Raw genomic sequence first — 57671 nt, forward strand, 5'->3', positions numbered from 1 at the left:
TGACGAACTCGGGACGCATGTGATCGCCAAAGGCAGCGGTGGCCTTGTTGAGCATGTTCTTGTTGGCACGACGAATGACCTCGGCGATCTCGTCCTCCTTGGCGCCGTCGAAGACGGGCGTCGCGGTGAAGAACGGACCGGGGACGTACTTGTCGGAGTCGGCCTTCTCGGTATCCCAACCGCAGGCAGCGGCCCAGCCAAGGTGGCACTCGAGCAGCTGGCCGACGTTCATACGCGAGGGAACGCCCAGCGGGTTGAGGATAACGTCGATCGGGGTACCGTCAGCCATGTAGGGCATGTCCTCGACCGGCAGAACGTTACAGATAACACCCTTGTTGCCGTGGCGGCCGGCGATCTTATCGCCCTGCTGGATCTTACGACGCTGGGCGACGTAGACGCGCACCTGCTCGTTGACGCCGGGGGCCAGATCGTCGCCGTTCTCGCGGCTAAAGCGGACGACGTCGATGACGCGACCGTAAGCGCCGTGAGGCATCTTAAGGGAGGTGTCGCGGACGTCGTGGGCCTTGGCACCGAAGATGGCGCGCAGCAGGCGCTCCTCGGCGGTCAGAGCGCTCTCGCCCTTAGGCGTGACCTTGCCGACCAGGATGTCGCCAGGGCCGACCTCGGCGCCGATGCGGATAATGCCGTCCTCGTCGAGGTTGGCAAGCATATCCTCAGAGAGGTTCGGGATCTCGCGGGTGATCTCCTCGGGGCCGAGCTTGGTGTCGCGGGCATCGATCTCGTGACGGGTGATGTTGATGGTCGTCAGCAGGTCCTCGGCCACCAGACGCTCGGACACGACGATACCGTCCTCGTAGTTGAAGCCTTCCCACGGCATGTATGCCACGGTGAGGTTCTGACCCAGTGCGAGCTCGCCATGATCGGTCGAAGGACCGTCAGCCAGGGGCTCGCCCTGCTCAACGGTGTCACCGACGCGCACGAGCGGACGGTGGTTGATGCAGGTGGACTGGTTGGAGCGCTGGTACTTGGCCAGGTGATACTCGTCCATGCCGCCGGCATGCTTGACGATGATCTTGGCAGCGTCGGCAAAGATGACCTCGCCGGCGTTCTTGGCCAGGGTGACCTCGCCGGAGTCCAGAGCGGCGCGACGCTCCATGCCGGTACCGACATAGGGAGCGGCAGGGTGAACCAGCGGCACGGCCTGGCGCTGCATGTTAGCGCCCATCAGCGTACGCTTGGCGTCGTCGTGCTCGAGGAACGGGATCAGCGTGGCTGCGACGGAGAGCATCTGACGCGGCGAGACGTCCATGTAGTCGACGTCCTCGACAGGCACGTCGGCGGGAGCGCCGAAGGAGCCGTCGAAGTCGCGGGTACGGGCGATCACGGTGTGCGGGCGGACAAGCTTGCCCTCGGCATCGGTCGTGATGAACTCGTTGGTCTTGGGATCGAGCGGCGTGTTGGCCGGCGCGATGACGTGCTTCTCTTCCTCGTCAGCGGTCATCCAGTCGATCTGGTCGGTGGCAACGCCGTTCTCGACGCGACGGAACGGAGCCTCGATGAAGCCGTACTCGTTGACGCGGGCGTAGAGAGCGAGCGAGCCGATCAGGCCGATGTTGGGGCCTTCGGGGGTCTCGATCGGGCACATGCGGCTGTAGTGCGAGTTGTGAACGTCGCGGACGGCCGTCGGCACGTTGGTGCGGCGGCTGGAGCCGGACTTGTGGCCGGCAAGACCGCCAGGGCCGAGTGCGGACAGACGGCGCTTGTGGGTCAGACCGGTCAGGGGGTTCGCCTGGTCCATGAACTGCGAGAGCTGCGAGGAACCGAAGAACTCCTTGATGGAGGCCACGATCGGACGGATGTTGATGAGCGACTGCGGGGTAATCTCGTCGATGTCCTGGGAGCTCATGCGCTCACGGACGACGCGCTCCATACGGCTCATGCCGATACGGAACTGGTTGGCGACGAGCTCGCCGACGGTGCGGATGCGGCGGTTGCCAAAGTGGTCGATGTCGTCGACCTTGAAGCCCTGCTCGCCGGCAGCGAGGGACAGCAGGTAGCGCAGCGTCGCGACGATATCCTCGTCGGTGAGCACCGTGACCTCTTCCTCGGTGGTGAGGTTGAGCTTCTTGTTGACCTTGTAACGACCGACGCGGGCCAGATCGTAGCGCTGCGGGTTAAAGAGCAGGCCCTCGAGCAGGCTGCGGGAAGCGTCCACGGTGGGAGGCTCGCCCGGGCGCAGGCGACGGTAGATCTCGATAAGGGCATCCTCGCGGGTGAGGGCGGTGTCGCGCTCCAGGGTGCGCTTGATCACATCGGAGTTGCCGAGCAGCTCGATGATGTCGTCGTTGGTGACGGCGATGCCAAGGGCGCGCAGGAACATCGTGGCGCTCTGCTTACGCTTACGGTCGATGGAGACCATGAGCTGATCGCGCTTGTCGACCTCAAACTCGAGCCAGGCACCGCGGGACGGGATGATCTGGGCCTTGTAGATCTGCTTGCCCGAATCCATCTCGGAGCTGTAGTACACACCCGGGGAACGGACGAGCTGCGAAACGACGATACGCTCGGTACCGTTGATGATGAAGGTGCCCTGATCGGTCATCATGGGGAAGTCGCCCATAAAGACGAGCTGCTCCTTGATCTCGCCGGTCTCCTTGTTGGTGAGACGGACGTCGGTCAGAAGCGGAGCCTGATAGGTCATATCCTTCTCGCGGCACTCCTCGACGGTGTGCGCGGGGTCGCCGAACTGATGCTCGCCGAAGGTAACCTCGAGAACATGGTTCTGACTCTGGATGGGGCTGGATTCCTTGAACGCCTCACGAAGGCCCTCGTCCTTAAAACGCTCAAAGGATTCCCTTTGAACAGAGATAAGGTTGGGGAGCTCCATGGCCTCCGGGATTTTCCCGAAGCTGACGCGCTTGCGCTCAGTGGCAGTGTATGCGTAGGTCACCAGGTTTTTCCTCCTTCACGGAAATGCTCGGTGGGTTGGCGAGGCATAGCTTCGCCAGTTATCGCAACCTAATAGTTTATCAGGTACCGACCGTTGGGCAAGAAAAGCCTTGACGCGATTGAGTTTTTGGAGTAGCAAAGTTTTTCGGCAGAAAACACGCAGGTAGATGTATGTGTATCGAACATCTGTTCATATATTTTCTGTGAACAGAGAGCCAGCAATCGCAGCTCTTATAAAAAACGGGTGCAGACCGAAGTCCGCACCCGTAAATGTCGATGCCCGAAGGCTTATTTGCGCATCAAGCCGCCGCGCTCGTCGATGGCGTCCCAGAAGGCGCTGGCAAAGCGAGGATCGCTTGCGGCCATGAGGGCGTTGGTGGCCATCCAGCCAGACGGGGTGCCGGTGTCGTAGCCCGAGAGCGGGTCGATGACGACAGCGTACATGGCCTCGCGATCGAGCGAGCGGGCCATGGCGTCGGTGAGCTGGATCTCGCCGCCCTTGCCGGCCTGCTGATCGGCGAGCAGGTCCATGACCAGCGGGCTCAGCAGATAACGGCCGACAATGTACAGGTTGGACGGAGCCGCCTCGGGAGCGGGCTTCTCGACCAGACCGCCGATGCGCCAGACAGCGCCCGGCTCTGCATCGGCAACGTCCTCGGCGCCCTCGAGCGAACCGACGCGCTCGCCGGCGATAACGCCGTAGCGGCTGACTTCCTCGGGCGAGCAAGCAGCGACGGCGATAACCGAAGCTCCACCGTGCTCCTTGGAAACGGCGAGCATCTTGTCGCAGATGTCGCGATTAGGCACAACGTAGTCGCCCAGAAGAACCAGGAAGTTCTCCCCTGCCACGGCGTCGGCAGCAGAGCGGATAGCATGGCCGAGGCCCTTGGGCTCGTACTGATAACGGAAGTCGACCGGCATACCGCCCGCATGGGCGACGGCGTCGGCGTAGGCGTCCTTACCGCGCTCGCGCAGCAGATTCTCGAGCGAGCGATCGGGCTGGAAGTAGCTCAGCAGCTCGGGCTTACCGGGAGAGGTAACGATGATGGCGTCATCGACCTCCTCGGGGTCGAGCGCCTCCTCGACGACATACTGAATGACCGGCTTGTCGAGCACCGGCAGCATCTCTTTGGGCGTGCACTTGGTGCCAGGCAGAAAACGCGTGCCAAGACCGGCGGCGGGGATGATTGCCTTCATGTTATTCAAGGATCCTTTCGCAGGCGCAGAATGCGCCCTGTGCGTGCGGCACGGCGGCCGCAGACCAAATTGCGATACCGAAGTATCTTACCGCCGGAGACATACGTCGCCGTAAGGCAAACGCAATTCTTCAGCAGGTCAACGCAAATTATTGCTCGAATGGTGCAATTTTACGCCCCAGCGGTAACGGGAATGGCACGGCGAAGACAACGATGCTCTGCGTGCCGAGCAATGGGAATGAGGAGCCAAAAACAAAAAAGACGGGGCTCGCATAGCGAGCCCCGTCTGTAAAGAAATCTGGCGAGAAAGCCTGATTACTTGAGGGTGACAGCAGCGCCAGCAGCCTCGAGCTTCTCCTTGGCAGCCTCGGCGTCCTCCTTCTTGGCACCCTCGAGAACAGCCTTGGGAGCGCCCTCGACGACCTCCTTGGCCTCCTTCAGGCCAAGGTTGGTGAGCTCACGGACGGCCTTGATGACCTGGATCTTGTTGTCGCCGAAGCCCTCGAGCACGACGTCAAACTCGGTCTTCTCCTCGGCCTCAGCAGCGCCAGCAGCGGGAGCGGCGACAACGGCAGCAGGAGCAGCGGCGGAAACGCCGAAGGTGTCCTCGATAGCCTTAACGAGCTCGGAAGCCTCGAGAAGGGTCATTTCCTTAAGAGCATCGATGATCTCATCGGTGGTAAGCTTAGCCATTTCTAAGTCCTTTCGGTTTCCGTGCGGATGCACGGAGATCAGTTAAAACACGGCGCGAATGCGCCAGGGGTGCGGCGTTGCCGCCGCGGGTGAAAACAGCGACTAGGCTGCCTTCTGCTCGGAGACCTGCTGGATCGAACGAGCGAGACCAGAGGAAACGCCGTTGACGCAGACAGCGATGTCGCGAGCGAAACCGGAGATGAGACCGGCAATCTGGCCGAGAAGCTGATCCTTGGTGGGCAGCTCGGCGATAGCCTTAACATCATCAGCGGAAACGGCCTTGCCGTCGGAGATACCGCCCTTGATCTCAAGGACGCCCTTGGACTGAGCAGAGAAGTCCTTAAGGGCCTTAGCGGCCTCGACCGGCTCGGACTCGTAGAACACATAAGCGACGGGGCCGGCGAGGATCTCGTCGAGCTCGGGCTGCTCCTGGTTCTTGAGAGCGATCTTGACCAGGTTGTTCTTGTAGACCTTCATCTCGGCGCCGCACTCGCGAAGCTGATGACGCAGCTCCTGAGCCTGCTTAACCGTCAGACCGTTGTAGTTGACGACGAACAGACCGGCGTTCTCGGCGATACGGGACTCGATCTCTGCAACCTTGTCGATTTTGTACTGCTGGGGCATGAATTACACCTCCTCGAATTCTTTCCGGGCACGGTCCGCCACAAGGACGTGACGGGGGCATGTCCAAAAAGAAAGCCCCCGCGCTGCATGAGCGACGGGGGCGAGAAGACATATCTACTCGACCACCTCGGCTGGCGGGAAGTCCCATTAAGCTCGCGGGTAAGACCCGTTTGCGCCGGCTGTCTCTGGCAGCGGATTCGTGCGTGAACCGAAAGTATTATGGCGGGGACCCCGGCGTCGGTCAACGGGCGCGAGGATTCGTACACAAACCCTGCATACGCTCCGGCCCGAGGGGACGGGTCGAGATTTTCGCTCGGTCAAGTCCTGGGCTCGCACGAAGGCCACATTAAGTGGCCTTCGGCTCGTGCGGAATCTACGAAAATTTCGACCCGTCCCCTCGGGCCAGAGCTACGGTAACTTTACTGCGAATCTTCGCGCCCGTTGAGCGACGCGCCCCACGCATACCCTTATGTCGGTGGGCTGATGTGTTGCGTCTCTGAGGACTACAAGGTTGAAACGAAGTTTGACAGGCGGCGGAGACCTTCGTCCAGATTTTTGTCGGAGACGCAGTAGCTTAGGCGGATGTGGCCTTCGGTTCCGAAGCAGTCTCCCGGGACTAGGGCTACGTTTGCTTCTTTGATGGCTTTGATGCAGAAGTCTTCGCTGGTTAGGCCGAACTTTTTGATGCTCGGGAAAGTATAGAAGGCTCCTGCGGGCTCTACTACGTCGAGGCCCATGGCGTTTAAGGCTTCGAGTACGCGCTCGCGGCGGGCTCGGTAGACTTTGAGCATGGGGGTTGGGTCGACGGTGAGGGCTCGGGCTGCGGCGTCCATTTCGAAGGAGACGGCGCTCGATACTAGGTATTGGTGGGCTTTTGCGATCTCGGCGATGACGGGTGTTGCTGCCGCGAGCCAGCCCAAACGCCAGCCGGTCATGGCCCAGGGCTTGGAGAAGCTCTCGATGACGACCGTCTGCTCACGCAGCTCCGGGTGACGCTGGGCAAAGCGCTCGTAGCCATCCACATAAACCAGGCGGTTGTATACGTCGTCGCAGACCACGTAGATGCCCGCCTCCTCCGCCACGCGCGCCACGGCGTCGAGCGACGCCGTGTTGAGGATGCAACCCGTAGGATTGTTGGGCGAGCAGATGACGATGGCCTTGGTCGCCGGCGTCACGCAAGCACGAAGCGCATCCTCATCGATCTGGAATTGCGCGGGCTCCGTATCCAAAAAGACTGCTTTGGCGTGGTTGGCCACGACGATGCTCTCGTACAGGCCAAAGGCCGGCGTGGGGATAATGACCTCGTCGCCGGGGTTGAGCATAGCCATGAATGTTGCCGACAGTGCCTCGGTCGCACCGTCGGTCAGGATGACCTCATCGGCGGAAAACGCCAGGCCCGCGTCATCCATATATTTGGACAGTGCATCACGCAGGGCGGGGCGACCGTTGTTGGGCGGATAGTGCGTGTCACCGCGGTCCAGTGCGGCGGTCACCTCGGCGCTAATCACATCGGGCGTGGGAAAATCGGGCTCGCCGAGCGCGAGCGCGATGCACCCCGGATGCTGGGCGGCGAGCGCGTTAATCCGGCGGATACCGGAGGGCTTGAGCGTGGCAAGCGAGGTATTCATGGACAGACGCATGGCGTTCCTTTCGTAAGGGTTGCACTAGGATAGCGCGGCGGGGCGCCACCAGACGGTGTAACCTAAACGGAAACGAGCCGGAAAGGAGATGGCATGGAGACGACCGCGCGCGGCGATGTACCAAAAACGCTGCAAACCATTGCGTATATCAGCATTCCCAATAGCGCCGATCTTGAGTTTTTGCTCTGGGACCTGCAGGATGCCATCGCCGCCTATGCTCAACTTTCCGGCACCGCACTCCCCCGCCCGGTCGACTTGAAGGCAAATGACGCCGGCAGCGTTGCCGATGGCATCGTGCTGGCCATTGAAGATGTGGCTGACGATGAGACGTTGACAGCCATCGAGCAGGCGCTTGAGCGCTTTGGCGGTACGGGAACGCGCGTCTATGTCGCGATTCGAGCCGCACAAGAGGGCACTGAGCAGGCGCGTGGGACCGCCGTTCGCCTGCACAAGGCATGTGAGCGCCATGGCCAATTGTGGTGTGGCGGCGTTGCCATCTGCGCCGGCAGCGGCATTGCGGCGCTTCGTCGCTCTCCGCGCATGGGACTCTTGCGGCGACCGTTTTCTGAGGCCATGGACAAGCTCGTGGGCGCCGTGCGCATGGGCTGCTCCGTCAAGCATGCACAGCGACTTGGCGGCGGCAATGCCGCCAACGTCGACGCCGACGGCATGGTTTGCGCCGAGCCAGCCGTGCCCGCGCCGATCTGGCGAGGCGTTCTGAAACGTCTGGGCGCCCACGCTCAAACAAAAATCTAAATTAAATTACAGCCCAGTCAACGGCCTCGCGCCAGCGCTCGACAAGGCGTTCCAGGCGCCATGCCGCATTGGCGGGACTTGTCGACGGCAGAACGATGGCCGGCAGCCCGGTGCGCTCTTGTAGATAGCGCTTGTAGAGCCGCCCTGCCGTGCCGCCGTTACAGACAACGACCTCGATAGGAGCTGCGCCGGTAATGCGCTCGACATGCGCCGGAACGACGTTTTTGATGCTGGCGTCACTCGAACCCTTAATGTCGCAGCTCTCGATCACATCCCACAGGGCCACGCCGCCGTTCAGCAGCATGGCCCGCTTGGCGGCAATGGAGGCATCGAGCGTCGCGGGCTCACCGCTTGCCAAAGGATCGCCCTCGTTGGGCGGCACAGGCATACCGAGGCACGTGGCCATCACACGCCAAAAGCGATTCTGAGGGTTGCCGTAATAAAAGGCATTAGCGCGCGACAGCACCGAGGGAAACGATCCGAGCACCAAAACGCGCGAGTGCTGGTCGAACACGGGCTCAAACCCATGCTCAATATGTTGATAGCCCTCGTCAGACGCTGCCATGGCCTAGGCCCTCAACAGATAGCGCACCTCGTAGGGCGCAAGCTCAAGGGAGCCCGCCAGCTCGACCGTGGGCACGCCGTCGGCAAGCAAATCGACAAAGGAGCCGTTGAGCTCGCCGGCGCCAAAGGTGTAAGGCTCGTCCACGGCGTTCACCGCCACGAGCACCGTCGCGTCGTCGCAGGCGCGCTCGAACAGCAGCTGCTTGTTCTGGATCACCACATTGCGATAGGCACCGTAGTTGAGAGCACGGGCCGCCGCGTCGTCGGCCGAGCGAAGGTGCGCAAGCTGCGTGATGAACGCCGTCAGCTCGTTGGGCGCAGGCTCATTGAGCGCAGGTCGCAGCGCCCAGTCGCCATCGGGGCCACCCTTTTCGCCGGCAATTCCCCACTCGCTGCCATAGTAGACGCACGGGATGCCCGGCATGCCAAAGAGCATGCCGTAGGCGGGACGCAGACACGACTTGTCGGTGAGGATACTTGCCAGGCGCGGCACATCGTGGTTGTCGACAAACGACAGCAGATGTTTGCCGCGGTAGATGCACCACGGATCGCCGCCAAACTGGCGGTGCAGCGAATGGGCGATCTCGAACATGTTGACCGAGTTAAAGCTGGAGTACAGGCCCTTGTAGCACTCGTAGTTGGTGCAGGAGTCGAGCATCTCGTCGTTGACGATTTGGTTGTAGTCGCCGTGGAGCGTCTCACCAATCAGCACAAAGTCGGGCTTGAGCTCACGGGTAAAGGCGTGCAGGCGGCGCATAAAGTCGCGGTCGAGCATATAGGCAACGTCCAGGCGCAGGCCGTCGACGCCAAAGACCTCGGCCCAGCGGCGCACGGACTCGAGCAGGTAATCGACCACAGCGGGATTTTGCAGGTTGAGCTTCACAAGCTCAAAATGGCCTTCCCAGCCCTCGTACCAAAAGCCATCGCCATAGCAGGAATCGCCGTCAAAGCTAATGTGGAACCAGTCCTTGTACGGCGAGTCCCACTTGCGCTCCTGCACATCGCGGAAGGCCCAAAAACCGCGGCCGACGTGGTTGAAGACGGCATCGAGCACCACGCGGATGCCATGGGCATGCAGCGTGTCGCATACGGCGGCAAAGTCGGCGTCCCCACCCAGGCGACGGTCGATATGGCGCAGGCTGCGTGTATCGTAGCCGTGGCTATCAGATTCGAGCGGTGGGTTGATGAGCACAGCGCCAACGCCGAGTTCCTGCATGTAGTCGGCCCATTGGGCGACCTTCATGATAGGAGCATCGGGGTTGGGCGCGGCGTTGGCAGCCTGGGCGAGCTCACCCTCGGCAACGGGCGCGGCGTTTTCGCGCGGAGCCCCGCAAAAGCCCAGCGGATAGATCTGATAGAACGTCGTCTCGTATGCCCACATAACAGCCTCCCGGTAAGCTCAACACAACGACATCCATTGTATGCCCAGCTTGTATCCTCTCCCCCAAAATAAGTTGCGGTGGAATAGTTCCTGTCTGGGCCTTCAGAAGCCTTAAACAGGAACTATTCCACCGCAACTGATGAGGGGACGTGATTAGGCGACGGGCTTGGCGCGGCGGATGGCCGGAAACAGCACGGTGATGGCGAGGATGACGCCCACGACGGCAATCGCCCCGCCCACAAAGCCGATCCAGGCGATACCGGGACCCGAAACCACGGCTCCGCCGATCGCGGTACCCGTGCCGATACCGAGGTTGAACAGGCCCGAGAAGATCGACATGGCGACGGCCGACGAATCTGCCGGCGTGTGCTTGATGAGCTCGGCCTGAAACGCCACGTTAAAGGCCGTGGCGCAGCAACCCCACAGTGCGCAGACGGCAAGCACTGTCACGAGCGACGATGCGGCCGGCCCCATGAGCAGCAGGGCCACCGGCACGCCGGAGAGCGTGATAGCAAGGAACGGAAAACGGTGCCCGTCGAACAGGCGGCTGAACAGCCAGCTGCCCACCAAGCCGGAACAGCCAAACGCCGTCAGCGTCATGGTGATGGCGCCCGCATCGACGTGCGCGACCTGCGCCAGGAAGGGCTCGATATAGCTGTAGCTTGCGTAATAGCCGGTCGCCATGAAGACCGTGACTGCGTAGAGCGCGATGAGGAGCGGGTTCTTGAGCAGCTCGGGCAGCTGTTTGACGGTAAAGCGCTCACCCGCCGGCATGGCCGGGAACACCGCTGCCTGGTAGACGACCGCGATGGCTGAGAGGCCCCCGACCACGGCAAACGTCATGCGCCAGCCCACGGCCAAGCCAATGGCGCGACCGAGAGGCAGGCCAAAGATCTGCGCGATGGACGAGCCCGTGGCGATCATGCTGATGGCGAGCGCGCCGTGGCGAGTGTCGACCAGGCGCGAGGCCATAATCGAGGCGACTGACCAGAACACGGCATGTGCGCAAGCGACCACCAGGCGCGCGCAGACCAGGATGGGATAGGTCGGCGCCACAGCGGACAGGAACTGACCGAGCGAGAACACGGCAAGCACGCCCAGCAGCATCCGCTTAAACTCGAAACGCGAAGCGAACACCATGAGCGGCAACGACAGCAGCATGACGCCCCAGGCATAGACCGAGATCATGATGCCCGCCTGGGCCTCGGTGAGCGAGAACGACGCGGCGATATCAGTCAAAAGGCCGATGGGCATAAACTCCGACGTGTTGAACACGAACGCACAGCAGGTGAGCCCGACGAGTGGGAGCCACTGCCTGAGCGTGATGCCGTCTTGCCTTGCCTGAGTCATATATAACGTCTCCAATCGTTTTGAGCGGAGGCGATTATATAGCAACGGCCCCGCATCCGTCAGTACAGAAGCGGGGCCGAAAACAATTCGATACACAGAGGTTGCGTCGTCAATTCATAACTAAGCCAACCCCAGCAATATGCCCGCCGAATGCACGACAAACGCCACGATCCAGGCAACGGCGACCTGAAACGCGAATACGGCCACGGCATAGCGCGCGCCCAACTCGCTCTTGACAGCGCCGATAGCGGCCACGCAAGGCGGGTACAGCAGCGTAAAGACCAAGAACACGTAGGCGGTAAACGGCGAAAACATGGTTGACAATGCCGCGGGCGAGGTTGCACCCAAAAGCACCGTGAGTGTCGAGATGACACTCTCCTTGGCGATAAGTCCGGTGACGAGCGCCGTCGAGGCGCGCCAGTCGCCAAAGCCGAGTGGGGCCAACACCGGCGCGATGATGCTACCCAGACCGGCAAGTAGACTCTGCGACTGATCGGCGACCACATTAAAGCGAATGTCGAACGTCTGAAGGAACCAGATGACCACGGTAGCGGCAAAGATAATGGTAAAAGCCTTGGTAATAAAGTCCTTGGCCTTATCCCATGCCAGCATCACCGTCGTCTTGACGCTCGGCAGGCGGTAATTGGGGAGCTCCATGATAAACGGCACCGGGTCGCCCTTAAATGCCGTGCGGTTGAGCACCAAAGCCGCGATGCAGCCGACCACGATACCGATCAGATAGAGCGAGACCATGGCGGGAACCGTCGCCTGCGGGAAAAAAGCCCCGCACAGCAAGCCGTAAACCGGCAGCTTGGCTGAGCAGCTCATAAACGGCGTGAGCATGACCGTCATCTTGCGGTCGTGCTCGGATGGGAGCGTACGGGTCGACATGATAGCCGGCACGGTGCAGCCAAAACCGACGAGCATGGGCACGAAGCTGCGGCCCGACAGGCCAAAGCGACGCAGCACCTTATCCATGACAAAGGCTACGCGTGCCATGTAGCCGGAGTCTTCCAGAATGGAGAGGAACAAGAAGAGCACGACGATAATCGGTAGGAAGGTCAGCACGCTGCCCACACCCGTAAGTACGCCGTCGACAGCCAGTGAGCGCACCACGTCGTTGGTTCCGAATGCCTTGAGGCCCGCATCGGCCGAGGCGATGATGGCAGCGATACCGTCCTCCATGAGTCCCTGCAACGCCGCGCCAATCACGCCAAACGTCAGCCAAAAGACGAGGCCCATGATCACCAGAAACGCCGGAATGGCTGTGTAACGACCTGTCAGGATGCGGTCAATCTTGACGGAGCGCACGTGCTCGCGGCTCTCGTGCGGCTTGACGACGCAACGCCCGCACACGTCGCCGATAAAGCTAAAACGCATATCGGCCAGCGCAGATAGGCGGTCGGTGCCGGCCTCGCCCTCCATCTGGGTAATGATGTGCTCGATAGCGTCGAGCTCGTTGCGATCCAGGTGAAGCGCCTCGGTTACCAGCTCATCGCCCTCGACCAGCTTGGTCGCCGCAAAGCGCACCGGAATGTGCGCCGTCACGGCATGGTCCTCGATCAGGTTAGCAATACCGTGGATGCAGCGATGCAGCGCACCGCCGTCCGGGCCGTCGGGCGCACAAAAGTCCAGGCGACCAGGGCGCTCGCGGAACCGTGCCACGTGCAGGGCGTGGTCCGCCAACTCGCCGATGCCCTCGTTGCGGGCAGCGCTAATGGGGACAACGGGCACGCCCAACAGGCTCTCGAGCAGGTTGACGTCCACGGCGCCGCCGTTGGCGGTCACCTCGTCCATCATGTTGAGCGCGATGACCATAGGACGGTCAAGCTCCATGAGCTGCAGTGTCAGGTACAGGTTACGCTCGATGTTGGTGGCGTCAATGATGTCGATGATGGCGTCCGGGCGCTCGTCAAGGATGAACTGACGGCTCACGACCTCTTCGCCTGTGTACGGCGACAGGGAGTAAATGCCGGGCAGGTCGGTAACGCTCGCCTCGGGATGGTTACGGATGGTGCCATCTTTGCGGTCGACCGTCACGCCGGGAAAGTTACCGACGTGCTGGTTGGAGCCCGTCAGCTGGTTGAATAACGTGGTCTTGCCGCAGTTTTGGTTGCCGGCGAGGGCAAAGTGCAGCGGCGCGCCCTCGGGCACGGCCGTCTTTGCCGCACGGGGCGAATACGTCCCCTCGCCCAGGGCCGGATGCTCCGTCGTGCCGATTGCGGCGTTAGCGCGCGGACCCGTATCGGTGTCGTGAATACCCACGAGCTCGATGCGAGCGGCATCGTCCTTGCGCAGCGTCAACTCGTAGCCACGTAGGCGGATCTCGAGCGGGTCACCCATGGGGGCGTACTTCATCATGGTGACTTCGGTGCCCGGCGTTAGACCCATGTCCAAAATATGCTGTCGGAGTGCCTGATCGTCCGATGCCACCGATGCGACAACGGCGTCCTTTCCAATCTCGAGTGTATCGAGCTTCACGTCCGTGCTCCTCCCCCGGCGCCCGCAGGGCGTTGTATTTATGTTCACCATGGCTAACCGTTTGCCATGGCTAACCAATTTTAAGCTTACATGATAGCGTGAACACACAACGACGTTCAATCGACAGATCGGTGCAAGGGGAATTCTGGGCCATTGCTTCCCAGACGGGCCTGTTGCGGAAACCGAATCCCACTCCGGAACACCTAAACGGGACGGGCTTTCCGGTTGAGGCATCTAGCGGAAACTGCAGCCCGGAATCGGCGCTCAGACTGGGATGCGATTTCCCGATCGAGCCCCTCGGGGAAACTGCGACCCGGAATCTGCGCCCAAAACGGGTCACGATTTCCCAAACGGGACGTGGTTTCCCGCGGGAGCAGAAACAGCCGCCCGCTCCCTCGACAAAATGATCCATTTTCCTCCGTCTCCAACAGATCAAAACGAAGTTGCGGTGGAATAGTTCCTGTTTAAAGCCCCGTGACTTTAATTGGAACTATTTCACCGCAAGTTATGAGGGACGGGATGGGGCTGGCCCTCTTACTCTTACAGATGGCGCTCCAGGAAGCGGAAGGCTAGGCGGATCCAGGGACGGACTGCCGCCTGCTTGTCCTCGTTGTCGACCGCGGTGTTGGCGTTGCCGAGCGAAAGGCCGTGACCACCCTGGTCGAAGACGTGCATCTCGCATGCAACGCCCTCCTCGGCCATGCGCTGCGCAAACGGGTAGACCTGCGCGATCGGCGCCGTCTTGTCGTCGGACACGCCCCACACAAAGGTCGGTGGCATCTGACGCGAAACATGCGTGGTGGGGCAGATGTCGGCCAGATGCTCGTCAGTTGCCTCGCCGCCCGTCACCATCGACAGGTAGTCGTTGAGCAAATCGCGCCCCGTCTTGCCGCCCGTCTTGGGCACACGCAAGTCAATGCGCGGATCGCGCGTCTGCATGTCACGCACATAGGCAAAGTCGAGCAATGGATAGCCCAGCACCACGGCATCGGGACGAATGTCGTCCGGACGCGCCCCGGCAAGTGCCGCGAAGGGGCCGGTCTTCCACTGTGTTGCCAGCGAGGCGCAAATCATGCCGCCAGCAGAAAAGCCCACGACGCACACGCGCTTAGGATCGACATGCCACTCGTCGGCGTTGGCGCGCACCGTGGCGACCATCTTGGCAAGATCTGCCTGGGGGTGCGGAAAGCTCACGTCACCCGTAGAACTCGTGACATAGTTGAGCACAAAGGCCTGGTAGCCGCGATCCAAAAATGCAAACGCCACCGGGTCCTGCTCGTGCGGAGCGATATGCGTAAACCCGCCTCCGCCGCAGATGATCACCGCGGGGCGGCGGCCATTCGGTTTATCGGGCAGCGGCTCGGCGCCCAAATACGTAAACGTCGCCGGATAATCCTCGGTCGGCTCCTCGCCCCACAGCGCATGGTTCTCGACAATCATATGTGCTCCCTTCGCGCAAATTATGCGCCCTTGTTTTTCGCCTTCAAGCGTACCCCACTTGAACCCGTGGCGCAGAAACACTCCGGCAATAAGTTTCCCTTCAACTGATATATCACATAATCCCAGTTCAGAGGTATCGTTGAGCAGCGTAGAATAGGGGCGTTGACCAAGCCGCGAAACACATGTGAAACGTTTCCGGCAAACCAAACGCGCGATATGCGCCTATTTAAGTTGGAGGCAACTATGGGTCTGCTCGATTCGCTTAAGTCCACCTTCACCTCGACCGGCGAGGCGTCCGTTCCGCCCGCAGCAAGCTTCGCTACCCGCGAAGGCGTCATCTATGCCCCCGTCAACGGCGTGCTCGTCAACCTGAACGAGGTTCCCGACGAGACGATCGCCTCGGGCATGCTTGGCCAGGGCTATGGCATCGAGCCCATTACCGGCACCATCTATGCGCCCGCCAACGGCCGCATCGGTGCCACCACTGTCACCAACCACTCCATCGGCATGATTACCGAGGACGGCCTGCGCGTGTTCATCCATGTTGGCCTGGGCACCGTGGAAATGAACGGCAAGGGTTTTGCCCGCTTTGTCGAGATGGGCGATGTGGTCAAGGCAGGCCAGCCGCTCATCAGCTTCGACCGCGAGGCCATTAAGGCCGCTGGTCACGAGGACATCGTGACCGTCATCGTCTCCGAGCTCGATCGTCTTAAGAGCATCGACCATGTCGGCGAGTCTGGAACGCTTATCGGCGGCAACCCGCTCGTCAAGCTGGGCGACCCGCTGCTGGTTGCCAAGACCAAGTAGCCAGGCCCCACGCCACACAGCCAAAAGGCACCTCGTCAAGCGCCCGCGACCATTTGGCCGCGGGCGCTTTTCGTTTGAAAAACCATCCCGCCAATGCTTTATCTGTATAGCTCAAATGAGCCGAGCTGCTAGAATATCGAACTGTATGGATAACTATCATTCAACCGTTATGGGAGGATACGTGAACCGCACCAAAATCGCGCAGCTCTATGCCGATGCCGAGTCGCTCGGCGGCCAGACCGTCACCGTCGCCGGCTGGGTCAAGTCCGTCCGCGACATGAAGAACTTTGGCTTTGTTACGCTCAACGACGGCAGCTGCTTCCGCGACCTGCAGGTCGTCATGAACCGCGAGGCACTCGACAACTACGACGAGATCGCCCATCAAAACGTCTCGGCCGCACTCATTTGCACCGGCACCGTCAAGCTGACCCCCGATGCGCCCCAGCCTTTCGAGCTTTCTGCCACCTCCATCGAGGTCGAGGGCACGAGCGCCCCGGATTACCCGCTGCAGAAGAAGCGCGCAACCGTCGAGTTCCTGCGCACCCAGCAGCACCTGCGCCCGCGCACCAACCTGTTCCGCGCCGTGTTCCGCATCCGCTCTGTCGCGGCTGCCGCCATTCACCGCTTCTTCCAGGAGCAGGGCTTTGTCTACGTCAACACCCCCATCATCACCACGAGTGACTGCGAGGGCGCCGGCGAGATGTTCCGCGTAACCACGCTCGACCCCAAAAATCCGCCCCTCACCGAGTCCGGCGAGGTCGACTGGAGCCAGGACTTCTTTGGCAAGCACGCGAGCCTTACCGTGTCCGGCCAGCTCAATGCCGAGAACTTTGCCATGGCCTTTGGCGACGTGTACACCTTTGGCCCCACCTTCCGCGCCGAAAACTCCAACACCACGCGCCACGCCGCCGAGTTTTGGATGATCGAGCCCGAGATGGCCTTTGCCGACCTTAACGACTACATGGATAACGCCGAGGCCATGCTCAAGTACGTCCTTAAGGACGTCATGGCAACCTGCCCCGACGAGCTCAATATGCTCAACAAGTTTGTGGACAAGGGTCTGCTCGAGCGCCTGGACCACGTGGCAAACTCCGACTTTGCCCGCGTCACCTATACCGAGGCCGTCGAAATCCTGGAGCAGGCCGTCGCCGCCGGTCACAAGTTTGACTATCCCGTGAGCTGGGGCATCGACCTGCAGACCGAGCACGAGCGCTTCCTGACCGAGGAGCACTTTAAGCGCCCGACCTTCGTAACCGACTACCCGGCCGAGATCAAGGCGTTCTACATGCGCATGAACGAGGACGGCAAGACCGTCGCCGCTGCCGACTGCCTGGTTCCCGGTATCGGCGAGATTATCGGCGGCTCCCAGCGCGAGGAGCGCCTGGATCTGCTCGAAGCCCGCATCAAGGACCTGGGCATGAATCCCGAGCAGTACAAGTACTACCTTGACCTGCGCCGCTACGGTTCCTGCAAGCACGCCGGCTACGGTCTGGGCTTCGAGCGCTTGGTCATGTATCTGACCGGCGTGGGCAACATCCGCGACGTCCTGCCGCACCCGCGCACCGTGGGCAACGCCGACTTCTAATCGCCACAGCGCCACCAAACGCGTTCCAGCGCATCACGCCAGCGCCTCTCGGCAAGCCGAGGGGCGCTTTTTTCAACAGCATCCGTCAAGCTTTTGGCAAGGTTTTGGTCAGTTGGGCAGAGCTGTTGAAAACTCGACCCGCCGCTTGCCGACGGCTACCGACCGCCCAGGGCGTCCTGCACCCCTGGGAAAGCCCCGCGTCCTAGGCTCCATACCGTCGCCACCCAAAACGGAAAGGACGTGGGCGCCATGACCGAAACCGCTGTTGAAACTTACGAGACCACGACGAGGGGCGCTGCCTCGATGGCAGCCTATCGCGCCGTTCGCATCCTGCAACTATTAAGCGAAAACACCGGCGAGGACAAGGCCATGCTTTCCGATGAGTTGATCCGGCGCCTCGCCCATCCCGACGACCCCGCCCGCATGCCCATCTCGGCGGCGCGGCGCAGCATCTACACCGCCATCTCCGCACTTCGCCATGCCGGATACGAAATTGAGTACAAGCGCGGCGTGGGTTATCGGCTCTTGACCCGTCCGCTCACCGACGAAGAGATCATCCGGCTCCACGGCATGGTCATGCGCAACCGCTCCACGCCCATCGCCATTCGAAAGAGCATAGCGCAGCACTTGGTCGCCATGGCGAGCGCCGACGTTCGCGGCTACCTCGATGCACCCGAGCCCGCTCCAAGCGTGGGCGGCAAATCCACCAAGACCACGCACACGCCCGTCAAGCGCATCGATGCCTGCGAGCTCATCGAGCAGGCCATCGACCACGGAACCACGGTGAGTTTTGATATTTCGAGCGTCACGGCGCGCGGAGAGGTCGAAGTGGCACGGATGACACTCCGGCCCTTTGCCATCAAGCAACGAGACGGCATCTCGTATGTGCTGGGAACGGTCTATGACGCCCGAGGCGCCGACGACACGCTGCGCACCGTTGAGATCGGCCGCATGAGAAACGTCACCACACGTCTCCTCGATGGCAAGAAGCTCTTCGCCGCCTTGGACGAGGACGACGCCTCCTCCGCCGCATAAGACCCTCCGCCGCCCATTCGACTACCCGTACCGCCCATCCGATTCTGTATTAAAAAACCCGCCAGGCTGTTGTAAAAATGGACATCAGCGCTACTATAATTCCACTTGCACTTTGTCCCAGTGCAGTGTTTCCAGCCATTTTTATACTGGGGGTAATGATATGAAGGACATCACCATCAGCCGCAGGAGCCTTCTGGTCTCCGCCGGCCTGCTCGCGCTCGTCCCGCTTGCCGGATGCGGCGGCAACTCTGGTTCCGGCTCTGCTGCCGCCGGTTCCGACTACACCATCGGCGTTCTGCAGCTCACCGAGCACTCCGCACTCGACGCCGCCAACGACGGCTTTGTCAAGGCCATCAAGGAGAGCGGCCTTAAGGTCAAGATCGACCAGAAGAACGCCCAGAACGACCAGTCCACGTGTAAGTCCATTGCCGACAAGTTTGTGGGCGACAACGTCAACCTGATTTATGCCATCGCCACGCCCGCCGCGCAGGCTGCCGCCGGCGCCACGGCCGATATCCCCATCGTGGGCTGTGCCATCACCGACTACGCCGCCTCCGGCCTGGTCCAGGACAACGACAAGCCCGGCACCAACGTCACGGGTGCTTCCGACCTCACCCCGGTCGCCGAGCAGCTCGAGATGATGCAGAAGGTCCTGCCCGACGTTAAAAAGGTCGGCCTGCTCTACTGTACCGCCGAGTCCAACTCCGACGTCCAGATCAAGGCCGCCAAGAAGGAGCTCGACAAGCTGGGCCTCGAGTACACTGACTTCACCGTCTCGAGCTCCAACGAGATTCAGTCCGTCGTCGAGTCTGCCGTGGGCAAGGTCGACGCGCTGTACTCCCCCACTGACAACACCATCGCCGCGGGCGCTTCGCAGGTCGGCCAGATCTGCAAGGAGAATAAGCTCCCCTTCGTGACCGGCGAGGAGGGTATGTGCATGGCCGGCGGCCTGTTCACCCTCTCCATCAACTATAAGGACCTGGGCTACGCCGCGGGCGAGATGGCCGTTAAGATCCTGAAGGGCGAGGCCAAGCCCGAGGATATGCCGATCAAGCACCTCTCGAGCAAGGACCTGGTCGTCGTCAAGAACGACGAGATGGCCGAGGCGCTGGGCATCGACCTTTCCGCTCTGGACGAGTAGCGCCATGCGCGGTAACGCGTCTAGGGCCCGCACGCGCGCCACAGCCGCGTTATTCAATATCTGAGTCCTTGGGGCGAACGCTAAAGACCGGCGTTCGCCCTGCTTGTTTCGGATGAGACAAAACATCCGTCCGCAGCTCTTTTATGCATTGGTACCGCTATTATGGAAAATCACGTGTCCACCCTATCCTAGGAGGTATGAAGCATGCTCATTGCATTGCAGGGCGCCGTTTCACAGGGCGTCCTCTGGGGCATTATGGTGCTTGGCGTGTTTATCACGTTCCGCCTGCTCGACATCCCCGATATGACCTGCGACGGCAGCTTTGCCCTCGGCGGCTGTGTCTGCGCCGTGCTCATCGTCAACAATAACGTCGATCCCTTGCTCGCCGTGCTGGCCGGCATGTGCGCCGGCGCCATCGCGGGCGCCGTCACGGGCATCTTGACCACCGTCTTTGAGATTCCCGCAATCCTCGCCGGAATCCTTACGCAGATCAGTCTGTGGTCCATCAACCTGCGCATCATGGGCAAGTCCAACACGCCCATCCTTGCCAAGGGCACTATCTTCTCATCCGTCAGCAACATGACGGGCCTGCCGCAGTCCACTGTTGCCATTATCCTAGGCATTGTGCTGGCCGTGGCCATCGTCGCCATCCTGTACTGGTTCTTTGGCACCGAGATCGGCTCGGCGCTGCGTGCCACCGGCAACAACGAGTACATGATCCGCGCCCTGGGCGTTAACACCAACACCACCAAAATGATCGCCCTCGTGCTCTCCAACGCCCTCATTGGCCTTTCGGGTGCGCTCATCTGCCAGAGCCAGAAGTACGCCGACATTGGCATGGGCACCGGCGCCATCGTTATCGGTCTTGCCGCCATCGTCATCGGCGAGGTGCTCGGTCGCCTGCTGCCCGGCGGCCTCACGCAGTTTAGCGTCCGTCTTGCTTCCGCCGTCTTTGGCTCCGTGGTGTACTTCCTTATCCGCGCCATCGTGCTGCAGCTGGGCATGGACGCCAACGACATGAAGCTACTCTCCGCCGTGATCGTCGCCGTGGCCCTGTGCGTGCCCGTGGTTTGGGAGCGCTATAAGCTCCGCAGCTCCTACACGAAGGGAGATGAGGCAGATGCTTAAGCTCTCGCACGTCAAGAAGACCTTTAACAAGGGCACCGTCACCGAGAAGCGCGCGCTCACCGGCGTCGACCTCACCCTCAACGATGGCGACTTTGTAACCGTGATTGGCGGCAACGGCGCCGGCAAGTCCACGCTGCTCAACATGATTGCCGGCGTGTATCCACTCGATTCGGGCGTTATTGAGCTCGACGGCAACGATATCTCGCGTCTGAGCGAGTCGCAGCGCGCCAAGTACCTGGGCCGTGTGTTCCAGGACCCCATGCGCGGCACCGCAGCCGACATGCAGATTGCCGAGAATCTAGCCCTCGCCAAGCGCCGCGGCCAGCGTCGCGGTCTTTCGTGGGGCGTCACCAAGGCCGAGAAGGACGAGTACGTTGAACTGCTCAAGCGTCTGGACCTTGGTCTGGACACGCGCCTCAACGCCAAGGTCGGCCTGCTCTCGGGCGGCCAGCGCCAGGCACTCACCCTGCTGATGGCCACGCTCACCAAGCCGCGTCTGCTGCTGCTCGACGAGCACACGGCGGCCCTCGACCCCAAGACGGCCTCTAAGGTGCTCAACCTGACCGAGGAGATCGTCGACGAGAACCGCCTGACCACGCTCATGGTCACGCACAACATGAACGATGCCATCCGTCTGGGCAACCGTCTGATCATGATGCACGAGGGCCACGTGATCTACGACGTGGCGGGCGACGAGAAAAAGTCGCTCACCGTGGCCGACCTGCTTCAGAAGTTTGAGGAGGTCTCGGGCGGCGAGCTCGCCAACGACCGCATGCTACTAAGCTAACGACTTAGAAAACCACCACAAAGGGGACAGGCACCTTTGTGGTGGTTTTTGTTAAGGACTAAGGAAACTGCCATGAAAAGATTCGTCCCCCGCCTTGCGTTAACCGTCTCGTTGTTTGCCGGCGCGCTCGCAGGCATCCCAAGCCTCGCTTTCGCGGGGAACCTGCCCGCCGCTATTGACGGCACTGTGACCGTCATGCACACCAACGACATCCACGGCAGCTACAAGTACAGCTACAACGAAAGCAAGGGCACCGGCACCGTCGGCTTCGACGGACTGGCAGTTCTCCATAGCGCCCAGGGCAGCGCCCCCGATCTTTTGCTCGATGCGGGCGACACCTTCCACGGACAGTCCTTCGCCACCATGAGCGAGGGCAAGAGCATCGCCGAGCTCATGGACACCTTCTACGCCGACGGCTACGACGCGACCACGCCAGGCAACCACGACTGGAGCTATGGCGCGGACAAGCTTCGCACCATGACCGGCTCCAGCACCACCAGCACGCCCTTCGCCATGCTTTGCGCGAATGCAACGTCCTCGAACGGCGTATGGAGCTCGAGCATCACGAAGACGCTCAACCGCACCTGGGAGGACAGTGAAAGTCACTCAACGTTCGCCTACCAGATCAAGGTCGGCGTTGTAGGAGCCATGGATGAATCGCTTGGCTCCTCGCTGCGTGCAGACCTAGTCGCGGGCACCAACTTCTCGAGTGCCGCGAACGCCATCAATGCCGAGGCAGAGCAGCTGCGCAAGGAGGGCTGCGATGTTGTTGTTTGTATCGCGCACACGCTCGACGCCAAGACCTTTGCCACGCGGCTCCGTGGCGTCGATGCCCTTATCGCAGGCCACGAGCACATCAACCTTAACGAGAAGGTGACGGGAGCCGACGGCAAGACAATCCACGTTGTCGAGGCGGGCAGCGCCTTTGCCGAAGTGGGACTGCTTTCCGTCCCCTACGAGTACGACACCAAGGGCACTGAAAGCACCGACGATGACACGGTGGCAGTATACGCAGGCAAAAGCGACGAGAAGCTCTATACCGCCAAGGATGTAAACGTTCTTTTGACCGACCCCAACAAGGGCTCCACCTATCAGAGCACCCTTGATGAGGTCCACGACAACAAGATCAAGCCGCTCGACGATGCCTTTAGCGCCGCATCGAGCGAGGTGCTCGGCACGAGCTCTACCAATTATTTCTACGGCGAGAACGCATCTGGCACGCACGGCTGGGAGATGGTGCGCACCACCGATTTCCGCCCCAGCAAGGAGGGCGACACCACCAAGGCCCAGACCATCGGACATGTGATCTGCGGCTCCTATCTTGACCTGACGGGCGCGGACCTTGCCATCGAGAACGCGGGCGGCATCCGCGGCGGCATCGCTGCGGGCGATGTGACCGCCGGCAACGTCATCGCTATCTCGCCCTACGGCAACACCGCGGAGACCTGGACCATGACCGGTGCGGACTTCCTGGCAGCGCTCGAGCACTCGCTGCAGATCAGCGACGAGTGCAATCACAGCTACGAGCTTCAGCAGGCTTATGTGGCGGCCGGTCACACCGAGCAGGAGGCGCAAGACAAGTACAAGTGGCGCGACGATTCCGGTAGCGTCCTTTCCTTCGGTGGCATTAACGTAACGATCGACTGGACGCAGCCCGAAGGCAAGCGCATCGTGAGCGCCACACTCACCAAGGACGGCACGGCACTTGATCCCGCCAAGGACTATACCGTCGCCACTAACAACTACATCATCACCAACACGACTGACTTCCCCACCTTCGCAAACGCCACCAAGCACACCGAGTGGGGTACCTGCGAGTCAGCGCTTAGGGCGTTGATCGGGCAGAACGGCTGGGAGAACAAGATGGCCTCGCTCGCGGGCACCATCAGCTTTGGCTCCGCTGCCGTGGACCCCACGCCCACACCGGCCCCGACGCCTGAGCCCTCGCCTAAGACGGACGCGACGACCACGAAGGTCATCACCAAGAAGACGACCGGCAAGCTCGCCGCAACGGGAGACCGCACGCTAGCCGTGATCGGCGCATGCCTCATCGGCGGCATCGTCATCATCATTCTCGGCATTATCTGGAAGCGTCGACGCTAAGCTACACCGCCGGGCCTTGCAGCCCCGCCGCGTAAACCTTATATCGAGCACAGAAGCCCGTCCGAATTTGATCGGACGGGCTTCTTGGTGGGTATCATGGTTGGATGATCATGAGGAGGTTTACCTACATGGAATTGTTTGAGCCGATTCTTCATTTCTTTGAGCAGCGATGGGTCCACAACATCATCTGGGCCGGCATCTTGGCCATCGGCACCGCCGTTGCCGCCAAAGTCGCGTCCAAGACCCTGCACCACCTGCTTAACCGCGACGATAACCCGCTCCCAGCATCGAGCATCTTCATCAACATCGCGCGCGCCGTCATCTGGATGATCGGCGGCAGCTTTATCCTCGACAACTGTTTTGGCATTAATGCAAACGCCCTCGTCGCCGCTCTTGGCGTCGGCGGCATCGCCATCTCGCTCGGCTTTCAGGACACGCTGTCGAACCTTATCGGCGGTATGCAGGTGACGTTTATGGGCATTATCAAACCCGGCGACAATATCGAGGTCGGCGGCGTATCCGGCGTGGTCCAAGACATCACCTGGCGCCACACGACCATCGAGGACGCCTGCGGGCAGACCATCATTGTGCCCAACTCCAACATCTCCAAGAACACACTCGTGCATCTGATGCCCTTTGGGCGCGTGGCCGTGCCCGTTGCCGTAAAGGACACGTCTAAGTGGGCTTCCCTTGACGCGCTGGCAGACGAGCTCACGAGCGCAACCAAAACGGCCGTCTCGCCCATCTCTGGCTTTGACAAGGAGCCGTACGTGCTCTTTAGCGAGATCGGCGACTTTGGCATTAAGGGCAAAATCATCTTTATCGTCAGCGACGATAGCACCACTTTTACGGCAGCCGACGCCTGCATTCGTGCCATCGCCCCCATCATCGCCTAAACCGCCACAAAGGGGACAGGCACCTTTGTGGTGGTTTCACATCGTGGTACCATGGTTCATATCGTTGTTTAAACGACTAAGGGAGTAGACACCATGGAAGAGGCCTATCGTCAAGCACGCAAGCGCGGCGAGCAGGGACGCCGTCGCGCCATCAGCCAAAGCGAGCACCCGTACCTCACGGACCTCGACAGTTTGGTTGCTCAGCTCCCCTTAGGTCAGCGAGAGAATGTCGGCCTGCGGGATATTCCGCTCGAAATGGTCGTCGGCACGGTCACCAAGGGCCGTCAGTCCGCTTTTTCATGCAACTTTATGCCCTTGTTGCCGTTTAACACCGAGTTCGCCCGCAAGTGGTCCAACCTCTACGACATCCAGGTGACCGAGGGCTATCGCGACCCCATCATCGTCACCGAGTTCATGCATCGGTTCTACGTCCAGGAGGGCAACAAGCGCGTCAGCGTCCTCAAATTCCTGGACGCCCCGACGGTTTCAGCCAAGGTCACCCGTCTCTACCCCGGCACATGGGATTCCGTCGAAAGTCGCCTATACGGCGAGTTCTGCGCGTTTTGGCGCGTCTGCCCCCTATACGAGATCGAGTTCTCGCGCGAGGGAAGCTACGAGACGCTCGCCAAGATGCTCGGCCAGGACCTTGTCGAAAAGTGGCCACAGAAAAAGGTCGACTACCTGCGCCACACCTTCCTACTCTTTAAACGCGCCTACCTTCGCGCGGGCGGCGACCACCTGGACATTACGCCTGCCGACGCCATGCTCGTCTACCTCAATGTGTACAACCAGGACCGCCTGTTGGATACACCGACGGATATCGTCGTAAACCGCCTGTGCAAGATTTGGCGCGAATTGGTCATTGCCGGCAAAAATGACGAGGACAAGGTCGATCTTGTCGAGGCACCGAGTGTCGATGAGGAAGAGGCGCTCGCCAAGTCCACCTCCGGCGTGCTCAACTTCTTTATGGGCAAGACCGTCTACTCGGCGGCCAACCCCCTGCGCATCGCCTTTATCCATGAGTTCCCCTGTGCGACGTCGAGCTGGGACAGCCTGCACGACCAAGGGCGTCAGTATCTCGATGAGCACTTTGGCGGTATCGTGCGCACCGAGGCGTTCGAGGACTGTCACAATCCGGACGTGTTCTACGCCGCCGTGGAAACGGCTGTCAAACATGGAGCTAACGTCATCTTCTCGACCTCGCACCGCCTGATGGAATACACGCTCAGAGCTGCCGTTGAGTATCCCCAGGTGCGGTTCCTTAACTGCTCTATCGGCCTTCCCCACCAAAGCGTCCGTTCGTACTTTGGCAAGATGTACGAGGCCAAGTTCCTCCTGGGCGCCCTTGCCGCCAGTATGGCGGACAACCACCGTATCGGCTACCACGCGTCGGTCTTCGCCTCGGGCGCGCTTAGCGAGATCAACGCCTTTGCGATTGGCGCCTCGCTGCTCGACCCCCGTGCGCAAATTATCCTGACCTGGGGCGATGTGCCCGCCGGAGGCCTTGCCGAGGCCATGTGCCGCGAAGGCGTGAGCGTCATGACCGGCGCTGACATGTCAAAGTCGCTCGTAGACCCTACGGCCTACGGACTCCACCGCCTGGTCGATGGCAAGGTCGTCGGCATCGCCATGCCGGTCTGGAACTGGGGCCGATACTACGAGCTTATCGTGCGAAGCCTGCTGCATGGCACCTGGGATGAGACCAGTGACGACAGCCAGGTTCGCGCCGTCAACTACTGGTATGGCATGAGCTCGGGCGTCATCGACATTCGCTACGCTCCGGGCCTGCCCTATCAAACGCGCAAACTGGTGCAGCTGCTCCGCAATGGCATCGTCGAGAGCTCCATCAATCCATTTGGCGGCGAGCTTCATAGCCAAGACGGCGTGGTGCAGATCGAGGGCTTTCCCCCACTGCCGAGCGCGCAGATTGTCGAGATGAATTGGCTGGCGGACAACGTGGTAGGCACCATTCCGCAGCTCGACGATGAGCCGGGAGTTACCGCCCTATGAAGATCCTTGCCATAGCAGATACCGAAGAACGATGCCTTTGGGAGTGCTTTCGCAAGGAGCGCTTTGAGGGTGTCGACCTGATTCTGTCTGCCGGCGATCTGGACCCGGACTATCTTGAGTTTTTGGTCACCGTCATCAACAAACCGCTCATCTACGTTCGCGGCAACCACGACGACCGCTACGCACGTCATGCACCGGGCGGATGTATCTGCGTGGAAGACAGCGTGTACACGTACCGAGGGATTCGCATTGCGGGCCTTGGCGGGTCCATGCGTTATCGCGACGGCGCCAACATGTACACCGAACGCGAGATGTCCAAGCGCATGCGTAAGCTGTCGCGTAAGGTTAGGATGGTCGGCGGGTGCGACATTCTGCTTACCCATGCGCCCGCCGCCGGTATGGGTGATTTGGACGATCTGCCGCATCGAGGGTTTGAGTGCTTTAACACGGCGCTTGAGTCCTGGGGGGTCGACTACATGGTGCATGGGCATGTACACCAAAGCTACGGTTACGATTTTCAGCGCGAGCGGCATCATGTGTGTGGAACGACGATCATCAACGCCTGCGGCTATACGCAGTTTGAGCTCGACCAGACGCGCTACCCCATCCGTGGCTGGCAGGCGGCCTGGCTCAATTCGCAAACCATGCGCCGCGAGCTCAAGCGCCACGATGCCATCGAGTCCTCAACCGCCAGAACACCCTGGTAGCCACCTCAAAGGGGACACTGTCCCCTTTGAGGTGGCTTTACCCCGAGATAGCAAGAAACCCGGTCCTGCACGAGGCAGAACCGGGTTTCTTTAGCAATGCTTGCTTTGCTCAGGCAGTAACTAGCAGTTACTCAGCCAGGAAGTCACGCTGGACAGCGGGATCGACCTTGACGCCAGGGCCCATGGTGGAAGACACGGAGATGGACTTGACGTACTTGCCCTTAGCAGAAGAGGGCTTGACGCGCAGGATCTCGGTGTACAGGGCAGCGTAGTTCTCGACGAGCTGCTGCTCAGAGAAGGACTTCTTGCCCAGGGGCACGTGGCAGATGCCGTAACGGTCGGCGCGATACTCAACGCGGCCGGCCTTGAGCTCGGAGACCATCTTGGCGACGTCCATGGTCACGGTGCCGAGCTTGGGGTTCGGCATGAGGCCACGGGGACCAAGGATCTTACCGATGCGGCCAACCTTGGCCATCATGTTCGGCGTTGCGATAGCAGCGTCGAAGTTGATCTCGCCCTTCTGGATCTGGGCGACGAGCTCGTCGGAACCGATGATGTCGGCGCCGGCAGCCTCGGCCTCGCGGGCCTTCTCGCCCTCGGCGAAGACGGCAACACGAACGGTCTTGCCGGTGCCGTGGGGCAGGGAGATGGAACCACGGATGTTCTGGTCAGCCTTACGAGTATCGATGCCCAGACGGAAGTGGGCCTCGACGGTCTCGTCGAACTTGGCGGTGTCGAGCTCCTTGATGAGCTTGGCAGCCTGAAGGGGGGTGTAGAGCGTGGCGCGGTCGATCTTCTCGGCAGCGGCGTTATAGCTCTTACCATGCTTAGCCATGTGCATTACCTCCTGTGGTTAAACGGGCGTGAGCCCTCCCACATCGTATCGTGTGCCCTATTGCACACATATAACGGGCGCCCCGGTCGGAGCACCCGTCATTACCTAAAGAAATCGCTACTCAGCGATGGTGACGCCCATGGAACGGGCGGTACCGGCGATGATCTTCTTGGCGGCGTCAATGTCGTTGGCATTGAGGTCCGGCATCTTGATCTCGGCGATCTTGGTGAGCTGCTCCTGGGAGAGCTGACCGACCTTGTCGGCCTGGGGCTTAGCGGAACCAGACTTGAGGTTCAGCTCCTTCTTGATGAGGTGAGCCGCCGGCGGGGTCTTGGTGATGAAGGAGAAGGACTTGTCCTCGTAGACAGAGATCTCAACGGGGATGATGTCGCCCTTCTTGTCCTGCGTCTCGGCGTTAAAAGCCTGGCAGAACTGCATGATGTTCACGCCAGCAGCGCCCAGGGCGGGGCCGACGGGAGGAGCGGGGTTAGCGGCACCAGCAGGAATCTGGAGCTTAATGACGTTGGCAACCTTCTTCTCAGCCATGGTCATTCCTTTCGAATCACGAGTGTGAAGTACTTGCTATATCGTAAGCACGCACGTGTTAGAAGCACTCCTGAGATGAGCAGTCACAGAAGAAGCACGCTCGCGCGAACGGACGAAAACTTAAGCGATGACAGCGACCTGGTTAAAGTCGAGCTCGACCGGCGTCTCGCGGCCAAAGATCATCAGCGTGACCTTGAGCTTGCCAGCCTCAGTGTTAACCTCGGAGACCTTGCCATCAAAGTCGGTAAGCGGGCCATCGGTGACGCGGACGGACGTGCCGACCTCAATATCAACCGAGGTGCGCTTGGGCGAATCGCCCTTACCGGGACGACGAGTCATCTTGTTGTACTCGTCACGGGAAAGCGGAGCGGGCTTGCCGTTGCCGCCTAGGAAACCGGTGACGCCGGGCGTGTTGCGAACACACGTCCAAGCATCGTCATCCATCTCCATGCGGACCAGGACATAACCCGGGAAGATCTTGGAATCCTTGGTCTCGCGCTTGCCACCCTCTTTAATCTCGGTGACGCGCTCCATAGGAATCTCGATATCAAAGATACGGTCCTGCATGCCCATAGTCTCGATGCGGTGCTCGAGATCGGACTTAACACGGTTCTCGTATCCAGAGTAAGTGTGAACGACGTACCAACGCTTAGACATGGTTTAGCCCCTCAATCCAGAGAACAGAGCAAGAGCCTCGCCAAAGCCAGCATCGAGCAGAGCGATGACGACGCCGACGACGATCAGAGAAGCGCAAACGACGACCGAGTAGTTCACGAGCTCCTTCTTATCGGGCCACGTGACACGCTTCATCTCGGACTTGACCGAAGCGAAATACTTCTTGGTGCGGGCGAAGAAACCAGGCTTCTCGTTCTTCTTGGACTTCGCAGCCTTCTCGTTCTTCTTGGCAACGGCCTTCTTGGCCTCAACCTTGGAGTTGGCGGCAGCGTTGTTGGCAGGCGCCTGCTGCTGTGCCTTCTTCTTGTTCTTCTTGTTGGCCATTTGGGTTACCTCCGCGCAATGCGCTTATACATGAGTAAACCGTAAGCCCCCAAGTGGGAGCTTACGGAATAATGACTGGCACGCCAGGAAGGACTCGAACCCTCAACACTCGGTTTTGGAGACCGATGCTCTACCAATTGAACTACTGGCGTATGTGACTAGAGACTAGCGAGTCTCTTTGTGCAGCGTGTGGTGACGGCACCAGGGGCAATACTTCTTGATCTCCATACGATCAGGCATGGTCGACTTGTTCTTGGTGGTCGTATAGTTGCGGCGCTTGCACTCAGTGCACGCAAGAGTAACTAGAGTACGCATGTATCCTGAACCTTTCATTTCCGCCCCGTACGGGCACGAGTTGTTACTTTATCAGCTCCACGTAAGTGCTGTCAATGAAAACCTCGAGTCAATTGGTTCTCGGTGGATCCATTCATATTTGGAACACATCAATGAAGCCATCGAGAGCTAATCGACGGTGCATCCAGGACCATTATCGATCCTCTCGACACCAGCAACGGCTCAACATCCATTGCAGAAAAGAACCCGGCACCCATATAAGTGCCGGGTTCTCTAAGTCAGCTATATCAAAGAGCTAATTTACTCAATGATCGTGGAGACGATGCCCGAACCGACGGTGTGGCCGCCCTCGCGGATAGCGAAGCGCAGGCCCTCCTCCATGGCGATCGGGTGGATGAGGTCGCCCTCGATGGTGATGTGGTCACCAGGCATAGCCATCTCGGTGCCCTCGGGGAGCTTGACCGTACCGGTAACGTCGGTGGTACGGAAGTAGAACTGAGGACGATAACCATCGAAGAACGGGGTGTGACGGCCGCCCTCCTCCTTGGTCAGAACGTAGATCTCGCCGGTGAACTTGGTGTGCGGGGTAACCGAACCGGGCTTGCAGAGAACCTGGCCACGCTCGATGTCCTCGCGCTTGATGCCGCGGAGCAGCAGACCGACGTTGTCGCCAGCCTCGCAGAAGTCCATGGACTTACGGAACATCTCGATACCGGTAACGACGGTGTTCTGGGTATCCTTGATGCCGACGATCTCGACGGGCTCGTTGAGCTTGAGCTCACCGCGCTCGACACGGCCGGTAGCAACGGTACCACGGCCGGAGATGGTCATAACGTCCTCAACGGCCATCAGGAAGGGGAGGTCGTTGTTGCGAGCAGGCGTCGGGATGTACTCGTCGACGGCCTTCATGAGCTCGCGGATAGCGTCCATCCACTTGGCGTCGCCCTCGAGAGCGCCCAGAGCGGAACCACGGATGACGGGGATGTCGTCGCCGGGGAAATCGTACTCGGAGAGGAGCTCACGGGTCTCCATCTCGACGAGGTCGATGAGCTCGTCATCGTCGACCATGTCGCACTTGTTCAGGAAGACGACGATGTAGGGAACGCCGACCTGACGGGCGAGCAGGATGTGCTCGCGGGTCTGAGCCATGGGGCCGTCGGTGGCGGCGATGACCAAGATAGCGCCGTCCATCTGAGCAGCACCGGAGATCATGTTCTTGACGTAGTCAGCGTGGCCCGGGCAGTCAACGTGAGCGTAGTGACGGGCAGCAGTCTCGTACTCGACGTGGGAGACGGAGATCGTAATGCCGCGCTCGCGCTCCTCGGGAGCCTTGTCGATGTTCTCGAACGCAGTGAAGTCAGCCTTGCAGCCCTCGGTCTCGGAGAGAACCTTGGTGATGGCAGCGGTCAGCGTGGTCTTGCCGTGGTCGACGTGACCAATGGTGCCGATGTTAACATGCGGCTTAGTGCGCTCAAACTTCTCTTTGGCCATAAAGCCCTCCTCTAAACAGGTCGTCCCCGGACGGGACTTTGCCTTTATACCATAGTGGCCTCTCAACATACTATTGAGAAGCCACCGTGTTACCTATGGTAGCGGTGACTGGATTCGAACCAGTGACGCCACGGGTATGAACCGTGTGCTCTAACCAACTGAGCTACACCGCCGGATGGAGCCTGCAACCAGACTTGAACTGGTGACCTCTTCGTTACCAACGAAGTGCTCTACCGACTGAGCTATACAGGCACTTGACGGGTGGGAGCTATAGGATTCGAACCTATGTAGGCAGAGCCAACGGGTTTACAGCCCGTCCCCATTAACCACTCGGGCAAACTCCCAATCGTTCAAGTATCCGCAGGTTCTTAGGTCTTTTGGACCGCCGCCCCCGCGAACGAAGTAGATAATACGATGCCACCTTGGGGGCTGTCAACGAAAACCTCTAGATACACGGTGCCGGGCGTATCTATATACTTTTGACCTGCGGTTTTGTTGAGTTTGGATATGAAGGACGGTGGATTTGGATACTGAGGCGACGTTTCCCGAGGTAACACTTTGGTGTAGTGGAGTACACCTTCAGGATCGAACTTCGATAACGGCTTATTTGCACCTATATATAGGTCAAGATCGAGCTTCCGCGTCAGAATCGAGCGTGGATTTTCTTCCGTTTGAAATCGAACGTGGATAATCTCCCACTTTTGGCGTGCCCCCAAGGCCAAAGTGGCAGATTATCCACGTTCATTCACTAAGCGGGAGATTTTCCACGCTCGTTCGTCCGATAATCCACGCCCAAGGTGAACGGCTGGGTTCGTTCCCGCCTTTGTCTCAATCTGTAACATTTAGAGAACATTTTCTCCCCTATCTGTTACAGATCGAGATGTTTCGCAGAGACCCCAGCTTACGTCTCAATCTGTAACAGTAAGAACGGTTTTCCGCCCCTTCTTGTTACAGATCGAGACAAACCTGAAGCTAGGTTGCGCCAAACCCGCCGACTTATCGACAAAAAAGAAACGGGCCCTGTCCCATAAGGAACAGAGCCCGAAACTCTCATGGAGCCAGTGACAGGAATCGAACCTGCAACCCACTGATTACAAATCAGTTGCGCTACCGTTGCGCCACACTGGCACACTTGGCGCTTTCGCGCGAAGCCAGATAAGAATAAAGGAATTGCGGACGAGGCGCAACAGACCCTTTGACCGACCACATCTCAAAACTATTCGTCAGAACGAATAGTTTTATCCGTTCGCCAAAACCAAAAACTATTCGTTTTGGCGACGGCAACCCACAGTCCATTGATTACAAATCAACGGGCCGGCCAATTGGGAAACGGGTCTCTATGGATAATCCCCTACCGTCCGCGCAGGGCCTTGAGCTTGGCCAGGGCATCGGGACTCAGGCGGCTGCCCAGAGTCATCTTAATCTGCGGGGCTTCCTCTGCCTCGTGAACATCGTTATCGATCTGTTTGATCTCGTCCACCAGCATACGGCTCGAGATGCGCGTGACGCCCTTGCCCATGACAACGGCCTGGATCGTGCCGTCGCTCGATACCACGGAGCACGCGCGGCCTTCCTCACGTGCCTCGATGCAGAGCTTCTGCACCACGGTATCGGCCGAAACACCCGTCGGCGAAAACTCGATGCGCACGCCGCGGGCCGGCAGATTGGGGCGCTCGCTGGAGATATTGCCCGCGCCGTCGAACACGATCACGGCCTCGTAGCGGCCCTGGGCAAACGCCGCCACGTCGTTAATGAGGGCGGTGCGCGCCATATCGTGAACGTCGCTGGAATACGGATCGTCGGAATGGTCGTACACGAGCTTTTCGTAGCGCGGCGTGCAGTGGATCACGTTATAGCCGTCGACCACCAACAGCTCGGGCTTGTTGGAGTGCACCGTCGAGACCGGGTCAGCGATGGCCTGCGCAAACGCATTGCCGCCCACGCCGTAGGTCGCGGCCGAAACAATCGGCTTGGCCGAGCCCTCACCAAAGCGCTTGGCCTTGGACTTGGCACGGTTCTTTTTGGACATGCGCTACTCCTCTCCCATGAGCTCGCCGGCGTTGCGGCGCAGCCACTCAAAGCACAGCGCCGTGGTCGCCTGGGCAACATTGAGGCTCTCGGTCATGCCGCGCTGGGGAAGTTTGGTCAAAAAGTCGCATTTCTCGAGCACCAGGCGCGAGATGCCGTCGCCCTCGGAGCCCATGACGAGCGCCACGCGGCCCTCGAAGGAAGCATCCCAGCAACTGCCTTCGGCGTGCTCGGAGGCACCGCCCACCCAAAAGCCAGCGGCCTTAAGATCGTCGAGCGCACGGGCGATGTTGGGCACCTGCGCGATAGGCAGATGCATGACGGCGCCGGCTGAAGTCTTGTAGCTGCCCACGGTCACACCGGCGGCGCGCTTGTTGGCGATGATGACGCCGGCCGCGCCCACAACCTCGGCGGAGCGCACGATGGCACCAAAGTTGCCGTCGTCAGTCACATGGTCGAGCACCACGACAAGTGCCGGGCCCTCGCCTGCACGGTCGAGAATATCGACGACATCGGCATAGGGGAAGTTGCCAACCTCGAGCGCGATGCCCTGGTGAGCGCCATGGCTCGACAGCGCATCGAGCTGCGCACGCGGCACATACTTAATGCGGACGCCCGCGGCGTTGAGGTCATCGACCAGACGAGACAGGGCGGCATCGCGCTCCCCGCCCTCGGCGATGAGCGCGCACTTGATGGGAAAACCGGTGCGCAGCGCCTCGGCGGCAGCACGGCGACCCTCGATGAACTCACCCTTGGGAGCCTGAACGTTGTCGCGGTTGCGCTGCGGACGCGCAGACTGAGCCTGGGAGCGATCGTGCTGCCGGTCGCGGCCATCACGCTGCAGACGGCCGGTACGCTGGTCGCGACGGCTGCCACCCTTGCCGGGGTTATTGGAACGAGACCCCCCTCGCTTGCGGTTATCAGCCATGTGAAAATCCTCGAGATATAGAAACTGAAATGGACGAGACGCCCTAGGACAGGTCCGAAAATCACGCCTTCGGCATTATTTTCAGGCCAGTCCCGAGGCGTCCCTACTCAAGCGCTTTGCCTCTAGAGAGTCTTGATGCGGGTGCCCGCGGCAGTATCTTCAATCGTCAGGCCCAGGTCCTTGAGCTGGTCGCGGATGGCGTCGGCCAGATCCCAGTTCTTGGCGGCGCGGGCCTCGGCGCGGGCCTCGAGAATCTTGGCAGCAGCCTCGTCCACGTCGTCGCCCGTATAGGCGACCAGGCCGGCGGCAACACCCAGCAGACCCAGCGGCAGCTCGACCTTGGGCTCGGGAAGCTCAACACCAAACGTATCGAGCAGCTCGGCCAGCGTGTCGGCGGCGGCAAGCGCGGCGGCCTTGTCGGCAGCGTCGCCCGCCTGCTCCAGGTACTGGTTGCACTCGGTCACAAAGCCAAAGACGGCACCCATGGCACCAGCGGTGTTAAAGTCGTCGTCCATGCACTCCTTAAAGGTGGCACGGGTCTCGGCGGCCTTGGCGGCAAACGCCTCGGATGCTGCCTCATCGGCATCGGCCGTCGCATGGTTCGCGGCCCAGCGAAGGTTCTCGACCGTACCGGCGATACGCGTGAGCGAGTTCTCGGCACCCTCCAGGCGCTCCCAAGAAAAGTCGAGCGGCGAGCGATAGCTCGTCTGCAGCATCAGCAGGCGCAGGGCGGCAGCGGAGTGCTGCTCGAGGACCTCGGCCAGCGTAAAGAAGTTGCCGAGCGACTTGGACATCTTCTCGCCGTCTACCAGCAGCATGCCCGTGTGCATCCAGGTGTTGGAGAAGCCCTGGTGCCAGGCGCAGGTGGCCTGGGCGCACTCGTTCTCGTGATGCGGGAAGGCAAGGTCGGAGCCGCCGCCGTGAATGTCGATCGGAGTGCCCAGGTAGCGATGCACCATGGCGGCGCACTCGGTGTGCCAACCGGGACGGCCCTCGCCCCAGGGGCTCGGCCAGCTGGGCTCGCCGGGCTTGGCGGCCTTCCACAGGGCAAAGTCGAGCGGGTCGTTCTTGTCCTCGTTCTCCTCGATGCGCGCGCCAACCATCAGATCGTCGATGTTACGGCCCGAGACCTGACCATAGTTGGGATCGCTGCGCACGGCAAAGTACACGTCGCCGTTATCGGCGGCGTAGGCATGGCCCTGCTCGATAAGCGTCTTGATCATAGCGATCATGGGGCCGATCTCCTTGGTGGCGCGGGGGCGCACATCGGGATCGAGCACGTTGGCGGCACGCATGACGCCGATGAACTTGTCGGAAAACTCCGTCGCGACCTCGGCGGCCGTGCGGCCCTGCTCGTTGGCGCGCTTGATGATCTTGTCATCGACATCGGTGAGGTTCTGGGCGAACGTGACCTCGTAGCCGCTCGCGATGAGCCAGCGACGAATCACGTCAAAGCTGATGAACGTGCGGGCATTGCCGATGTGGATGTTGTCGTAGACCGTGGGGCCGCACACGTACATGCGGACCTTGCCGGACTCGATGGGCTGGAACTCTTCCTTTTTATGGGTAGCGCTGTTGTAGATACGCATTCGTTACTCCTTAACGGTTTTCTGTAGCAGGCAGACGGCCCAGGCACCGATTCCCTCGCCCTGGCCTTCCCAACCGAGCTTTTCGGTCGTAGTGGCGGCGACGCCCACGTTTTCGACGTCAACGCCCAGGGCATGGGCAAGGTTGGCGCGCATGGCATCGCGGTGCGGGGTGATCTTGGGTTGCTGACAGGCAATGGTGCAATCGGCATCGACAAACTCAAAGCCCAGCTCACGCGCATAGTCCATCACGCGAGCGAGCAGCACCATCGAATCGGCGCCCTCGTAGGCGGGATCGGTGTCGGGAAATAGTTTGCCGATGTCTCCCCCGCGGCAGGCGCCCAGAATGGCGTCGGCTAAGGCGTGCGCGAGCACATCGGCATCCGAGTGGCCCAGCAGGCCGCGCTCGTAGGGAATGTCGACCCCGCCGATGATACATCGACGCCCCTCCACCAAACGGTGGACGTCGTAGCCGTGGCCAATGCGCAGGTTACTGAACATGGGGAAGGTCCTCTCCCTCGGCCATGCGACCGAGCAGAATCGCGGTTACAGGACGCAGGTCCTCGGGCACCGTCACCTTAAGGTTGTCGCGCGGGCTCTGGACGCAACGAACGCGTCCGCCCATGCGCTCGACCAGTGACGAATCGTCCGTGCCGATAAAGCCCTCGGCAATCGCCGCGGCATGGGCGCGCTTCATGGCGTCGACGCTAAAGATCTGCGGCGTCTGAGCGGCCCAATAGAGCTCGCGCGGCGGCGTCTCGACGATGTTGTCGCCATCGACGATCTTGAGCGTGTCAATCGCGGGCTGGCCGCACACGACACCGTCGAGGGCACGGTCGCTCACGAGCACGTCGATAGCGTGGTCGATGGCCTCGGTCATAATGAGCGGACGAGCGCCATCGTGAATGGCGACGTATTCAAAGCCCGCCGGCACCGCGTGCACACCTGCGCGGGTGGAGTCCTGGCGGGTATCGCCGGCATCGGCAAAACTGATGGGCGTGTCATAGTCAAACGGGTCGATGGCCAGGCGGCGCATCTCGGCACGGCGCTCGGCAGGGCAAACCACGACGATGTGGCCGACCTTGTCGCTCCGGTCGAACGCGCGGATGGACCAGCTCATGAGCGGACGACCTGCCACGTTAACGAGCTGCTTGCCGCCGGGATTTCCAAAGCGCTGACCGCTGCCACCGGCAACGACCACGGCGCATACGGGCGCCATTATGCGTTCCCCTGTTTGGTGCCCTTCATGCGGTACAGCGAGTCCGCAAGAATGGCAGGGTTGTTAACACCAAAGTCGCCCAAGCGCTCCGGATCCTCGCTGATGTCGTCCATGAGCTCCTGCAACGAGCCGTACTCGTCGACGATTTTCTCGGCCACGCCGTCGCGCACAACGGACACGCGCGAAAGCGTACGTAGGCCCAGCGGCGTCATGACGGAGTCCTCGTCCAGGTCGTCGTAACCCAGAACCGCTGCCACATGTTGTGGGTCGGACAGGTCCTTAGGTGTCATGCGAGCGAGCTCGGCGCGAATCTTCTCGGCGTTTGCCTCGGAGGAATCGCTCGCGTAGTCGCGAATCATCAGGTCATACTCGGTATCCATGCTGGAGCCCGCGAGCTGCTCGAGCTGCATCTGCACGAGCTTGCCCTGGTTGCCCAACTTGACGATGCAATCCTTAAGCTCAGTCTTTGCCTGCTGCATGATCTCGAAGCTCGAAAAAATACCGGTAATGTCGGCGAGCGTAACGTAGTCGTCGAGCTCGAGGGCCGTCAGGCGCAGCAGGGAGCGATCGAGCGACTGACGGGTAGTCTGGAGCGTGGCGACGAGCTGATTGACCGAGCTCATGATGGTGGTGACGGGCTGGATCTCGTAGCTCTTGCCGTGGACGTACACGTTAACGACGGCACGACGGGCCGAGACCGAGATCACGATGGCATCGGTGAGCACCGACATGCGAGCGGCGGTGCGGTGACGCATGCCCGTCTCGCTCGTGGCAAGCGAGGGATCGGGATTGAGGTGGAAGTTGGCGCGCAGAATCTGGGTGAGGTCACCGTCGATGACGATGGCACCGTCCATCTTGGAGAGCTCGAACAGACGGTTCGAGGTGAACGAAATGTTGAGCGGGAAGCCGTCGTTACCGGCAGCGAGCACGTTTTCGGTGTCGCCGACGCAGATAAGGGCGCCCAGGTGACCGGCGATGATCATGTCGAGGGCGGTGCGGATCGGCTGACCAGGTGCCGTCAGGCGGATAGCCTGTTCCATACGCTTTTGCAGCTCGTTCTTATCCAAGGCATCGCTCCCATCGTATACGCTCCATAAACGCTAAATAGTTTCTCACGGTTTGTCCCCGCAGCGCTTGCGAAATCCGATGCTTACAGAATGAGCGAACACCGCTTAGGTAGCTCATTTGAGACGGGGTTCTTTTGACTGCTCGTGTGGTAGCATCGGGTCTCATATAAATGAGGGAGTAGTCGCGTAATCGGGCTCGCCCGCAGAGAGGGAGCCAGACTATGGGATTCGCAGAGCTCGTGTTGCTCGCCGTTGGCCTTTCGATGGACGCCTTTGCCGTTTCCATCTGCAAGGGCCTTGGCATGAAGAAAATCAACCTTAAAGTCGCCGTAGTGCTCGGCCTGTTCTTTGGCGGCTTTCAGGCCGGCATGCCCGTAATAGGATGGGCGCTCGGCAGTCAATTCATGGGCATCATCGGACCCATCGACCATTGGATCGCCTTTATCCTTTTGGCCTTTATCGGCGGCAAAATGCTGTGGGAAGCCTTTTCCGAAGACGAAGATGAGAACGAAGGCGACGACAAGGATGCCGAAAAGATTGACCTGGTAGAATACCTGATCCTCGCCATCGCCACCTCAATCGACGCCCTAGCCGTAGGCATCTCGTTTGCGGCGCTCTCGGTTGACATCGTTCCCGCCGTATCGCTTATCGGCGTCACAACGTTTATCTTCTCCATCGCCGGCGTAGCGATCGGCCACACCTTTGGCGCGCGCTACGAAAAACCCGCCACCATCGTGGGTGGCGTCGTGCTCATCCTCATCGGGCTTAAGATCTTGCTTGAGCATCTGGGGGTTCTCGCACTGTAACGAATAACGGCCGCCCGGCATTACGCCAGGCGGCCGTTTTCATAGCCAGCCGTTTTAGAGCGGCTTAACCAAGGCGACCTTTACGCAGCGAGGCGCTTGAGGACGTCGATGAGCAGCTCGTAGAAGCGCTCGGCAGAAGCGAGCTCCATGCTCTCGTCCGGGGTGTGGACATCGGAGAGCGTCGGGCCCACGGCGATGGCGTCCAGGCCGTGCAGGGCCTCGGCAAACAGGCCGCACTCAAGGCCGGCGTGAATGGACTCGATGCGCAGCTCGGAGCCAAAGAGCTCGCGATAGCTCTCGACAAAGACGTCGCGGACCGGCGAATGCTCGGCATAGCTCCAGCCGGGATACTCGAACTCAAACTTAGCGTCGAAACCCAAGACATCGGCCAGCGTCTGCAGGCGGTCCTTGAACTCGTTCTGCAGCGAAGTGATCGAGGAGCGCGGGGACAGCATGATCTTGACCTCGTTATCGGAGGTGGCGACCACGCCGATGTTGGAGGAAACCTCAACGGAGCCGTCGGTGGCGACGTTGCGGCGGATCACACCATTGGGGGCAAGACGCAGAGCGCGAATGAGGGCAAGTGCGGACTTCTGGTCCATGGCCTCAACCTCGGCGTCGTCGGCAATCTCGACGGTGCAAGTAAAGCCGGGGTCGAAGACTTCGAGCTCGGCAGTGACGTCGGCGATGATGCCCTTTGCGATCTCGGCCGCGGCCTCGGCGGCAGCATGGTCGGCATAGACCAGAACGGCCTTGCACTCACGGTTGATGGCGTTGTCCTTGGTGCCGCCGTTAAAGCTGACGATGGCGGGCTCGCCGGCAACCATCAGGCGGTCGATGATACGGGCCATGATGAGGTTGCCGTTGCCGCGCTCCAGGTTGATATCGCTGCCGGAATGACCGCCCAGCAGGCCGGAGATGTCGAGCGTGAGGGTGCTGCCGGTCTTGTGCTCGCGCACGATGGGGCAGGTGTAGGTAACAACGACGCCGCCGGCGCAGCTGACAGTGGCAACGCCCTCTTCCTCGGAGTCAAGGTTAATCATGGTGCGGGCGCTAATCTGGGACTTGTCGAGCGTCTCGGCGCCGACCAGGCCAGTCTCCTCGTCGGTGGTGAATACGCACTCGAGGGCGGGGTGAGCAATCGAATCGTCGTTGAGTACAGTAAGCATCAGAGCGACAGCAATGCCGTTGTCGGCGCCCAGGGTGGTGCCGTTAGCGGTGAGGACGCCGTCCTTGACGACCAGGTCGATACCATCGGTCGTAAAGTCGTGCTCAACAGAGCCCAGCTTGTCGCACACCATGTCGATGTGGCCCTGCAGCATCACGGTCGGGGCATTCTCGGCGCCGGCAGAAGCGGGCTTGCGAATGATGACGTTGTAGACCTCGTCCTGATACGCATCGAGGCCGCGCTCCTTGGCAAACGCGACCAGGAAATCGCTGATGCCCTTCTCATTGCCAGACCCACGGGGGATCGCGCTGACCTCCTCAAAGAAATGGAACAGCTGGGCGGGCTCATAGCCGGTGATCTTGTAGTCCATGGTGCCTCCTTGGCGCAACTGGTTAGACAGTAAGACATGCGACTTGTATATTCCCAGACTTTGCGTGCATAAACCAGTCGAAAACGCCGAGCGCCCTTGCATCATCGGCTAACGGCGGGGAAACGCCACTTTATTAAGATAAAGCAGGCTAGACGGGTCGTGCAGAGGGAACGTTGGACTCCCCAACCAACCTCAACGCCTGTTGAACATTAATGCATACACCATTGGTATGTTTAATAAGATTCTTGTCCTCCGTCACGACGTAATCGGCATCAATGCGATTGGCGACGCCCAGCATCAGGTCGTCCTCAAAGTCATTGTGGTGGTACTTGAACACAAAGGAGTCGAAGACCTCGTCTGCACCGACCGGGGCGATGAGGGCTAGCTCGCGCATCTGTCGAACGCATGCCCAGGCCGTTTCGTCTGCCGCCGCAATGGCGTTATCGCTCAGTGAGCCAGTCTTTCTTCGGCACTCCTGCTTGATTGCCGCCGAGACAAGATATGAAACGTCTTTGACCGAAAGCGACGAGGCAAACAGGGCAATCCGCTCCGAGGCGTCGGCAATCTCGATCAGATGGACGACATTTGCCGTACGGTCGGACCTGCCAGAAAAATAATCCATCCATACGTTGGTATCGATTAACAGCTTGAGAACGCCTTCTGTGCTCATAGTTCCACCCACTCGGGATAGCGCTCCGCCATGGCCTCCTCATAGAGGTCGTCATAGTCTCCCGAGAACTCAGGGATGGGGATGCCGTATTTGAGGCACGAATCACGAACGATATGGCTGCCTTGCGCGGCCCTTGACTCCATGCGCCGGGGCTCCACTCCGTCAGAAACCGGAGCCGCCGCGTCTCCCTTCGAGGGCATGCGTCCGTTAACGACCAGATACTCCCAAAGTGTCCGAACGGCTTGTGACGGCGTCATGCCAATATGAGTCAGGACGGCGTCTCCCGCCTCTTTGAGCTGGCGATCTATACGCACGTTCATCTGAACTGGCCGCGTGTCGAGTATTGACGTAGGCATATCAGCTCCTTTGCTATACTATATCCCGATTTTAGTATAGCACGGCAGATTGAAGCGCATTTCAATAGAAATGAGGGCGCTTCTTTATCGGAAACGCCCCCGTTATACAAGGTATGTTTAATCCCTACAGCGCGCCGGAACCGGCTTGCATCATGCCGCCGGGGCCCGAGGTCACGCCGCCGCTCACGGGCGCGGCGTTGCCAGTGTGCGGTGCCGCCGGGGCGGTATCACCACCGAGCGTGCCCGCCGGACGCGGTGCCGGGATCTCGCCCGTGCCGTGGCTAAAGACAAACTTGCCATCGGCCACGTCGCACAGGACGGTATCGCCCTCGCCCCACTCACCGGCCAGAAGCTCCTCGGACAGCGGGTCCTCGATGAGCTTTTGAATAGCACGGCGCAGCGGACGCGCACCGTTGGTGAGGTCGGTGCCCTCGGCCACGATCTTGTCATAGGCCGCATCGGTGAGCTTGATGTTCATGCCGTTGGCAATCAAACGCTGACGCAGGTCGTCCACCAGCAGGTGCGCGATCTTGGTCAGGTTCTCACCCGAAAGCTTCTGGAACACCACGATGTCGTCGATGCGGTTGAGCAGCTCGGGGCGGAACAGGCGCTTGAGCTCGCCCATCGCGCGGCCGCGGATCTCACTCGACGTGAGACCCTGCTCGCCGGTGGTGCCAAAGCCAACGCTTGCATCCTGCGCAATCTCGCGGGCGCCCACGTTGGACGTCATGATGATCACGGTGTTGCGGAAGTCGACCGTCTTGCCCTGGCTATCGGTCAGACGACCCTCCTCCAGCACCTGCAGCAGGATGTTGAAGATATCGGGGTGCGCCTTCTCGATCTCGTCGAACAGCACGACCGAGTACGGGTGGCGACGAACGGCCTTGGTGAGCTGGCCGCCCTCGTCGTGACCGACGTAACCCGGAGGGCTACCGATGAGCTTGGAGACCTCGAACTCACTGCCAAACTCCGACATGTCGAAGCTGATGAGCGCGTCCTTGCTGCCAAAGAGATACTCGGCGAGCGTCTTGGCGAGCTCGGTCTTGCCCGTGCCGGTGGGACCCAGGAAGATAAAGCTGCCGCCGGGGCGACGCGGGTCCTTGAGCGGCGAACGGCTGCGGCGCACGGCCTTGGCGACGGCCTCGACAGCCTCATCCTGACCGATGATGCGTGTCTTGAGCACGCTTTCGGCCTGCAGCAGGCGACGGCTCTCGCTCTCGGTAAGCGAGGACACCGGCACGCCCGAGGTCACGGACACGATATCGGCGATCTGGGAGACATCGATGGTGAGCGGGCTGGCGTCGAGCTCGGCCGTCCAGGCAGCCTTGGCCTCGGCGAGTTCAATCTCGGCAGCCTTCTGCTGCTCAGTGATCTCGGCAGCCTTGTTCATGTCGTCGCTCTCGGTGGCCTCCTGCGCGGCGGCCTTGAGCTCCTCGATGCGATGCTCGGCCTCGCGCACCGGCTCGGGCGCGCGATTCGCGGCGATGCGAGCGCGGGCACCGGCCTCGTCGATGAGGTCGATTGCCTTATCGGGCAGGAAGCGATCCTGGATGTAACGGTTGGAGAGGTTCGCGGCGGCCTCGATAGCACCCTGCGTATAGCGCACATGGTGGTGCTCCTCGTAGCGCGGCTTGAGCGCGGTCAGGATCTTGACCGTGTCCTCGACGCTCGGCTCCTCGACATCGATGGTCTGGAAGCGACGCTCGAAGGCCGGGTCCTTGGTGAGGTACTTGCGAAACTCCTCGGCCGTGGTGGCACCGATGATCTGGAAAGCACCGCGCGCGAGCACCGGCTTGAGCATGGAGCTCGCGTCGATGGAGCCCTCGGCGGAACCGGCACCGATGATGGTGTGCATCTCATCGATAAACAGGATGACGTCGTCGGCCTCGGTTGCCTCCTGGATTACGTTCTTGAGGCGCTCCTCAAACTCGCCGCGATACTTGGCGCCCGCCACGAGGCCCGGCAGGTCGAGCGTCCAGATATTCTGGTTCATGAGGTTCTCGGGCACGTTGCCGGCTGCAATCTGCTGGGCCAGACCCTCGACGATGGCCGTCTTGCCCACGCCGGGGTCGCCCAGAATGAGCGGGTTGTTCTTGGTGCGACGCGAAAGAATTTCCATCATACGCTGGACTTCCTTTTCGCGGCCGATCACCGGATCGAGTTCGCCGTCGCGCGCCTTCTGCGTAAGGTTGGTCGCGAACTGCTTAAGTGTATCGGTACCGCTCCCCTTTTGCTGGGAGGTATCCGAGCCGCTAAAGAACGGCAGGCCCGTACCGGGACGACCAGCACCGGCGCCAGCGAGCGGACGCTTCTTATCCTGGTCCTTGGCGGTGAGCTTCTCGATAGCCTTTTTGATGGAGGCGGACGACACACCCAGGCGCATGAGGATGTCCATGGCCATGCCGTTGCCCTCTTCGACGATGCCGATCAGCAAGTGCTCGGTCGACACGTAGGTCTGGTTGTTCTCACGCGCCACGCGGAATGAACGCTCCATCACGCTAATGACGAGCGGCGTAAAGGCGAGCTTGGCCGCCTCGGTCTCCTCGCTGGGCTCGGGAACCGTGGTCTGGACCTCTTTGAGAGTATCCATGATGTCATCGTAGGAGATGTCGAGCGAACGCAGTGCCTCGGCGGCAATGCCCTCGTCCTCCTTAGCGAGTGCGAGCAGCAGGTGCTCGGTACCCACCTTATTTGAGTGAAGATCGAGCGCTTCTTGCTTGGCCATGGACATGACCTTGCGCGCGCGATCGGTAAAACGGTCTAACATGCTAGTTCCTCTTAGACGAGCTAGTTTTTTCAAACGCAAAGCGCCGCCCCGCGGCAGCGCTTTGGTCTCTTTACCCATATGGAGTATATGTTAACCGTTGGGACCTTTCCCACCCGTAGCCGCGCGACAACGTCTACAAAAAAGGAATTGCTCGGGTCCGTTTGGCGGTTTGGTTTTGAGCTGCTGTCTAGCAGGCGGGCTCGGCGTCCATGCTCTCGGCAACGTCATTGACGGCATCGGCAACGGGAGCGCCCGGCATGCGCACGAGCTCCATGTGCGGCTCGGCAAAGACCGTGCCCATGGGGAAGGCGCGGCGGAAGACAAAGCGAGCAACCGGACCAGCCACCAGCAGGTTCCAAGGTAGAGCCATGATAAAGTTGCGCGGAATGTTAACGAGCCACATCATCGGTAGCAGCTGCAGGTTGGCGAGCGGGCCGCCGGGCATGTGGAACAGGCCCTCGCACGCGCCGTAGAGCGACATGATGATAACCATGGGAACGACCATGCAGGAGCTGACGGCGAGCGTCATGGCAAGCGGCGAGCTCTTGCCCGGCGTGACCAGGAATTTAAAGGCGAAGCCCTTAGCAAGGGGGCTGGCAACAAACCAGTCGCAGCACATGGCAAAAACGTAGGCAACGGGGAAGCCGAGCCACGCGGCGGCAACAACCTCGCCGTTGATGGCCCCATGCTGCAGGGCAACGTTGTAGATGCTCATCCAGAGCACCATGCAAAAGCACATGATAAAGGTAAACAGCAGGCTCTCTCGTTTGTTGATAGGCATAAAGGGCATGGTCCTTTCTGTGTTACGCCGCTACGCCACGCAACAAAAACGGGCGAGCAAGATGGAGCTGTTGGGACTTCATCTCGCCCGCCCGTGGTACGTGCGTCTGCGACTACTTATGTGGTGAAACCAGCCTAGCACGAAAAGCACGTGCTTCGTAAGCGTTGAGTTTATGAAGATGCAGGGCACCAACAATCCCCCGACCCCATAAGTTGCGGTGGAATACGGACTGTTTTGACCCTTTAAGCAGCAATTCAGTCTCTATTTCACCGCAACTCATTTGGTGCAAAGTGACCTGTCCTCCTTGCACCAATTAGCTGGTGTGGCGCCAGCGGGGGTCGGTGAGGGTTCTCGCCACGCCCAGGCCAACGGGCAGAAACGCCACAATGAGCACTGCGCGCACAAACCAGCCGAGCATATTGACCGTGTCGAAGGTGCACATGTAATACATCGAGCGATACAGATACAAGCCCGGCACCATAATGACAATCGATGGCACCGTGAGGGCGATACGTGGGTAGGTGAGCTTGATTTCGGCTAAGCTCGCGAGCAGGCCCGATACCAGCGCACCGATAAACGCTGCTGCCTCGGGAGGCATACCTAAGCTCAGGCCCAGGAAGGGAAACAGCGCCGGCGCATCGACAAGGGTCAGACGCAAGGTATTGGACACGGCGCCGATCAGCCCAGCTGCCGCGGCCATCTTTACCGGGCTGTTGAACATCACCGAGAAGCCGAATACGCCAACGAAGCTCATCACCACGCGCAAGAGTGTAAGAGCCAACGGTGAGAGCCCGAGCGGGGCAAAATCATCCGGTGCCAGCCCCACACACTCGGCAACCATCCAGCCCACAAGGGTCGCCATCACAATAATCGACACGGCATACGAAAGACGCTCAATGCCGCTTCGCATATCAAGCTTAGCGATGTCGAGGCCTGCCGTAATGAGGGGAAAGCCGGGAATCACAAAGAGCATGGCGCCGATATAGCCTTCTTGGTGCGACATTGCCCCCGGTACGACCTGGCCAAGGCCGAGCAATGCCAGCAGATACGAAACGCAAGCGAGCGCAACGCCCGTCGTCAGCGCGCTAAACTGGCCAAGACCCTGCTTGAGAATATGGGAGCGAGCGAAGTTGCCGACACCAGCGCCTACGAATGCACAGGCCATCTCGATAGGACCGCCGCCGAGCAAAAAGACGAAGGCGCCGCAAGCACAGGCTGCCGCAAGGCCCTGTTGCCAGGGAGAGTAATCGGGCTTTGAGCTCTCAACGGTCCTGAGCATCTCGTGATACTCGTGTACCGTGAAGCGACGACCATAGGTCTCGATTTCCTTGAGGAAACTCTCCATCATCCAAATGCGATGGGTATTGACTCCCGTTGTGGGCAGGCTGACAACCTCGTTAAAGCAGTGGCCATCTTCGATGCAAGTGCACTCAAACGACAGAAGACTCAGGTCGACGTGAATCGTGACGCCGAGTACGGCAGCAACACGATTCATGGTATCGCGCACGCGCCAGGCACCTGTTCCGCTTGCCAGCATAAGCATGCCGGTGCGGCAGATGATGGATGATTTATCGGTGAGCGGCGCATCGACGGCAAGCTCATCGCCTGCCGTCACGATCTGGCGCCAGTCGGTTTTCATATGGAGGGCGCCGGCACGGACACCGTGGTGCATGGGGACTCTTGAGAGCAACGAATCATGGTGCGAAGGCTGTGGGGGTTCCGTCGATTCGACCTCGTCCTCGTCGGGCCCTTCATCAACAAGGTCGAAAGCATCGAGCGCCGCCGGCTCGCGACGATCGGTCAATTCCTCGTCCTCATCATCAAAATAGTTGAACTGATCGAGCATGTCCTCTTCGATTGCACGATCGCTCGCGTCGTCCATATAGACGCTCCCTTCCTGCCGACTAACCCCCATCCTAGGCAGCGATGGCTAAAGGAAACATAAAAGAGACGGCTATCATGCGAGCCATGTGCACAATAGCCGTTGGGTAGTCGTTTAAGAACGTCCCCAATGACTATTGACGGCCAAGGCAACGCCGGTGCCTTGGCAACGACAGCGAAAGCCCGCCAGAGCGAGCAAGGTCCTTTTAGGGCGAGATGACACCATAGGTTGAACATAAGTCAGCGAGCGGGCCGCATTTGAGACAAGGTGACGTGAAACGAAAGGGCGCTGACCTTCTGGTCGCGCCCTTGAAGTTGAACGTCAGATTGTCCAAATGCGGCCCGCGCAGCGTCGAGCCGTTACGCGGTTCGTAGAACCGCGTAACTAGTTAGTACATCTTTGCGCCGGCAGGGATGGAAGCGTCGAGCTGGATCAGGTTGAGACGTTCCTCACCATCCTCCTCGTGGATAGCGCTGATGAGCATGCCGCAGCTGGGAATGCCCATCATCTTGCGCGGAGGCAGGTTGGTGATGGCGAGCAAGGTCTTGCCGACCAGGTCCTCGGGCTCATAATAACCGTGAATGCCGGAGAGGATGGTGCGATCGGTGCCGGTGCCGTCGTCGAGCGTAAAGTTCAGCAGCTTCTTGGACTTCTTGACGGCCTCGCATGCCTTGACCTTCACGGCGCGGAAATCGCTCTTGGAGAAGGTATCAAAGTCGACGAACTCCTCAAACAGCGGCTCGACGGCAATCTTGGAATAATCGACCGTGGGCTTGAGCGGCTTGACGAAGGGGCTCGCGGTGTTGCCGGCCTCGGCAGCCTTGGCAGCAGCGGCACCGGACTGGAAACCCTTCTCGGGCTTCATGTGCGGGAACAGCAGTACGTCGCGGATAGAAGCCTGGTTGGTGAGCAGCATGACCACGCGGTCGATACCGATGCCGATGCCGCCCGCGGGAGGCATACCGTACTCGAGGGCGCGCACGTAATCCTCGTCGTACTCCATGGCCTCGTCGTCGCCGCCAGCCTTCTCGGCCATCTGAGCGGCAAAGCGCTCGGCCTGGTCGACCGGGTCGTTGAGCTCGGAGAACGCGTTGGCGTACTCGTGGCCGGCGATAACCAGCTCAAAGCGATGCGTCAGGCGCGGGTCGTCCTCAAAACGCTTGGCGAGCGGGCTGACCTCGATGGGATAATCGCACACGAAGGTCGGGTTGACGATGGTGTCCTCGCCCAGCTCATCGTAAATCTCGGCGATGATCTTACCAGCAGTCCACTCGGGCTTAATCTCCAGGCCCTTCTCGCGCGCGGCGGCAGCAAGCTCCTCGACCGGCGTGTCGATGGTGACCTGCTTGCCGAGCACGTCGGAGACGATGTCGGTCATGGGACGGCTGGCCCACTCACCAGAAAGGTCGATGGTCTGGCCCTGGTACTCGATAACCTCGGGGTTGCCGATGGCCTTGTTAGCCGCCTTGATGACACCCTGGGCGAGCGCCTTCATGCCCTCGAGGTCGGAGAAGGCACGGTAGGCCTCCATCGTGGTGAACTCGGGGTTGTGGGTAAGATCCATGCCCTCGTTACGGAAGATACGGCCGATCTCGAACACGCGCTCAAAACCGCCGACGATGCAGCGCTTGAGGTGCAACTCGGTAGCAATGCGCAGGTAGCACTCCTGATCGAGCGCGTTGAAGTGCGTGATGAACGGCTTGGCAGTAGCGCCGCCCTGGATGGTCTGCAGGATGGGGGTCTCGACCTCCATGTAGCCGTCGGACTCCATAAAGCGACGGAAGGTGGAGAGAATCTGCGAACGCTTACGGAACGTCTCGCGAACGTCGTCGTTGGCGATCAGGTCGACATAGCGCTGGCGATAGCGGGTCTCCTTGTCGGAAAGACCGTGGAACTTCTCGGGCAGCGGACGTACGGCCTTGGCAAGCAGGGTCGCGCTCTTAGGGGCAACGGAAAGCTGGCCGCGCTGGGTGCGCACAACCACGCCGGTCACGCCCAAGATGTCGCCCAGGTCGAGGGACTTGAGCGTATTCCAGGCAGCCTCGTCCATGTCGTTGATGCGGCAGAACAGCTGAATCTCGGCAGTCGCATCGCGCACGACGATGAACATAATCTTGCCCTGACCGCGCTTGGCGACCACACGGCCGGCGATCTTCACGACGTCCTCGGTGTCCTCGCCATCGGCAAGCTCGGCGTACTTAGCCTCGATATCGGCGACGTAGTCCTCAAGCTCAGAGTGCTCGGGATAGGGGTTCTGGCCCGCCTCGAACAGGGCGGCGCGCTTGGCCAGGCGGGTGGCGCGCTCGTCGTTGAGCGTCGATGCCTGATCGGCGGCGTTCTGGTTCTCTGCCATAAGTTAGCTCCTCAAACTAAAACGCTCCCCAGGATTCGGTCCCAGGGAGCGAAAACATACCTTTACGCGGGACCGTGGTCTAGCGTGCGATCTTGGCGATGGTGTAGACGCGAGTCTTGCCGGAAGGCGTAACGACCTCGACGGAGTCGCCCTCGCCGTGACCGATGATGGCGTGACCGACCGGAGACTCGTTGGAAATCTTGTGCTCGAGCGAGTTGGTCTCGGTGGTACCGACGAGCGTGACTTCCATGACCTCACCGTTGGGATCAATCAGAGAAACGGTGGAACCGATGGAGACGGTCAGATCGCCCGTGGTGGCAGCAACCTGAGCGTTGGCGAGGATGGCCTGGATCTCGGCAATACGAGCGGCGTTCTGGGCCTGCTTGTCCTTGGCGGCATCGTACTCGGAGTTCTCCGAAAGGTCGCCGAACGCGCGGGCTTCCTTGATGTCCTCGACGATCTCCTTGGCGTAATCGCCCTCACGCCAAGCGAGCTCCTCGACGAGCTTCTGGCGGCCCTCAGCGGTCAGTACGATCTGGCTTGCGTCCATACGGATATCTCCCCAACTCTGATCAAACAATCAACTGTCAATAAAACGAAAAAGACCGGCTAGCCTGCGGGCAAGCCGGTCAGGTGCTCACCCCAAAGGGATGGGACTACTCTGCGTCCGCGTCGCTGTCCTCTGCCTGCTTCTTCTTGGCAGCAGCGAGCTTGGCCTCGAGCTCAGCGATCTCCTTGTCCTCCTCGGACTGCTCGACCACGACCTCCTCGGCCTGCTTGGTCTCGGCCTTATCGTCGCCCTCCATACCCTCGCGGATATTCTTGACGGTAGAGCCGAGGGACTTGCCGAGCTTCGGCAGGTTCTTGGGCCCGAAGATAATCAGGACAACGAAGAGAATAATGATGAGCTCAGGAGCCCTCAGTCCAAACATGTAGACCTCCACAATACAGCGAGACAAGCTCGAATGAGTATACCGCGGGTATCGCGGTATCACAACAATAGCTAAAAAAAGGGACCGCAAGAAGCGGTCCCTCCTCATGCTCTGGTCGGGTTGACTGGATTTGAACCAGCGACCCCTGCGTCCCGAACGCAGTGCTCTACCAAACTGAGCCACAACCCGTTAGCTCGACTATAGTAACAAAGATTTCCGTCGTGTGCTAGAGAAATTTTTACTTCTTTGGCACTTCGATGAGAACCGTGTTGGGAATGAGCTCCGTCGCGCAGGACCACCAGCCGTTTTGCAGGGCAGCGTCGGCAAGCCTTTCGGCCGTGGCGGCGGTGTCGCAAATGGCAAACGAGCAGGCGCCCGATCCGCACACATCTACAGCAACGGTGCCGTCCTGTTTACGCAGCCAATCGAGAACCGTTTGAATCTGCAGCTCCATCTGTGCGGAAATGACACCCAGGTTGTTATGGATGAGCGCATATGCCGTCTCGGCATCACCGGAACGCAAGGCAGAAGCTATCGCGCCGGGCTTGTCTGCAGGCACCGGGGCCTCGTCAAAACGTCGATAGGCCTCAATTGTCGAAACGCTCGCCTCGCGCGGCTTGACCAACACGACGGGCGTTGCGGGCAGCGCGGGATACTCAGTTGCCAGCACGTCTCCCCCACCTACGTAGAACGCAGGGCTCGCGTGCAAAAAGAACGGGACGTCAGCACCAATGCCCCGCGCAATGTCGTCGAGCGCTGGGTCGGTGCGATCAATGCCCCAGAGCTCCGCCAAGGCGACAATGACCGCGGCAGCATCCGTCGAGGGACCGCCCAAGCCGGCGCACAATGGAATGCGTTTCTCAATCGTCACGCAGATGTTTGCCTCGCGACCATAATGCTCGGCCATAGCAACCGCAGCCCGATACGCCGTATTCTTTTGCATGGGAAAATCTGATGCCGGAACCGTCTGGACGGTCAGCGCCTGTGCCGGCGTAACCGTCACGGTATCGGAAAGACCGACAGCTGCCATCAGGGAATCGACCCTGTGGTAGCCGCGGTCATCGCGCTCGGTATGAACCCCCAGGTAGAGGTTGATCTTTGCCGGCGCGGTAAGGGTGAGGGACCGATCGGTCACCGCTAGTGCTCCTCGAGCTGGTTGCCGAGCGGGGTAAAGATATGCTCGCCGCTCTCGGGGTCAAACAGTTCGACCTGCCCGGTGAGGACATCGATATACTGGTAGGACTGACGCGACTTGCGGCCGCGGCGCTCGTCGACCTCGACGATAAAGACGGCGGGGTGGACGCTCTTGATGGTGCCCATGCGCTCGACGACGCGGGTGCGGCCCATGTTGGCCTTCACCTTGACGCGATCGCCCACCATATCGGTCAGCTTCTCGTGGATGTCGTCGACGTGATTGACTTCCATCTCTTCCATGAACAGGGCCTCCAGAAGGTGCAATTCAAAAAGGGGATAATACCCCTAAGATAGACAAAACTCTAATACTATAGCACCCTGTTACAAACACGCGCAAGTAGCTAATTTGGCTACTTACAGATTGTCGGTATCGAGGACGATGGTGAATGGGCCGTCGTTGACCAAGTCGACTTTCATATCGGCGCCAAAGATGCCGTGCGCCACGTGTTCGACATCTTGGCGAACGAGCGTCAGGAAGTACTCGTAGAGCTCGTTGGCAACATCGGGGGCGCCGGCATCGGTAAACGATGGGCGGCGGCCGTGACGGCAATCGGCGAACAGCGTGAACTGCGACACTACGAGAACCTCGCCGTCGACATCGGCAAGTGCCAGGTTGGTCTTACCGTTCTCGTCCTCGTTAATACGCAAGCCGCGGAGCTTGCCCCACAACTTATCAGCCTCGGCGCGCGTGTCGCCGTGGCCCACGCCCAACAGCACCAGATAGCCGCGCCCAATTTTGCCCACGCACTCGCCGTCGACTGTCACGCCGGCATTGAGTACGCGCTGCACCACCGCACGCACGGCTTACTCCTCGCCCGTCAGTTTGGCGGATAGGTGCTCGAGCGCATGGAATCGATGGCTGATGGCGTTCTTCTCGTCCGCCGTGAGCTCGGCCATAGTCTTGCCCGGCGTATCGACCGGCAGGAACAGCGGGTCGTAGCCAAAGCCGTGATCGCCGCGACCCTCGTGCGCGATAACCCCCTCGCAGGCGCCCTCGCCATAGGTGACCAGGCCGTCCGTATCGATGAGCGCGACGACGCTCATAAAGCGCGCAGTGCGGTCCTCGTCGGCCACGCCCTCCAGATTCACGAGCAGCTTGGCGTTGTTGGCGGCATCGTCGCCGTGAACGCCCGCGTAGCGCGCGCTATACACACCGGGCTCACCGTCCAGTGCGTCGACGACCAGGCCCGAATCGTCGGCAATGGCCATGAGCCCCGTCTCTTCGACGGCAGCCTGCGCCTTGATGATGGCGTTCTCCAAAAACGTCGTGCCGTTTTCCTCGGGGTCCTCAAAATCGCCCAGCTGGCCGAGCGCCACAAAGCGAACCTCGGGCATGACCTTGCCCAAAATGGCCTCGATCTCGGTGAGCTTATGGGCGTTACCCGTTGCCACGACAATGGTCGCCGCCGGGTCGAGGGTGTCGATGTCGATCTTCTCAAGTGCCATGAGTGGTCTCCTTGTCTCTATAGCAATGCCGCGCCGAGGGCGACGAGGGCCTCCGCCTCTCCCCTCTCAATCAACGGCAGTCTTATACTTCGACGTTTTCCCAGATAAAACCTGCCAAAATAAACCTGTCACTTTTTGGTAGGTTAGGCGAGGGCCTGGCGCTGGAGCTCGATGAGCTCGGCGATGCCTTTGTCGCCCAGGTCGAGCAGGGCGTTGAGGCGCTTACGGTCAAAGGGCGCCTGCTCGCCGGTGCCCTGGAGCTCGATCATCTCACCGGTGTCGGTGGCGACGAGGTTCATGTCGACTTCGGCATGGCTGTCCTCGGAATAATCGAGGTCAAGCAGCGTATTGCCGTCGACAACGCCCATGGAGATGGCGGCCACCTGGCCGGTAAGCGGGATGCGCTCGATCTTGCCCGCCTCGACCCACATGGCGAGGGCGTCGCGCAGCGCCACCCAGGCGCCGGTGATGCTCGCTGTACGCGTGCCGCCATCGGCCTGGATCACATCGCAGTCGACGGTGACGGTGTACTCGCCGAGCGCCTTCATGTTAACGACGGTACGCAGGCTGCGGCCAATGAGGCGCTCGATCTCCATGGAGCGGCCCTTGCGGTTGGCGTGCTCGCGCTTGCAGCGCTTGCCGGTCGACGCCGGCAGCATGGCGTATTCCGCGGTCACCCAGCCGGCCTTAGCTCCCTTTCGCCAGCCCGGCACGCCCTCCTCGATAGTGGCGGCACACAGCACGCGCGTGTCGCCAAACTCGGCCAGGCACGAACCGTGGGCGTGCTTCATGACGCCACGGGTGAGCTTAACGGGGCGTAACTCGTTGGCGGCGCGACCGTTGGCGCGGTTGACCTGCATGTACTCCATAGAAAAATCCTTTCGGCAAAAGGTGTGGCGAAGACTTTGGCGGCGGCCTTACATCTATTTCAGCTCATCGATATCGATATGCTCAATGCTCTTGAGCGGCTGACCAAAGATAAAGCTGCCCGCCACCGCAAACTCGGCAATGTTATCGGCCGTCGTGGCAAAACGATGCTGCGGCTCGGCGGCGTCGCCCGCCAGCTGCTCGCGGCGCGTAAGGATGTCGGTCAGCTCGCGCGTGGTCTCCTCGGCGGAACTCACGACGCGCACCCCAGGCCCCAGCGCATGGCGGATAGGTCCCACCAACAGCGGAAAATGCGTACAGCCGAGCACCACGGTATCGATACCGTGGTCGCGCAGCGGCTCAACCGTGGCACCCACCAGTGCACGCACGGCAGGCGTATCGAAGATGTCCTCGTTCTCAAGCCACTGTTCTTGCAGATGTGCACCCGAGGCGAGCTCGTGTTCGACAACCTCGACAAAGCTCGAGGCAGGACAGCCGTATACATCGACGCCGGCATCTAGATCCTGAATGGCGCGCGTGTAGGCGCCCGAGCGAATGGTGAGGTTGGTGGCGAGCACGCCCACGCGACGCGAGCGGGTGCTGTTGATTGCCGCACGGGCACCCGGCGCGATCACGCCGATCACGGGAACGTCGAGCACCTGCTGGGCCAGACGCAAGGCCGCAGCTGTCGCCGTGTTGCAGGCGATGACCATAATCTTGACGTCGTGCTTCGACAGCCAACGGCCCGCCTGCAACGCAAACGAGCGCACCTCATCCTCGGTGCGCGTGCCGTAGGGGCAGCGTTTGGTGTCGCCGAAGTAGTAGACGGACTCATGCGGCAGCGCCGTCGCGATGGCGCGCGCAACCGTCAGACCGCCCAAACCAGAATCGAACACGCCAATCGGGCGCGTGTCGCCTGCCAGATTCTCGATATCGGACATTACCTCACCAGTCTCTCTCGAAAAGACATGTCCAAGTGCGGCGACGCCGCGCTACGAACGCGCCGCGACCAGCAGCTCTGCCGTCGCCGCCCAACCGTCGACAATTTTGCCGCGCGTAACGAAAGCGTTCTCGCAAGCAGCCAAGAACTCGGGCGCACCGGCGCTCGTCAGGCCATTCTCGACCAGGCAGAACGTGCCCACGTGATCGGCCATGTAGAAGTCGGACTCGGAATCGCCGAGCGCCAACGTCTCCTCGCGCTCGATCCCTAGGTGCTCGCAGAAGCGCGCAATGGCGACGCCTTTGTTGAGGCCCGCGGGGTTGATGTTGAAGGCGCGACCGTCCTCGACGCGATCGAGCTCGAGCGTCGTCGGCTTGGACAGATGCGTCAGATGGCCGTTGCAAGCCCAGACCAGACCGCAGCCGGCCTCGTCGAGGATGGCCTGTGCCTCGTCATCGGGGATGTCGCCGCGCATGCCGACGGTGACCTCGCGGTACTTGTAGCCGGTCGACATGTCGTTGTGATACTCGATCTTGTGCGGCCAGCGGGCGAGGATCTTCTCGCACACGCCGGTCTGCTCGATCACCTGGTGCGGCGTGAGACCGCAAGAGGGGTCGTAGGGCATGTCGCCGGTCAGATACTCCCAATCGTTGGCTTTGAGGTCGTACATGACCAGGCCGCCCATCTCACCAATGTAGGAGTTGAGGCCGAGCACGCGCGCATCCTCGTGGATCATGGTGCGGTTGCGGCCCGAGGTGGGAACCACCTGAATACCAGCGCGGGCAAGTGCCACGACGGCCTCGACGAGTTTGGTCGAGGGGTTGCCGTCGTTGTCGCGCAGCACGCACGAGCCGGGTGCGAGCATCGTAGCATCCAGGTCGGTAAAGACGTACTTAACCTTGGCCAAGCGCTCGCGCATCTCGCCCGAAAGCTCGGCGACGGTCGGCAGGGTGTTGTGGGACATGGTTACTCCGTTTACGTAGAAGGGTTTGGACTTGGACGGCATGTTTTGATTGAGGGAACACGCTTATGGCGACAGCGCACTCAGGGCGCCGCCGCCATCATGGTTCATTAGTCAAACTGGGTAACATCGATCAGGCGATTGGCCAACGAAAGGTCGCTCTCGATGGGCACGAACTCGTCGCCCACGTGCATGAGCTCCTCGTCACCCTTTGCCAGCAGCAAGACAATGGTGGGAGCATCGGGGTTGACGTACTCCTCGCGCGCTGCCTTGAACGCCGCATGCACAGCGGCTTCGCGATCGAGGATGATCTTGTTCGGCGTATCGTCGGGAACATGTTCGGCAAGCTCGCGACAGACCTTCATCGGGTCCTCGTGAGCCGGGTCCTCGTTGGCAAAAATCATCAGGTCGGAATATGGTGCGGCCTCGCGCGGAAGCTGCTCGCGGCGCTCCTGCGCCTTGCCGCCGGCAGCGCCAAACACTGCAATGACGGGGCTAGTGGGAAACGCGCGCTTGACCGACGAGAAAAGCGAACGGAACGAAAGCTGGTTGTGCGCATAGTCAACGACGCAGATCACGCGGCCGTCCTTCGACTCCACGACCTCCATACGGCCCGGCACACGAAGCTTGGAGAGGCCCTTCTTGATGGCATCGATACCGATGCCGATCTCGTGCGCAGCGGCGATAGCGACCAGCGCGTTCTCCACGTTAAAGTCTCCCGCGATACCCAGCAGGATCTTCTCCCCCGCCTCGAACTCGTCGGCACACAGGCCATGCAAGTTGAACTCGATGCTAAAGCCGACCATGCGCACATCGCTCGCCCACAGGCTTGCCTCGGGATGCTCGACGCCAACGGTCACCAAGCGCTCGGCCGTCGACGCTGCCTCCAGCACACGGTCAACCTCTTCGGTGCCCAGATTCACCACGGCGGTCTTTGCCTGGTCAAAGATCCTGAGTTTGCTCTCAAAATAATCCTCAAACGTGGGGTGTTCGATCGGCGAGATGTGGTCACGACCGATGTTGAGGAAGCACGCCACGTCAAACGGCAGATTCTCGACGCGTTGGTACTTGAGCGCCTGGCTCGAGACCTCCATGACCATGGACTGGCGACCGGACTCACGGCAGTTGGCGATATGGCGCCAGACCTCGGGGGCCTCGGGCGTAGTATTGGTGCTCTCGTAGCACTCGATGCCATCGTCGGTACTCACCGAGCCGATCATGCCGCAGGATTCGCCCGCTGCCTTGATGATGGACTGAAGCATAAAAGCGGCCGTGGTCTTTCCCTTGGTACCGGTGATGCCCACGATCTTGACGTCGTGGTCGGGACGGTCGTAGACCTCCGGCGGCAACAGGGCCATGGCCGTGCGAACGCTATCAACAACCAGCATCGCAGCACCGCTCTCCTGCGCCAGCGGCTCCAGAGACTCGACCAGCGACTCTTCGCACACAAATGCGACGGCACCCGCATCGAGCGCCATGCTCAAAAACGCGGGCTTAAAGGCAGCACCTTTGCAAAAGAACACGTCACCTGCCGAGACCGCGCGCGAATCAAACGAGCAGCCGGTCACGGCACGCTCGTCAACCTGCTCTGATGCGCGCAGCTCGCCGCACACATCGAGAAGCTTGGCAAGCGTATCGACCGTGGTCACGGTCGCGGAATCCGAATGGTGCATCTTTCACCTTTCTCAGCCATTTGGCAGGGACGGTTTTTATAGTAACTGAAACGCACCCACGCAAAAACGGCTCCCGGAGGAGCCGTTACGCGCAGGCGTTCGTAAGCCGAGGCTAGGCAGCCTGAACAGCGGGCTGGTCCTCGTCGATAAAGAAGCGCTTGTACCACACCAGGAACACGAGCGGCGTATAGATCTTGCGCTGGAAATCGCCCTTGCCCGCAAAGTGCAGATCGAGCAGGTGCATGAGCTCGTCGGTATCGAAGAACTCGCTTGCCCAC

52 protein-coding genes and 6 tRNA genes (2 of these 58 only partly in view) are annotated in these 57671 nt (G+C 60.5%); 12 read left to right on the top strand and 46 right to left on the bottom strand.

Annotation, left to right across the window (positions count from 1 at the left end):
* The 5 genes from rpoB to CSV91_RS05355 all read right to left on the bottom strand — a co-directional run.
* Nucleotides 1-2911: the 5' portion of a DNA-directed RNA polymerase subunit beta gene (gene rpoB, locus CSV91_RS05335; protein ID WP_199411333.1), read on the bottom strand. Its footprint begins 581 nt before the window's first position; 2911 of the gene's 3492 nt are visible here — the first part of the coding sequence; the start codon lies at nucleotides 2909-2911; its stop codon lies beyond the left edge, outside the window.
* Nucleotides 2912-3198: 287 nt separating this feature from the next.
* Nucleotides 3199-4107, bottom strand: coding sequence for a UTP--glucose-1-phosphate uridylyltransferase (locus CSV91_RS05340; protein WP_099432078.1), 909 nt, complete (start codon nucleotides 4105-4107; stop codon nucleotides 3199-3201).
* A gap of 314 nt (nucleotides 4108-4421) precedes the next feature.
* On the bottom strand, nucleotides 4422-4799 hold the full coding sequence (gene rplL, locus CSV91_RS05345) for a 50S ribosomal protein L7/L12 (RefSeq protein ID WP_006235005.1): 378 nt from the start codon (nucleotides 4797-4799) through the stop codon (nucleotides 4422-4424).
* A gap of 102 nt (nucleotides 4800-4901) precedes the next feature.
* The gene (rplJ, locus tag CSV91_RS05350; RefSeq protein ID WP_099432079.1) at nucleotides 4902-5423 is read right to left on the bottom strand and encodes a 50S ribosomal protein L10; all 522 of its coding nucleotides are present in this window, start codon (nucleotides 5421-5423) and stop codon (nucleotides 4902-4904) included.
* A 503-nt stretch (nucleotides 5424-5926) separates the two neighbouring features.
* Nucleotides 5927-7063, bottom strand: a complete 1137-nt coding sequence (locus CSV91_RS05355; protein ID WP_099432080.1) for a pyridoxal phosphate-dependent aminotransferase — start codon at nucleotides 7061-7063, stop codon at nucleotides 5927-5929.
* Between the two features lie 93 nt (nucleotides 7064-7156).
* Here CSV91_RS05355 and CSV91_RS05360 point away from each other — a divergent pair, with 93 nt between their 5' ends.
* A complete protein-coding gene (locus CSV91_RS05360) occupies nucleotides 7157-7819 on the top strand; it encodes a hypothetical protein (protein WP_099432081.1) in 663 nt (220 codons plus the stop codon).
* Nucleotide 7820: 1 nt separating this feature from the next.
* On the opposite strand, the gene CSV91_RS05365 is transcribed toward CSV91_RS05360, so the two are convergent.
* The 5 genes from CSV91_RS05365 to CSV91_RS05385 form a co-directional block, all read right to left on the bottom strand.
* The gene (locus CSV91_RS05365) at nucleotides 7821-8384 is read right to left on the bottom strand and encodes a uracil-DNA glycosylase family protein (RefSeq protein ID WP_099432082.1); all 564 of its coding nucleotides are present in this window, start codon (nucleotides 8382-8384) and stop codon (nucleotides 7821-7823) included.
* A gap of 3 nt (nucleotides 8385-8387) precedes the next feature.
* Nucleotides 8388-9764: an alpha-amylase family glycosyl hydrolase gene (locus CSV91_RS05370; protein ID WP_099432083.1), complete on the bottom strand. Its 1377-nt coding sequence runs from the start codon at nucleotides 9762-9764 to the stop codon at nucleotides 8388-8390.
* Between the two features lie 153 nt (nucleotides 9765-9917).
* Nucleotides 9918-11114 (bottom strand): MFS transporter, encoded by a 1197-nt coding sequence (locus CSV91_RS05375; RefSeq protein ID WP_099432084.1) that lies wholly within the window; start codon nucleotides 11112-11114, stop codon nucleotides 9918-9920.
* Nucleotides 11115-11234: 120 nt separating this feature from the next.
* Nucleotides 11235-13646 carry a ferrous iron transport protein B gene (feoB, locus tag CSV91_RS05380; protein WP_099432085.1) on the bottom strand — a complete coding sequence of 804 codons (2412 nt, stop codon included), beginning with the start codon at nucleotides 13644-13646 and terminating at the stop codon, nucleotides 11235-11237.
* A gap of 489 nt (nucleotides 13647-14135) precedes the next feature.
* Nucleotides 14136-15035, bottom strand: a complete 900-nt coding sequence (locus CSV91_RS05385) for an alpha/beta hydrolase (RefSeq protein WP_099432086.1) — start codon at nucleotides 15033-15035, stop codon at nucleotides 14136-14138.
* 243 nt (nucleotides 15036-15278) lie between these two features.
* On the opposite strand from CSV91_RS05385, the gene CSV91_RS05390 reads away from it, so the two are divergent.
* The 10 genes from CSV91_RS05390 (at nucleotide 15279) to CSV91_RS05435 (ending at nucleotide 27234) form a co-directional block, all read left to right on the top strand.
* Nucleotides 15279-15842: a PTS sugar transporter subunit IIA gene (locus CSV91_RS05390; protein ID WP_040359007.1), complete on the top strand. Its 564-nt coding sequence runs from the start codon at nucleotides 15279-15281 to the stop codon at nucleotides 15840-15842.
* Nucleotides 15843-16023: 181 nt separating this feature from the next.
* Nucleotides 16024-17427, top strand: a complete 1404-nt coding sequence (asnS, locus tag CSV91_RS05395) for an asparagine--tRNA ligase (protein ID WP_055285210.1) — start codon at nucleotides 16024-16026, stop codon at nucleotides 17425-17427.
* A gap of 249 nt (nucleotides 17428-17676) precedes the next feature.
* Entirely contained in the window at nucleotides 17677-18462 is a 786-nt protein-coding gene (locus CSV91_RS05400; RefSeq protein WP_099432087.1) for a hypothetical protein, read from the top strand.
* A 160-nt stretch (nucleotides 18463-18622) separates the two neighbouring features.
* The gene (locus CSV91_RS05405; RefSeq protein ID WP_099432088.1) at nucleotides 18623-19603 is read left to right on the top strand and encodes an ABC transporter substrate-binding protein; all 981 of its coding nucleotides are present in this window, start codon (nucleotides 18623-18625) and stop codon (nucleotides 19601-19603) included.
* 204 nt (nucleotides 19604-19807) lie between these two features.
* A complete protein-coding gene (locus tag CSV91_RS05410) occupies nucleotides 19808-20731 on the top strand; it encodes an ABC transporter permease (protein ID WP_099432089.1) in 924 nt (307 codons plus the stop codon).
* The gene (locus tag CSV91_RS05415; RefSeq protein ID WP_099432090.1) at nucleotides 20724-21518 is read left to right on the top strand and encodes an ABC transporter ATP-binding protein; all 795 of its coding nucleotides are present in this window, start codon (nucleotides 20724-20726) and stop codon (nucleotides 21516-21518) included. The genes CSV91_RS05410 and CSV91_RS05415 overlap by 8 nt, the downstream gene beginning before the upstream one ends.
* A gap of 72 nt (nucleotides 21519-21590) precedes the next feature.
* The gene (locus tag CSV91_RS05420; RefSeq protein ID WP_099432091.1) at nucleotides 21591-23621 is read left to right on the top strand and encodes a bifunctional metallophosphatase/5'-nucleotidase; all 2031 of its coding nucleotides are present in this window, start codon (nucleotides 21591-21593) and stop codon (nucleotides 23619-23621) included.
* Between the two features lie 128 nt (nucleotides 23622-23749).
* Complete coding sequence (locus CSV91_RS05425; protein ID WP_099432092.1) at nucleotides 23750-24517, top strand: mechanosensitive ion channel family protein; 768 nt, start codon at nucleotides 23750-23752, stop codon at nucleotides 24515-24517.
* Between the two features lie 93 nt (nucleotides 24518-24610).
* Nucleotides 24611-26527, top strand: a complete 1917-nt coding sequence (locus CSV91_RS05430; protein ID WP_099432093.1) for a BMP family ABC transporter substrate-binding protein — start codon at nucleotides 24611-24613, stop codon at nucleotides 26525-26527.
* The gene (locus CSV91_RS05435; RefSeq protein ID WP_099432094.1) at nucleotides 26524-27234 is read left to right on the top strand and encodes a metallophosphoesterase family protein; all 711 of its coding nucleotides are present in this window, start codon (nucleotides 26524-26526) and stop codon (nucleotides 27232-27234) included. The genes CSV91_RS05430 and CSV91_RS05435 overlap by 4 nt, the downstream gene beginning before the upstream one ends.
* A 127-nt stretch (nucleotides 27235-27361) precedes the next feature.
* Here the strand turns inward: CSV91_RS05435 and rplA are convergent, their stop codons facing one another.
* The 17 genes from rplA to disA all read right to left on the bottom strand — a co-directional run bounded on the left by rplA (nucleotide 27362) and on the right by disA (nucleotide 38200).
* Entirely contained in the window at nucleotides 27362-28069 is a 708-nt protein-coding gene (gene rplA, locus CSV91_RS05440; protein ID WP_022093892.1) for a 50S ribosomal protein L1, read from the bottom strand.
* 117 nt (nucleotides 28070-28186) lie between these two features.
* Nucleotides 28187-28615 carry a 50S ribosomal protein L11 gene (gene rplK / locus CSV91_RS05445; protein WP_022093893.1) on the bottom strand — a complete coding sequence of 143 codons (429 nt, stop codon included), beginning with the start codon at nucleotides 28613-28615 and terminating at the stop codon, nucleotides 28187-28189.
* A 120-nt stretch (nucleotides 28616-28735) separates the two neighbouring features.
* Nucleotides 28736-29272 (bottom strand): transcription termination/antitermination protein NusG, encoded by a 537-nt coding sequence (nusG, locus tag CSV91_RS05450; protein ID WP_099432095.1) that lies wholly within the window; start codon nucleotides 29270-29272, stop codon nucleotides 28736-28738.
* Between the two features lie 3 nt (nucleotides 29273-29275).
* A complete protein-coding gene (secE, locus tag CSV91_RS05455; protein WP_006234983.1) occupies nucleotides 29276-29614 on the bottom strand; it encodes a preprotein translocase subunit SecE in 339 nt (112 codons plus the stop codon).
* A 76-nt stretch (nucleotides 29615-29690) separates the two neighbouring features.
* Nucleotides 29691-29766: transfer RNA gene (locus tag CSV91_RS05460), tRNA-Trp, on the bottom strand.
* Between the two features lie 13 nt (nucleotides 29767-29779).
* Nucleotides 29780-29929: a 50S ribosomal protein L33 gene (rpmG, locus tag CSV91_RS05465; protein ID WP_022093895.1), complete on the bottom strand. Its 150-nt coding sequence runs from the start codon at nucleotides 29927-29929 to the stop codon at nucleotides 29780-29782.
* A 279-nt stretch (nucleotides 29930-30208) separates the two neighbouring features.
* On the bottom strand, nucleotides 30209-31399 hold the full coding sequence (gene tuf, locus CSV91_RS05470; protein ID WP_035137538.1) for an elongation factor Tu: 1191 nt from the start codon (nucleotides 31397-31399) through the stop codon (nucleotides 30209-30211).
* A gap of 96 nt (nucleotides 31400-31495) precedes the next feature.
* Nucleotides 31496-31572, bottom strand: a tRNA-Met gene (locus CSV91_RS05475).
* 3 nt (nucleotides 31573-31575) lie between these two features.
* Nucleotides 31576-31651 (bottom strand) — tRNA-Thr (locus CSV91_RS05480).
* Between the two features lie 10 nt (nucleotides 31652-31661).
* Nucleotides 31662-31743 (bottom strand) — tRNA-Tyr (locus CSV91_RS05485).
* A gap of 709 nt (nucleotides 31744-32452) precedes the next feature.
* Nucleotides 32453-32527, bottom strand: a tRNA-Thr gene (locus tag CSV91_RS05490).
* Nucleotides 32528-32750: 223 nt separating this feature from the next.
* On the bottom strand, nucleotides 32751-33428 hold the full coding sequence (locus CSV91_RS05495; protein WP_006234978.1) for an NYN domain-containing protein: 678 nt from the start codon (nucleotides 33426-33428) through the stop codon (nucleotides 32751-32753).
* Nucleotides 33429-33431: 3 nt separating this feature from the next.
* Nucleotides 33432-34355 carry a 23S rRNA (guanosine(2251)-2'-O)-methyltransferase RlmB gene (gene rlmB, locus CSV91_RS05500; protein ID WP_099432096.1) on the bottom strand — a complete coding sequence of 308 codons (924 nt, stop codon included), beginning with the start codon at nucleotides 34353-34355 and terminating at the stop codon, nucleotides 33432-33434.
* A 122-nt stretch (nucleotides 34356-34477) separates the two neighbouring features.
* Nucleotides 34478-35944, bottom strand: a complete 1467-nt coding sequence (gene cysS / locus CSV91_RS05505) for a cysteine--tRNA ligase (protein ID WP_099432097.1) — start codon at nucleotides 35942-35944, stop codon at nucleotides 34478-34480.
* 3 nt (nucleotides 35945-35947) lie between these two features.
* Entirely contained in the window at nucleotides 35948-36442 is a 495-nt protein-coding gene (gene ispF, locus CSV91_RS05510) for a 2-C-methyl-D-erythritol 2,4-cyclodiphosphate synthase (protein WP_006234975.1), read from the bottom strand.
* On the bottom strand, nucleotides 36432-37160 hold the full coding sequence (ispD, locus tag CSV91_RS05515) for a 2-C-methyl-D-erythritol 4-phosphate cytidylyltransferase (protein WP_099432098.1): 729 nt from the start codon (nucleotides 37158-37160) through the stop codon (nucleotides 36432-36434). The genes ispF and ispD overlap by 11 nt, the downstream gene beginning before the upstream one ends.
* Nucleotides 37160-38200, bottom strand: a complete 1041-nt coding sequence (disA, locus tag CSV91_RS05520; RefSeq protein WP_006234973.1) for a DNA integrity scanning diadenylate cyclase DisA — start codon at nucleotides 38198-38200, stop codon at nucleotides 37160-37162. Before disA ends, ispD begins: the two co-directional genes overlap by 1 nt.
* A 248-nt stretch (nucleotides 38201-38448) precedes the next feature.
* On the opposite strand from disA, the gene CSV91_RS05525 reads away from it, so the two are divergent.
* A complete protein-coding gene (locus tag CSV91_RS05525) occupies nucleotides 38449-39033 on the top strand; it encodes a manganese efflux pump MntP (protein ID WP_099432099.1) in 585 nt (194 codons plus the stop codon).
* An 80-nt stretch (nucleotides 39034-39113) separates the two neighbouring features.
* Here CSV91_RS05525 and CSV91_RS05530 read toward each other — a convergent pair whose 3' ends face one another.
* The 19 genes from CSV91_RS05530 to asnB form a co-directional block, all read right to left on the bottom strand.
* Nucleotides 39114-40571, bottom strand: coding sequence for an aminoacyl-histidine dipeptidase (locus tag CSV91_RS05530; protein WP_099432100.1), 1458 nt, complete (start codon nucleotides 40569-40571; stop codon nucleotides 39114-39116).
* Nucleotides 40572-40719: 148 nt separating this feature from the next.
* On the bottom strand, nucleotides 40720-41241 hold the full coding sequence (locus tag CSV91_RS05535) for a PIN domain-containing protein (RefSeq protein WP_099432101.1): 522 nt from the start codon (nucleotides 41239-41241) through the stop codon (nucleotides 40720-40722).
* Nucleotides 41238-41597, bottom strand: coding sequence for a type II toxin-antitoxin system RelB/DinJ family antitoxin (locus CSV91_RS05540; protein ID WP_099432102.1), 360 nt, complete (start codon nucleotides 41595-41597; stop codon nucleotides 41238-41240). Before CSV91_RS05540 ends, CSV91_RS05535 begins: the two co-directional genes overlap by 4 nt.
* Before the next feature lie 124 nt (nucleotides 41598-41721).
* Nucleotides 41722-44364: an ATP-dependent Clp protease ATP-binding subunit gene (locus tag CSV91_RS05545; RefSeq protein WP_099432103.1), complete on the bottom strand. Its 2643-nt coding sequence runs from the start codon at nucleotides 44362-44364 to the stop codon at nucleotides 41722-41724.
* Between the two features lie 187 nt (nucleotides 44365-44551).
* Entirely contained in the window at nucleotides 44552-45145 is a 594-nt protein-coding gene (locus CSV91_RS05550) for a DUF2798 domain-containing protein (RefSeq protein WP_099432802.1), read from the bottom strand.
* A gap of 313 nt (nucleotides 45146-45458) precedes the next feature.
* Nucleotides 45459-47027, bottom strand: coding sequence for a threonine/serine exporter family protein (locus CSV91_RS05555; RefSeq protein WP_232049567.1), 1569 nt, complete (start codon nucleotides 47025-47027; stop codon nucleotides 45459-45461).
* A 388-nt stretch (nucleotides 47028-47415) separates the two neighbouring features.
* Nucleotides 47416-49380 carry a lysine--tRNA ligase gene (gene lysS / locus CSV91_RS05560; RefSeq protein ID WP_099432105.1) on the bottom strand — a complete coding sequence of 655 codons (1965 nt, stop codon included), beginning with the start codon at nucleotides 49378-49380 and terminating at the stop codon, nucleotides 47416-47418.
* Nucleotides 49381-49459: 79 nt separating this feature from the next.
* Entirely contained in the window at nucleotides 49460-49930 is a 471-nt protein-coding gene (gene greA, locus CSV91_RS05565; RefSeq protein ID WP_006234960.1) for a transcription elongation factor GreA, read from the bottom strand.
* 106 nt (nucleotides 49931-50036) lie between these two features.
* Nucleotides 50037-50312 (bottom strand): twin-arginine translocase TatA/TatE family subunit, encoded by a 276-nt coding sequence (gene tatA / locus CSV91_RS05570; RefSeq protein WP_157757999.1) that lies wholly within the window; start codon nucleotides 50310-50312, stop codon nucleotides 50037-50039.
* A gap of 112 nt (nucleotides 50313-50424) precedes the next feature.
* Nucleotides 50425-50501: transfer RNA gene (locus CSV91_RS05575), tRNA-Pro, on the bottom strand.
* 49 nt (nucleotides 50502-50550) lie between these two features.
* Nucleotides 50551-51447 carry a 4-(cytidine 5'-diphospho)-2-C-methyl-D-erythritol kinase gene (ispE, locus tag CSV91_RS05580; protein WP_099432107.1) on the bottom strand — a complete coding sequence of 299 codons (897 nt, stop codon included), beginning with the start codon at nucleotides 51445-51447 and terminating at the stop codon, nucleotides 50551-50553.
* Nucleotides 51448-51449: 2 nt separating this feature from the next.
* A complete protein-coding gene (locus CSV91_RS05585; protein WP_006234957.1) occupies nucleotides 51450-51746 on the bottom strand; it encodes a Veg family protein in 297 nt (98 codons plus the stop codon).
* Nucleotides 51747-51860: 114 nt separating this feature from the next.
* On the bottom strand, nucleotides 51861-52307 hold the full coding sequence (gene dtd, locus CSV91_RS05590) for a D-aminoacyl-tRNA deacylase (RefSeq protein ID WP_089572532.1): 447 nt from the start codon (nucleotides 52305-52307) through the stop codon (nucleotides 51861-51863).
* 3 nt (nucleotides 52308-52310) lie between these two features.
* Entirely contained in the window at nucleotides 52311-52952 is a 642-nt protein-coding gene (gene rdgB, locus CSV91_RS05595; RefSeq protein ID WP_022094898.1) for an RdgB/HAM1 family non-canonical purine NTP pyrophosphatase, read from the bottom strand.
* Nucleotides 52953-53095: 143 nt separating this feature from the next.
* Nucleotides 53096-53821 carry a ribonuclease PH gene (gene rph, locus CSV91_RS05600; RefSeq protein WP_099432108.1) on the bottom strand — a complete coding sequence of 242 codons (726 nt, stop codon included), beginning with the start codon at nucleotides 53819-53821 and terminating at the stop codon, nucleotides 53096-53098.
* Between the two features lie 54 nt (nucleotides 53822-53875).
* Entirely contained in the window at nucleotides 53876-54760 is an 885-nt protein-coding gene (gene murI, locus CSV91_RS05605; protein ID WP_099432109.1) for a glutamate racemase, read from the bottom strand.
* Between the two features lie 51 nt (nucleotides 54761-54811).
* A complete protein-coding gene (locus CSV91_RS05610) occupies nucleotides 54812-55723 on the bottom strand; it encodes an HAD family hydrolase (RefSeq protein ID WP_099432110.1) in 912 nt (303 codons plus the stop codon).
* Nucleotides 55724-55830: 107 nt separating this feature from the next.
* Nucleotides 55831-57393, bottom strand: coding sequence for a Mur ligase family protein (locus CSV91_RS05615; protein ID WP_099432111.1), 1563 nt, complete (start codon nucleotides 57391-57393; stop codon nucleotides 55831-55833).
* 112 nt (nucleotides 57394-57505) lie between these two features.
* A protein-coding gene (gene asnB, locus CSV91_RS05620) for an asparagine synthase (glutamine-hydrolyzing) (protein ID WP_099432112.1) crosses the window boundary here: on the bottom strand, nucleotides 57506-57671 show its 3' end. The gene runs 1715 nt beyond the window's last position; the window shows 166 of its 1881 coding nt (coding positions 1716-1881); the start codon falls outside the window, past its right edge; its stop codon occupies nucleotides 57506-57508.

Source organism: Collinsella aerofaciens (assembly GCF_002736145.1).
GTDB classification, from domain to species: domain Bacteria; phylum Actinomycetota; class Coriobacteriia; order Coriobacteriales; family Coriobacteriaceae; genus Collinsella; species Collinsella aerofaciens_A.

Coding starts and splice junctions, on each gene's coding strand:
- tatA (WP_157757999.1), bottom strand. CDS start 50,312: ATGTTTGGACTGAGGGCTCCTGAGCTCATCATTATTCTCTTCGTTGTC.
- nusG (WP_099432095.1), bottom strand. CDS start 29,272: ATGTCTAAGCGTTGGTACGTCGTTCACACTTACTCTGGATACGAGAAC.
- CSV91_RS05375 (WP_099432084.1), bottom strand. CDS start 11,114: ATGACTCAGGCAAGGCAAGACGGCATCACGCTCAGGCAGTGGCTCCCA.
- CSV91_RS05420 (WP_099432091.1), top strand. CDS start 21,591: ATGAAAAGATTCGTCCCCCGCCTTGCGTTAACCGTCTCGTTGTTTGCC.
- rplA (WP_022093892.1), bottom strand. CDS start 28,069: ATGGCTAAGCATGGTAAGAGCTATAACGCCGCTGCCGAGAAGATCGAC.
- rplJ (WP_099432079.1), bottom strand. CDS start 5,423: ATGCCCCAGCAGTACAAAATCGACAAGGTTGCAGAGATCGAGTCCCGT.
- greA (WP_006234960.1), bottom strand. CDS start 49,930: ATGGACGCAAGCCAGATCGTACTGACCGCTGAGGGCCGCCAGAAGCTC.
- ispD (WP_099432098.1), bottom strand. CDS start 37,160: ATGGCGCCCGTATGCGCCGTGGTCGTTGCCGGTGGCAGCGGTCAGCGC.
- rdgB (WP_022094898.1), bottom strand. CDS start 52,952: ATGGCACTTGAGAAGATCGACATCGACACCCTCGACCCGGCGGCGACC.
- CSV91_RS05615 (WP_099432111.1), bottom strand. CDS start 57,393: ATGCACCATTCGGATTCCGCGACCGTGACCACGGTCGATACGCTTGCC.
- CSV91_RS05400 (WP_099432087.1), top strand. CDS start 17,677: ATGACCGAAACCGCTGTTGAAACTTACGAGACCACGACGAGGGGCGCT.
- CSV91_RS05425 (WP_099432092.1), top strand. CDS start 23,750: ATGGAATTGTTTGAGCCGATTCTTCATTTCTTTGAGCAGCGATGGGTC.
- secE (WP_006234983.1), bottom strand. CDS start 29,614: ATGGCCAACAAGAAGAACAAGAAGAAGGCACAGCAGCAGGCGCCTGCC.
- CSV91_RS05555 (WP_232049567.1), bottom strand. CDS start 47,027: ATGGACGACGCGAGCGATCGTGCAATCGAAGAGGACATGCTCGATCAG.
- CSV91_RS05415 (WP_099432090.1), top strand. CDS start 20,724: ATGCTTAAGCTCTCGCACGTCAAGAAGACCTTTAACAAGGGCACCGTC.
- CSV91_RS05340 (WP_099432078.1), bottom strand. CDS start 4,107: ATGAAGGCAATCATCCCCGCCGCCGGTCTTGGCACGCGTTTTCTGCCT.
- CSV91_RS05585 (WP_006234957.1), bottom strand. CDS start 51,746: ATGGAAGAGATGGAAGTCAATCACGTCGACGACATCCACGAGAAGCTG.
- rlmB (WP_099432096.1), bottom strand. CDS start 34,355: ATGGCTGATAACCGCAAGCGAGGGGGGTCTCGTTCCAATAACCCCGGC.
- tuf (WP_035137538.1), bottom strand. CDS start 31,399: ATGGCCAAAGAGAAGTTTGAGCGCACTAAGCCGCATGTTAACATCGGC.
- CSV91_RS05540 (WP_099432102.1), bottom strand. CDS start 41,597: ATGCCTACGTCAATACTCGACACGCGGCCAGTTCAGATGAACGTGCGT.
- CSV91_RS05365 (WP_099432082.1), bottom strand. CDS start 8,384: ATGGCAGCGTCTGACGAGGGCTATCAACATATTGAGCATGGGTTTGAG.
- CSV91_RS05405 (WP_099432088.1), top strand. CDS start 18,623: ATGAAGGACATCACCATCAGCCGCAGGAGCCTTCTGGTCTCCGCCGGC.
- rplK (WP_022093893.1), bottom strand. CDS start 28,615: ATGGCTGAGAAGAAGGTTGCCAACGTCATTAAGCTCCAGATTCCTGCT.
- CSV91_RS05495 (WP_006234978.1), bottom strand. CDS start 33,428: ATGTCCAAAAAGAACCGTGCCAAGTCCAAGGCCAAGCGCTTTGGTGAG.
- CSV91_RS05530 (WP_099432100.1), bottom strand. CDS start 40,571: ATGGACTACAAGATCACCGGCTATGAGCCCGCCCAGCTGTTCCATTTC.
- CSV91_RS05390 (WP_040359007.1), top strand. CDS start 15,279: ATGGGTCTGCTCGATTCGCTTAAGTCCACCTTCACCTCGACCGGCGAG.
- CSV91_RS05360 (WP_099432081.1), top strand. CDS start 7,157: ATGGAGACGACCGCGCGCGGCGATGTACCAAAAACGCTGCAAACCATT.
- disA (WP_006234973.1), bottom strand. CDS start 38,200: ATGGAACAGGCTATCCGCCTGACGGCACCTGGTCAGCCGATCCGCACC.
- cysS (WP_099432097.1), bottom strand. CDS start 35,944: ATGCGTATCTACAACAGCGCTACCCATAAAAAGGAAGAGTTCCAGCCC.
- CSV91_RS05525 (WP_099432099.1), top strand. CDS start 38,449: ATGGGATTCGCAGAGCTCGTGTTGCTCGCCGTTGGCCTTTCGATGGAC.
- CSV91_RS05435 (WP_099432094.1), top strand. CDS start 26,524: ATGAAGATCCTTGCCATAGCAGATACCGAAGAACGATGCCTTTGGGAG.
- rplL (WP_006235005.1), bottom strand. CDS start 4,799: ATGGCTAAGCTTACCACCGATGAGATCATCGATGCTCTTAAGGAAATG.
- CSV91_RS05535 (WP_099432101.1), bottom strand. CDS start 41,241: ATGAGCACAGAAGGCGTTCTCAAGCTGTTAATCGATACCAACGTATGG.
- CSV91_RS05545 (WP_099432103.1), bottom strand. CDS start 44,364: ATGTTAGACCGTTTTACCGATCGCGCGCGCAAGGTCATGTCCATGGCC.
- murI (WP_099432109.1), bottom strand. CDS start 54,760: ATGTCCGATATCGAGAATCTGGCAGGCGACACGCGCCCGATTGGCGTG.
- lysS (WP_099432105.1), bottom strand. CDS start 49,380: ATGGCAGAGAACCAGAACGCCGCCGATCAGGCATCGACGCTCAACGAC.
- CSV91_RS05385 (WP_099432086.1), bottom strand. CDS start 15,035: ATGATTGTCGAGAACCATGCGCTGTGGGGCGAGGAGCCGACCGAGGAT.
- CSV91_RS05370 (WP_099432083.1), bottom strand. CDS start 9,764: ATGTGGGCATACGAGACGACGTTCTATCAGATCTATCCGCTGGGCTTT.
- CSV91_RS05550 (WP_099432802.1), bottom strand. CDS start 45,145: ATGCCTATCAACAAACGAGAGAGCCTGCTGTTTACCTTTATCATGTGC.
- CSV91_RS05410 (WP_099432089.1), top strand. CDS start 19,808: ATGCTCATTGCATTGCAGGGCGCCGTTTCACAGGGCGTCCTCTGGGGC.
- feoB (WP_099432085.1), bottom strand. CDS start 13,646: ATGGTGAACATAAATACAACGCCCTGCGGGCGCCGGGGGAGGAGCACG.
- ispF (WP_006234975.1), bottom strand. CDS start 36,442: ATGTTCAGTAACCTGCGCATTGGCCACGGCTACGACGTCCACCGTTTG.
- rpmG (WP_022093895.1), bottom strand. CDS start 29,929: ATGCGTACTCTAGTTACTCTTGCGTGCACTGAGTGCAAGCGCCGCAAC.
- CSV91_RS05355 (WP_099432080.1), bottom strand. CDS start 7,063: ATGCGTCTGTCCATGAATACCTCGCTTGCCACGCTCAAGCCCTCCGGT.
- CSV91_RS05610 (WP_099432110.1), bottom strand. CDS start 55,723: ATGTCCCACAACACCCTGCCGACCGTCGCCGAGCTTTCGGGCGAGATG.
- CSV91_RS05430 (WP_099432093.1), top strand. CDS start 24,611: ATGGAAGAGGCCTATCGTCAAGCACGCAAGCGCGGCGAGCAGGGACGC.
- rph (WP_099432108.1), bottom strand. CDS start 53,821: ATGGAGTACATGCAGGTCAACCGCGCCAACGGTCGCGCCGCCAACGAG.